General features: G+C 41.6%; 61 protein-coding genes, 9 tRNA genes, 5 rRNA genes and 1 other annotated feature (2 of these 76 cut by a window edge). All 75 genes read right to left on the bottom strand.

The window, feature by feature from the left end; all coding sequences use genetic code 11:
* On the bottom strand, positions 1–709 hold the 5' portion of the coding sequence (locus AC2TFD_RS00980) for an energy-coupling factor ABC transporter ATP-binding protein (protein ID WP_335513341.1). The gene continues 131 nt to the left of window position 1, outside the view; the window shows 709 of its 840 coding nt (coding positions 1–709); the start codon lies at positions 707–709; the stop codon falls past the left edge of the window.
* A 358-nt stretch (positions 710–1,067) separates the two neighbouring features.
* A complete protein-coding gene (gene rplQ / locus AC2TFD_RS00975; protein ID WP_335513339.1) occupies positions 1,068–1,430 on the bottom strand; it encodes a 50S ribosomal protein L17 in 363 nt (120 codons plus the stop codon).
* Between the two features lie 63 nt (positions 1,431–1,493).
* Positions 1,494–2,438 carry a DNA-directed RNA polymerase subunit alpha gene (locus tag AC2TFD_RS00970; RefSeq protein ID WP_034676137.1) on the bottom strand — a complete coding sequence of 315 codons (945 nt, stop codon included), beginning with the start codon at positions 2,436–2,438 and terminating at the stop codon, positions 1,494–1,496.
* A gap of 174 nt (positions 2,439–2,612) precedes the next feature.
* The gene (rpsK, locus tag AC2TFD_RS00965) at positions 2,613–3,002 is read right to left on the bottom strand and encodes a 30S ribosomal protein S11 (protein WP_024027886.1); all 390 of its coding nucleotides are present in this window, start codon (positions 3,000–3,002) and stop codon (positions 2,613–2,615) included.
* Between the two features lie 21 nt (positions 3,003–3,023).
* Positions 3,024–3,389, bottom strand: coding sequence for a 30S ribosomal protein S13 (gene rpsM, locus AC2TFD_RS00960; RefSeq protein ID WP_026565543.1), 366 nt, complete (start codon positions 3,387–3,389; stop codon positions 3,024–3,026).
* 23 nt (positions 3,390–3,412) lie between these two features.
* Positions 3,413–3,526: a 50S ribosomal protein L36 gene (rpmJ, locus tag AC2TFD_RS00955; protein ID WP_000868344.1), complete on the bottom strand. Its 114-nt coding sequence runs from the start codon at positions 3,524–3,526 to the stop codon at positions 3,413–3,415.
* Positions 3,527–3,562: 36 nt separating this feature from the next.
* On the bottom strand, positions 3,563–3,781 hold the full coding sequence (infA, locus tag AC2TFD_RS00950; protein WP_007085268.1) for a translation initiation factor IF-1: 219 nt from the start codon (positions 3,779–3,781) through the stop codon (positions 3,563–3,565).
* Between the two features lie 282 nt (positions 3,782–4,063).
* Positions 4,064–4,714: an adenylate kinase gene (locus AC2TFD_RS00945; RefSeq protein ID WP_335513337.1), complete on the bottom strand. Its 651-nt coding sequence runs from the start codon at positions 4,712–4,714 to the stop codon at positions 4,064–4,066.
* A gap of 58 nt (positions 4,715–4,772) precedes the next feature.
* A complete protein-coding gene (gene secY, locus AC2TFD_RS00940) occupies positions 4,773–6,071 on the bottom strand; it encodes a preprotein translocase subunit SecY (RefSeq protein ID WP_335513335.1) in 1,299 nt (432 codons plus the stop codon).
* Positions 6,071–6,511 carry a 50S ribosomal protein L15 gene (rplO, locus tag AC2TFD_RS00935; protein ID WP_335513332.1) on the bottom strand — a complete coding sequence of 147 codons (441 nt, stop codon included), beginning with the start codon at positions 6,509–6,511 and terminating at the stop codon, positions 6,071–6,073. The genes secY and rplO overlap by 1 nt, the downstream gene beginning before the upstream one ends.
* A 32-nt stretch (positions 6,512–6,543) precedes the next feature.
* The gene (gene rpmD, locus AC2TFD_RS00930; RefSeq protein ID WP_132096527.1) at positions 6,544–6,726 is read right to left on the bottom strand and encodes a 50S ribosomal protein L30; all 183 of its coding nucleotides are present in this window, start codon (positions 6,724–6,726) and stop codon (positions 6,544–6,546) included.
* Positions 6,727–6,739: 13 nt separating this feature from the next.
* Positions 6,740–7,240, bottom strand: a complete 501-nt coding sequence (rpsE, locus tag AC2TFD_RS00925; RefSeq protein ID WP_132096580.1) for a 30S ribosomal protein S5 — start codon at positions 7,238–7,240, stop codon at positions 6,740–6,742.
* Positions 7,241–7,265: 25 nt separating this feature from the next.
* On the bottom strand, positions 7,266–7,628 hold the full coding sequence (gene rplR / locus AC2TFD_RS00920; RefSeq protein WP_335513329.1) for a 50S ribosomal protein L18: 363 nt from the start codon (positions 7,626–7,628) through the stop codon (positions 7,266–7,268).
* Between the two features lie 32 nt (positions 7,629–7,660).
* A complete protein-coding gene (gene rplF / locus AC2TFD_RS00915; protein WP_335513327.1) occupies positions 7,661–8,197 on the bottom strand; it encodes a 50S ribosomal protein L6 in 537 nt (178 codons plus the stop codon).
* A gap of 33 nt (positions 8,198–8,230) precedes the next feature.
* Positions 8,231–8,629: a 30S ribosomal protein S8 gene (gene rpsH, locus AC2TFD_RS00910; RefSeq protein WP_335513325.1), complete on the bottom strand. Its 399-nt coding sequence runs from the start codon at positions 8,627–8,629 to the stop codon at positions 8,231–8,233.
* Between the two features lie 29 nt (positions 8,630–8,658).
* Positions 8,659–8,844, bottom strand: a complete 186-nt coding sequence (gene rpsN, locus AC2TFD_RS00905) for a 30S ribosomal protein S14 (RefSeq protein WP_090767650.1) — start codon at positions 8,842–8,844, stop codon at positions 8,659–8,661.
* Between the two features lie 24 nt (positions 8,845–8,868).
* On the bottom strand, positions 8,869–9,408 hold the full coding sequence (rplE, locus tag AC2TFD_RS00900; RefSeq protein ID WP_335513322.1) for a 50S ribosomal protein L5: 540 nt from the start codon (positions 9,406–9,408) through the stop codon (positions 8,869–8,871).
* A 30-nt stretch (positions 9,409–9,438) separates the two neighbouring features.
* Entirely contained in the window at positions 9,439–9,747 is a 309-nt protein-coding gene (gene rplX / locus AC2TFD_RS00895) for a 50S ribosomal protein L24 (protein ID WP_484674788.1), read from the bottom strand.
* A gap of 34 nt (positions 9,748–9,781) precedes the next feature.
* The gene (gene rplN, locus AC2TFD_RS00890) at positions 9,782–10,150 is read right to left on the bottom strand and encodes a 50S ribosomal protein L14 (RefSeq protein ID WP_335415953.1); all 369 of its coding nucleotides are present in this window, start codon (positions 10,148–10,150) and stop codon (positions 9,782–9,784) included.
* Between the two features lie 41 nt (positions 10,151–10,191).
* On the bottom strand, positions 10,192–10,455 hold the full coding sequence (gene rpsQ / locus AC2TFD_RS00885; protein ID WP_090767638.1) for a 30S ribosomal protein S17: 264 nt from the start codon (positions 10,453–10,455) through the stop codon (positions 10,192–10,194).
* Positions 10,456–10,477: 22 nt separating this feature from the next.
* Positions 10,478–10,678 (bottom strand): 50S ribosomal protein L29, encoded by a 201-nt coding sequence (gene rpmC, locus AC2TFD_RS00880; RefSeq protein WP_132096513.1) that lies wholly within the window; start codon positions 10,676–10,678, stop codon positions 10,478–10,480.
* Positions 10,668–11,102 carry a 50S ribosomal protein L16 gene (rplP, locus tag AC2TFD_RS00875; protein ID WP_335513318.1) on the bottom strand — a complete coding sequence of 145 codons (435 nt, stop codon included), beginning with the start codon at positions 11,100–11,102 and terminating at the stop codon, positions 10,668–10,670. Before rplP ends, rpmC begins: the two co-directional genes overlap by 11 nt.
* 1 nt (position 11,103) lies before the next feature.
* Positions 11,104–11,760, bottom strand: coding sequence for a 30S ribosomal protein S3 (gene rpsC, locus AC2TFD_RS00870; protein WP_335513316.1), 657 nt, complete (start codon positions 11,758–11,760; stop codon positions 11,104–11,106).
* A 3-nt stretch (positions 11,761–11,763) separates the two neighbouring features.
* Positions 11,764–12,105 (bottom strand): 50S ribosomal protein L22, encoded by a 342-nt coding sequence (gene rplV, locus AC2TFD_RS00865; RefSeq protein WP_034676086.1) that lies wholly within the window; start codon positions 12,103–12,105, stop codon positions 11,764–11,766.
* A gap of 17 nt (positions 12,106–12,122) precedes the next feature.
* Positions 12,123–12,401 (bottom strand): 30S ribosomal protein S19, encoded by a 279-nt coding sequence (rpsS, locus tag AC2TFD_RS00860; protein WP_026574091.1) that lies wholly within the window; start codon positions 12,399–12,401, stop codon positions 12,123–12,125.
* Between the two features lie 60 nt (positions 12,402–12,461).
* Entirely contained in the window at positions 12,462–13,292 is an 831-nt protein-coding gene (gene rplB, locus AC2TFD_RS00855; protein ID WP_335513312.1) for a 50S ribosomal protein L2, read from the bottom strand.
* Between the two features lie 29 nt (positions 13,293–13,321).
* Positions 13,322–13,606, bottom strand: coding sequence for a 50S ribosomal protein L23 (gene rplW / locus AC2TFD_RS00850; protein WP_040203238.1), 285 nt, complete (start codon positions 13,604–13,606; stop codon positions 13,322–13,324).
* A complete protein-coding gene (gene rplD, locus AC2TFD_RS00845; protein ID WP_335513309.1) occupies positions 13,606–14,229 on the bottom strand; it encodes a 50S ribosomal protein L4 in 624 nt (207 codons plus the stop codon). The genes rplW and rplD overlap by 1 nt, the downstream gene beginning before the upstream one ends.
* Before the next feature lie 29 nt (positions 14,230–14,258).
* The gene (gene rplC / locus AC2TFD_RS00840) at positions 14,259–14,885 is read right to left on the bottom strand and encodes a 50S ribosomal protein L3 (protein WP_335513307.1); all 627 of its coding nucleotides are present in this window, start codon (positions 14,883–14,885) and stop codon (positions 14,259–14,261) included.
* Positions 14,886–14,925: 40 nt separating this feature from the next.
* Complete coding sequence (rpsJ, locus tag AC2TFD_RS00835) at positions 14,926–15,234, bottom strand: 30S ribosomal protein S10 (RefSeq protein WP_335513305.1); 309 nt, start codon at positions 15,232–15,234, stop codon at positions 14,926–14,928.
* Positions 15,235–15,613: 379 nt separating this feature from the next.
* Complete coding sequence (tuf, locus tag AC2TFD_RS00830; protein WP_335513303.1) at positions 15,614–16,801, bottom strand: elongation factor Tu; 1,188 nt, start codon at positions 16,799–16,801, stop codon at positions 15,614–15,616.
* 126 nt (positions 16,802–16,927) lie between these two features.
* Positions 16,928–19,009, bottom strand: a complete 2,082-nt coding sequence (gene fusA / locus AC2TFD_RS00825; RefSeq protein ID WP_335513301.1) for an elongation factor G — start codon at positions 19,007–19,009, stop codon at positions 16,928–16,930.
* 48 nt (positions 19,010–19,057) lie between these two features.
* On the bottom strand, positions 19,058–19,528 hold the full coding sequence (gene rpsG, locus AC2TFD_RS00820) for a 30S ribosomal protein S7 (protein WP_335513299.1): 471 nt from the start codon (positions 19,526–19,528) through the stop codon (positions 19,058–19,060).
* A gap of 41 nt (positions 19,529–19,569) precedes the next feature.
* On the bottom strand, positions 19,570–19,992 hold the full coding sequence (gene rpsL / locus AC2TFD_RS00815) for a 30S ribosomal protein S12 (RefSeq protein ID WP_335513385.1): 423 nt from the start codon (positions 19,990–19,992) through the stop codon (positions 19,570–19,572).
* A 103-nt stretch (positions 19,993–20,095) separates the two neighbouring features.
* Complete coding sequence (locus AC2TFD_RS00810) at positions 20,096–20,344, bottom strand: 50S ribosomal protein L7ae-like protein (RefSeq protein ID WP_335513297.1); 249 nt, start codon at positions 20,342–20,344, stop codon at positions 20,096–20,098.
* Between the two features lie 146 nt (positions 20,345–20,490).
* Positions 20,491–24,090, bottom strand: coding sequence for a DNA-directed RNA polymerase subunit beta' (rpoC, locus tag AC2TFD_RS00805; protein ID WP_335513294.1), 3,600 nt, complete (start codon positions 24,088–24,090; stop codon positions 20,491–20,493).
* A gap of 74 nt (positions 24,091–24,164) precedes the next feature.
* Positions 24,165–27,725, bottom strand: a complete 3,561-nt coding sequence (rpoB, locus tag AC2TFD_RS00800; protein WP_335513291.1) for a DNA-directed RNA polymerase subunit beta — start codon at positions 27,723–27,725, stop codon at positions 24,165–24,167.
* Between the two features lie 259 nt (positions 27,726–27,984).
* On the bottom strand, positions 27,985–28,584 hold the full coding sequence (locus AC2TFD_RS00795) for a class I SAM-dependent methyltransferase (RefSeq protein ID WP_335513289.1): 600 nt from the start codon (positions 28,582–28,584) through the stop codon (positions 27,985–27,987).
* Positions 28,585–28,684: 100 nt separating this feature from the next.
* Positions 28,685–29,047 (bottom strand): 50S ribosomal protein L7/L12, encoded by a 363-nt coding sequence (gene rplL / locus AC2TFD_RS00790; protein ID WP_335513287.1) that lies wholly within the window; start codon positions 29,045–29,047, stop codon positions 28,685–28,687.
* Between the two features lie 76 nt (positions 29,048–29,123).
* Positions 29,124–29,624: a 50S ribosomal protein L10 gene (gene rplJ / locus AC2TFD_RS00785; RefSeq protein ID WP_335513285.1), complete on the bottom strand. Its 501-nt coding sequence runs from the start codon at positions 29,622–29,624 to the stop codon at positions 29,124–29,126.
* A 33-nt stretch (positions 29,625–29,657) separates the two neighbouring features.
* Positions 29,658–29,804 (bottom strand) — a sequence feature (ribosomal protein L10 leader region).
* Positions 29,805–29,858: 54 nt separating this feature from the next.
* Entirely contained in the window at positions 29,859–30,557 is a 699-nt protein-coding gene (rplA, locus tag AC2TFD_RS00780) for a 50S ribosomal protein L1 (protein ID WP_335513283.1), read from the bottom strand.
* 104 nt (positions 30,558–30,661) lie between these two features.
* On the bottom strand, positions 30,662–31,087 hold the full coding sequence (gene rplK, locus AC2TFD_RS00775; protein WP_139185721.1) for a 50S ribosomal protein L11: 426 nt from the start codon (positions 31,085–31,087) through the stop codon (positions 30,662–30,664).
* Positions 31,088–31,263: 176 nt separating this feature from the next.
* Positions 31,264–31,797: a transcription termination/antitermination protein NusG gene (gene nusG / locus AC2TFD_RS00770; protein WP_335513281.1), complete on the bottom strand. Its 534-nt coding sequence runs from the start codon at positions 31,795–31,797 to the stop codon at positions 31,264–31,266.
* Positions 31,798–32,085: 288 nt separating this feature from the next.
* Positions 32,086–32,268 carry a preprotein translocase subunit SecE gene (gene secE / locus AC2TFD_RS00765; RefSeq protein ID WP_335513279.1) on the bottom strand — a complete coding sequence of 61 codons (183 nt, stop codon included), beginning with the start codon at positions 32,266–32,268 and terminating at the stop codon, positions 32,086–32,088.
* A gap of 48 nt (positions 32,269–32,316) precedes the next feature.
* On the bottom strand, positions 32,317–32,463 hold the full coding sequence (gene rpmG / locus AC2TFD_RS00760) for a 50S ribosomal protein L33 (protein WP_335513277.1): 147 nt from the start codon (positions 32,461–32,463) through the stop codon (positions 32,317–32,319).
* 111 nt (positions 32,464–32,574) lie between these two features.
* Positions 32,575–33,180, bottom strand: a complete 606-nt coding sequence (sigH, locus tag AC2TFD_RS00755; RefSeq protein WP_335513383.1) for an RNA polymerase sporulation sigma factor SigH — start codon at positions 33,178–33,180, stop codon at positions 32,575–32,577.
* Between the two features lie 114 nt (positions 33,181–33,294).
* The gene (locus AC2TFD_RS00750; protein ID WP_335513275.1) at positions 33,295–33,804 is read right to left on the bottom strand and encodes an NYN domain-containing protein; all 510 of its coding nucleotides are present in this window, start codon (positions 33,802–33,804) and stop codon (positions 33,295–33,297) included.
* A 2-nt stretch (positions 33,805–33,806) separates the two neighbouring features.
* Positions 33,807–34,556 carry a 23S rRNA (guanosine(2251)-2'-O)-methyltransferase RlmB gene (gene rlmB, locus AC2TFD_RS00745; RefSeq protein WP_335513273.1) on the bottom strand — a complete coding sequence of 250 codons (750 nt, stop codon included), beginning with the start codon at positions 34,554–34,556 and terminating at the stop codon, positions 33,807–33,809.
* Entirely contained in the window at positions 34,553–34,978 is a 426-nt protein-coding gene (locus tag AC2TFD_RS00740; protein ID WP_335513271.1) for a Mini-ribonuclease 3, read from the bottom strand. Before AC2TFD_RS00740 ends, rlmB begins: the two co-directional genes overlap by 4 nt.
* 3 nt (positions 34,979–34,981) lie before the next feature.
* Positions 34,982–36,379 carry a cysteine--tRNA ligase gene (gene cysS, locus AC2TFD_RS00735; RefSeq protein ID WP_335513269.1) on the bottom strand — a complete coding sequence of 466 codons (1,398 nt, stop codon included), beginning with the start codon at positions 36,377–36,379 and terminating at the stop codon, positions 34,982–34,984.
* Positions 36,360–37,028 carry a serine O-acetyltransferase gene (gene cysE / locus AC2TFD_RS00730; protein ID WP_335513267.1) on the bottom strand — a complete coding sequence of 223 codons (669 nt, stop codon included), beginning with the start codon at positions 37,026–37,028 and terminating at the stop codon, positions 36,360–36,362. The genes cysS and cysE overlap by 20 nt, the downstream gene beginning before the upstream one ends.
* Positions 37,029–37,408: 380 nt before the next feature.
* Positions 37,409–38,866, bottom strand: a complete 1,458-nt coding sequence (gltX, locus tag AC2TFD_RS00725) for a glutamate--tRNA ligase (protein ID WP_335513265.1) — start codon at positions 38,864–38,866, stop codon at positions 37,409–37,411.
* Positions 38,867–39,070: 204 nt separating this feature from the next.
* Positions 39,071–39,547 (bottom strand): 2-C-methyl-D-erythritol 2,4-cyclodiphosphate synthase, encoded by a 477-nt coding sequence (gene ispF, locus AC2TFD_RS00720; RefSeq protein WP_335513263.1) that lies wholly within the window; start codon positions 39,545–39,547, stop codon positions 39,071–39,073.
* A gap of 2 nt (positions 39,548–39,549) precedes the next feature.
* Entirely contained in the window at positions 39,550–40,239 is a 690-nt protein-coding gene (gene ispD, locus AC2TFD_RS00715) for a 2-C-methyl-D-erythritol 4-phosphate cytidylyltransferase (protein WP_335513261.1), read from the bottom strand.
* Between the two features lie 72 nt (positions 40,240–40,311).
* On the bottom strand, positions 40,312–41,397 hold the full coding sequence (locus AC2TFD_RS00710; protein WP_335513260.1) for a PIN/TRAM domain-containing protein: 1,086 nt from the start codon (positions 41,395–41,397) through the stop codon (positions 40,312–40,314).
* Positions 41,398–41,554: 157 nt separating this feature from the next.
* Entirely contained in the window at positions 41,555–42,628 is a 1,074-nt protein-coding gene (gene disA / locus AC2TFD_RS00705) for a DNA integrity scanning diadenylate cyclase DisA (RefSeq protein ID WP_335513258.1), read from the bottom strand.
* Between the two features lie 3 nt (positions 42,629–42,631).
* A complete protein-coding gene (radA, locus tag AC2TFD_RS00700; RefSeq protein ID WP_335513256.1) occupies positions 42,632–44,014 on the bottom strand; it encodes a DNA repair protein RadA in 1,383 nt (460 codons plus the stop codon).
* Positions 44,015–44,282: 268 nt separating this feature from the next.
* Positions 44,283–46,724: an ATP-dependent protease ATP-binding subunit ClpC gene (gene clpC / locus AC2TFD_RS00695; protein WP_335513254.1), complete on the bottom strand. Its 2,442-nt coding sequence runs from the start codon at positions 46,722–46,724 to the stop codon at positions 44,283–44,285.
* 13 nt (positions 46,725–46,737) lie between these two features.
* Positions 46,738–47,811 carry a protein-arginine kinase McsB gene (gene mcsB, locus AC2TFD_RS00690; RefSeq protein WP_335513253.1) on the bottom strand — a complete coding sequence of 358 codons (1,074 nt, stop codon included), beginning with the start codon at positions 47,809–47,811 and terminating at the stop codon, positions 46,738–46,740.
* A 1-nt stretch (position 47,812) separates the two neighbouring features.
* Positions 47,813–48,361, bottom strand: a complete 549-nt coding sequence (mcsA, locus tag AC2TFD_RS00685; RefSeq protein WP_335513249.1) for a protein-arginine kinase activator protein McsA — start codon at positions 48,359–48,361, stop codon at positions 47,813–47,815.
* A gap of 30 nt (positions 48,362–48,391) precedes the next feature.
* On the bottom strand, positions 48,392–48,853 hold the full coding sequence (locus AC2TFD_RS00680) for a CtsR family transcriptional regulator (RefSeq protein ID WP_335513247.1): 462 nt from the start codon (positions 48,851–48,853) through the stop codon (positions 48,392–48,394).
* 668 nt (positions 48,854–49,521) lie between these two features.
* Positions 49,522–49,637: ribosomal RNA gene (gene rrf, locus AC2TFD_RS00675) — 5S ribosomal RNA — on the bottom strand.
* Between the two features lie 79 nt (positions 49,638–49,716).
* Positions 49,717–52,652, bottom strand: a 23S ribosomal RNA gene (locus tag AC2TFD_RS00670).
* A gap of 200 nt (positions 52,653–52,852) precedes the next feature.
* Positions 52,853–54,402 (bottom strand): 16S ribosomal RNA (locus tag AC2TFD_RS00665).
* Between the two features lie 253 nt (positions 54,403–54,655).
* Positions 54,656–54,731: transfer RNA gene (locus AC2TFD_RS00660), tRNA-Ala, on the bottom strand.
* 22 nt (positions 54,732–54,753) lie between these two features.
* Positions 54,754–54,830 (bottom strand) — tRNA-Pro (locus tag AC2TFD_RS00655).
* Positions 54,831–54,837: 7 nt separating this feature from the next.
* Positions 54,838–54,914, bottom strand: a tRNA-Arg gene (locus tag AC2TFD_RS00650).
* Positions 54,915–54,941: 27 nt separating this feature from the next.
* Positions 54,942–55,030: transfer RNA gene (locus AC2TFD_RS00645), tRNA-Leu, on the bottom strand.
* 5 nt (positions 55,031–55,035) lie between these two features.
* Positions 55,036–55,110, bottom strand: a tRNA-Gly gene (locus AC2TFD_RS00640).
* 23 nt (positions 55,111–55,133) lie between these two features.
* Positions 55,134–55,215 (bottom strand) — tRNA-Leu (locus tag AC2TFD_RS00635).
* Between the two features lie 60 nt (positions 55,216–55,275).
* Positions 55,276–55,351: transfer RNA gene (locus AC2TFD_RS00630), tRNA-Lys, on the bottom strand.
* Between the two features lie 73 nt (positions 55,352–55,424).
* A tRNA-Thr gene (locus tag AC2TFD_RS00625) sits at positions 55,425–55,500 on the bottom strand.
* A gap of 36 nt (positions 55,501–55,536) precedes the next feature.
* Positions 55,537–55,612 (bottom strand) — tRNA-Val (locus AC2TFD_RS00620).
* A gap of 10 nt (positions 55,613–55,622) precedes the next feature.
* Positions 55,623–55,738 (bottom strand): 5S ribosomal RNA (gene rrf / locus AC2TFD_RS00615).
* A gap of 79 nt (positions 55,739–55,817) precedes the next feature.
* A 23S ribosomal RNA gene (locus AC2TFD_RS00610) occupies positions 55,818–57,239 on the bottom strand (it continues 1,514 nt past the right edge of the window).
* Together the 16S, 23S and 5S rRNA genes with 9 tRNA genes alongside form the textbook arrangement of a ribosomal RNA operon.

The following is a 57,239-nucleotide window of genomic DNA, read 5'->3' as shown; positions in this document are numbered from 1 at the left end:
ATTGAACCAATTCATCGTCCAAGGAGAAAATATCCTCGGGAGTACCTTCTCGATATACCTTACCTTGATTCATAACGATAATACGATCTGCTTTAGCGGCCTCTTCCAAATCATGCGTAATGGAGATAACAGTAAGGGACTTCTCATCCTTTAATTCCCGAACAGTTTCCAAAACTTCCTCTCTGCCTTTCGGATCGAGCATGGACGTAGCTTCGTCTAAGATGATAATTGAGGGTCTTAATGCAAGTACACCAGCAATAGCAACACGCTGCTTTTGCCCTCCTGAAAGATGGTGCGGCTCTTGATTAAGAAATTGATCCATTTTGACTTTTTTTAAGGAATCCTCTACCCTAAAGATCATCTCATCTCTTGGGATCCCATGGTTTTCTAAACCAAAAGCCACATCATCCTGAACGGTTGTTCCCACAAACTGATTATCAGGATTTTGAAACACCATTCCTAATTTCTTTCTTATCTCCCAAATGGACTCTTCATTCAAAGGAATCCCACAGACTTCAATCTCACCCTGTTGTGGAAATTGTAAACCATTCAGAAGTTTTGCCATTGTTGATTTACCTGAGCCATTATGTCCACAAATTGCTAACCATTCACCTTCATAGATGTCAATATTTACATTCTGAAGAGCGTAGTTGTTCTGGTTATCATATTGAAAAGAAACATTCTTTAAGGAAACAACAGAATTTCTCATTTACTATTCTCCTCTCAACTCGCCTATTGTTCCATTTCTATGCTAAGCTCGTGAATACAAAAAAAGCCTGCACCTCACCCCCGGGCAGAAGTTCGAATACATTCTGCCGATTAACGGGATTTCTAAAAAGAAATGGGAGGAGGTGCATGAGCTAGACGAGACGTGAAAAAGATAAAAGGCTTACATTATCATTCCAAAGGAAAAAAAACTCCCTAAAGTGCCCTTAAGATAAGGGTCACGCTCATCATAACACTCTTTTTGGCTTGGATCGTACATTATTAGGTTTTATACAGAAAAAGGGCTCAAGAACAAGTTTGTAACTAAACTGTCCAGCGCCCTTGTTGTCTGCTTCCAAGTATTAAACTAACTCGATAATTACCATTGGTGCACCATCGCCGCGACGTGGTCCAAGTTTCATAATACGAGTGTATCCACCTTGGCGCTCTTGATAACGAGGAGCGATATCAGTGAAAAGTTTTTGTAATGCATCAGTACCTTTTTCAACATCAGCAACTTCATTACGAACGTAAGAAGCAGCTTGACGGCGAGCGTGTAAATCACCACGTTTACCTAAAGTGATCATCTTCTCAACAGTACCACGAATTTCTTTTGCACGTGTTTCTGTAGTTTCAATGCGCTCATTGATGATTAAGTCTGTAGTTAAATCACGAAGCATAGCTTTACGCTGTGAACTTGTGCGTCCTAACTTTCTGTATGCCATGAAGGGTTCCCTCCTTTGTTGAAGTCATTAAACGGATTAGTTAGTTAGTCGGAGTTGACTTAATTAGTCATCCTTACGTAAGCCTAATCCAAGCTCTTCTAGTTTCGCCTTCACTTCTTCGAGTGATTTGCGGCCTAAGTTACGTACTTTCATCATATCCTCTTCAGTCTTATTAGCTAATTCCTGAACAGTATTGATTCCTGCACGCTTTAAGCAGTTATATGAACGAACGGATAAATCTAATTCTTCGATCGTCATTTCAAGGACTTTTTCTTTTTGATCCTCTTCTTTTTCGATCATAATTTCAGCATTTTGAGCTTCGTCAGTTAAACCAACGAATATATTTAAATGCTCAGTTAAAATCTTTGAACCAAGAGCAATTGCTTCTTTTGGCCCTGTGCTTCCATCTGTCCAAACATCAAGCGTTAGCTTATCATAGTTTGTCATCTGACCCACACGAGTATTTTCTATCTGATAAGACACACGTGAAACAGGAGTGAAAATAGAATCAATTGGAATCACACCAATTGGTTGATCTTCACGCTTATTTTGCTCAGCTGGAGTATAACCACGTCCACGCTTAGCAGTCAAACGCATGCGAAGATGCCCACTTGAAGCTAAGGTAGCAATATGAAGATCAGGATTTAAGATTTCAACATCACTATCATGAGTAATGTTGGCTGCTTTTACTGGACCTTCACCCTGTACATCAATTTCAAGAGTTTTTTCTTCATCAGAATAGATTTTTAAAGCTAATTTTTTAATGTTTAATATGATGGATGTTACATCCTCTACGACGCCTTCAATTGTTGAGAACTCATGAAGTACCCCATCGACCTGAATCGATGTAACAGCGGCACCTGGGAGTGAAGATAAAAGGATACGACGTAAGGAGTTACCCAAAGTGGTACCATATCCACGCTCAAGTGGTTCTACGACGAACTTTCCGTACTTGGCATCATCGTTGATCTCAACCGTTTCGATTTTTGGTTTTTCTATTTCGATCATCAAATAACCCTCCTTCAAAACGTCGAAACCTCGATTAGTAAATTATCTAATCGAAATTCCCCCATGTATACGTTCCCGTTTTGTGCACAACAACTGGAATAAATCTTCTGTAAGAACGGAAAAATTAGTATCATATCCCATTATAGACAGCGATACAAATTCTATACAGAAAAATTAAACACGACGGCGTTTTGGTGGACGGCATCCGTTATGAGGTACTGGAGTAACGTCTTTAATAGCTGTTACTTCAAGACCAGCAGCTTGTAACGCACGAATTGCAGCCTCACGACCTGCACCAGGTCCTTTAACTGTAACTTCTAGAGTCTTCATACCGTGTTCAATCGATGTCTTAGCTGCAGTTTCAGCTGCCATTTGAGCAGCGAATGGAGTTGATTTACGTGAACCTCTAAATCCAAGCGCACCTGCACTAGACCAAGAAATTGCATTACCATGTACATCAGTAATGGTTACAATTGTATTGTTAAATGTTGAACGGATATGGGCAATACCTGATTCAATATTCTTTTTAACACGACGTTTACGTGTATTTGTTTTACGTGCCATTTAAATAACCTCCTTTGCCGATTACTTCTTCTTGTTCGCAACAGTCTTACGAGGACCTTTGCGTGTACGAGCGTTGTTTTTCGTGTTTTGTCCACGAACCGGTAAACCACGACGATGACGTAATCCGCGGTAGCAACCAATCTCCATTAAACGCTTAATGTTAAGAGAAATTTCACGGCGAAGGTCACCTTCAACTTTTAATTTGTCGATGATATCACGGATTTTGTTTAGTTCGTCTTCTGTTAAATCACGCACTCGAGTATCTTCAGAAACACCAGCTTCTGCTAGAACTTTTTGTGCAGTATTTTTACCAATACCATAAATGTAAGTTAAAGAGATAACTACACGTTTTTCACGTGGAATATCTACACCAGCAATACGTGCCATAAATGAGCGCACCTCCTTCAAGATTAACCTTGTTTTTGTTTATGTTTAGGGTTTTCACAGATAACCATGACTTTACCGCGTCTACGGATAACTTTGCACTTTTCGCAGATCGGCTTAACAGATGGTCTTACTTTCATTATCCTAACCTCCTTAGTAATACGGAGTGCAAGCAATTATTTAAAGCGGTAAGTTATTCTTCCGCGTGTTAAGTCATATGGAGAAAGCTCGACAGTAACTTTGTCACCCGGAAGGATGCGAATGAAGTGCATTCGAATTTTACCAGAAACATGAGCTAGCACGGTATGACCATTTTCTAATTCTACCTTAAACATTGCATTTGGCAAAGTTTCAATTACTTTACCTTCAATTTCAATTACATCATCTTTGGCCATTAATTCGTCTCCCTTCTCAATTCAATTATTCTTTTTGAAAATGCAAGGCAAATTCTTTTCACTCGTACAAAACAATAGCAACCTTATAATAGTAACATAATGTTTGTCATCTGTCCGCAAGTAAATATTACATGGTTTGAAATATCGAATTCCACATGTAAGTCTTGCCCAACTCTCGGTCCTACATACTCAGTACAATAGAAAAGCCATTTACATCTACATACTTTTGAAGCTTAATGAAGAGATGTTCGAGAGTCGATTGTACATTTAAACTAATGGCCATTAACGTAAGTCCCCGACCAACTGCTGGATATCAGCAAATACTTGTTTAATATCCTGCTGACCATCAATTGAACGCAGGTAACCTTTTGTTTCATAAAAAGTAAGCAATGGTTCTTGTTGTTTGATATTGACGTCTAATCGATTTTGAACAGTTTCAGCATTATCATCTGCCCGTTGATAGAGCTCTCCGCCACATTTGTCGCAAGTGCCCTCATTTGCAGGAGGATTAAAAACTAAATGGTATGTTGAACCACATTCTTTACAGATTCGACGGCCAGTCAAACGATCCATTAATATCTCTTTATCAACATTAATATTAATTACGTAATCAATCTTTTTATCTAAGTCAGATAATAGATTTTCCAATGCTTCTGCTTGAGGTACAGTTCTAGGAAAGCCATCAAGTAAAAAGCCATTTATACAGTCGTCTTTACTTAATCGTTCACGAACAATGCCGATTGTAACTTCATCAGGAACAAGTTCACCTTTGTCCATGAAAGACTTAGCTTCTAACCCTAGCTCTGTTCCTTCTTTCATCGCTGCACGGAACATATCTCCAGTAGAGATATGAGGGATGCCGTATTGTTCGACGATTTGCTCGGCCTGAGTACCTTTTCCAGCACCCGGAAGCCCCATTAATACTAAATTCACACGTGTTCCCCCTCGTGCTAATTATGGGTTTTAGGGAGCGAAAGTCCCCAAAACCTTCTTATTTGATAAATCCTTTATAATGACGTTTAACAAGTTGTGCTTCAAGCTGTTTCATCGTATCTAGGGCAACACCCACTACGATCAAAAGACTTGTTCCCCCTATTTGAGCAGATTGCGGAAGATTCGCTATTTCAATGAAGATAATAGGAAGAATCGCAATTACTGTTAAGAAAAGGGCACCTACAAATGTTAAACGATATAGTACGCGTGTTAAGTATTCCTGTGTACTCCTGCCAGGTCTAATACCTGGAATATAACCACTTTGCTTTTGTAGATTTTCTGCAGCTTGTTCTGGATTAACCTGAATAAATGCATAGAAATACGTGAAAGCGATAATCAAAGCAGCATAAAGCGTCATCCCAATTGGATGGGAATAATCAAATACTCTTGTAATCCAAAGTGTTACGTCATTTGTTGGAAAAAATGATGCAATGGTTCTTGGGGTTACAATAAAGGAAACTGCAAAGATTACAGGGATAACACCAGCAGCATTCACTTTTAACGGCATATGAGTGGATTGTTGTGCACCAGCATTACGACCGTTAATCGCTCTTTGTTTTGCATACTGAATTGGAATTTTTCTAATTGCTTGTTGAATGAAAATAGTACCAACAACAATTGCAATTACTGCCAAGACAATTAACAGAACCGTAACGATACGGAGGAATAACTGCTCACCAGCATTTTCAAACTGCTGTACATAAATCTGATTAACTGTGTTAGGGATACTCGCAACGATACCGGCAAAGATAATGATGGAAATACCATTTCCAACACCCTTTTCGGTAATCTGCTCACCTAACCACATTAAAAAGGCAGTACCAGCAGTTAAAACAACTGCAATCAATAGATAAGTACCAATTCCGGGATTTTCAATCAATTGCCCGCTTGACATACTATTAAAACCGTAGGACATACCTAAGGCTTGAATAAAGCCAAGTACAATCGTGAAATAACGAGTAAACTGAGCTAACTTTCGACGTCCAGCATCTCCTTGCTTTGACCATTCCGTAAATTTCGGAACTACATCCATTTGTAAAAGCTGAATAATAATGGAAGCTGTGATATAAGGCATAATACCCATAGCAAGGATGGAGAAGTTTTGCAACGCTCCACCACCAAAGGTATTTAATATCCCGAATACACTTAATTTATCTTGTGCAGCCAAAATTTCAGCATTTACATTCGGAACAGGAATAAAACTGCCAAGTCGAAATACGATTAACATTAAAAGAGTGAAAATGATCTTTCTTCTAATTTCAGCCACGCGCATAAAATTGGAGATTGTCTGGAACATTAGATCACCTCAGTAGTTCCACCTACAGCTTCAATTGCTTCTTTGGCGGTAGAGGAGAATTTGTGAGCTTTAACAGTAAGTTTTTTCTCTACGTTCCCTTTTGCAAGAATTTTAATTCCCGCCTTTTCGTTCTTAACAATACCAGATTCGATTAGAAGTTCTGGAGTAACTTCTGTACCCTCTTCGAACTGGTTAAGAGTATCAAGGTTTACAATTGCAAATTCTTTACGATTGATATTTGTAAAACCACGTTTTGGTAAACGACGGAATAAAGGTGTTTGACCACCCTCGAAACCTAAACGGACACCGCCGCCGGAACGAGCGTTTTGACCTTTATGACCTTTACCAGCAGTTTTTCCCTGACCAGAACCGATACCACGTCCTAAACGTTTGCGTTCTTTTCGAGAACCCTCAGCAGGCTTTAATTCATGAAGTTTCATATTGGCACCTCCTTATGAAAGAAAACAATCAATTATTGTTCTTTAACTGTTACAAGGTGAGCAACTTTCGTAATCATACCGCGGATAGCAGCATTATCCTGGTGCTCAACTGTTTGATTCAATTTGCGTAAACCTAGAGCAGTAACTGTCGCTTTTTGGTCACCAGGGCGACCAATAACGCTTTTATTGAGGGTAATTAATAGTTTGTTTGCCATTTGATTTCCCTCCTTATCCTAGCAGTTCTTCTACTGATTTACCACGTAACTTGGCTACGTCTTCAGCACGTTTTAGTTGTTTAATACCATCAATCGTTGCACGTACCATATTAATTGGAGTGTTTGTTCCTAATGATTTAGAAAGGATATCTCCTACCCCGCCTAATTCTAGAACAGCACGGACTGGACCACCAGCAATAACCCCTGTACCTTCAGAAGCAGGCTTTAGAAGAATTTCGCCAGCGCCAAATCGTCCAATTACTTGGTGAGGAACAGTAGTTCCAACCATTGGTACTTCGACTAAGTTCTTCTTAGCATCTTCAATTGCTTTACGAATCGCATCTGGTACTTCTTGAGCTTTACCAGTACCGAAACCAACATGACCGTTTTTATCTCCAACTACTACTAGAGCAGTGAAACGAAAACGACGACCACCCTTAACAACTTTCGCTACACGGTTAACCGTTACAACGCGTTCTTCAAGTTCAAGTTTGTTTGGATCAATACGACGTATCATTTATGTGTCCCTCCTTTGTCTATTAAAATTGTAAGCCGTTTTCACGGGCTGCATCAGCTAATGCCTGAATACGTCCATGATAAAGGTATCCTCCACGGTCAAAAACAACTGCAGTGATACCTTTTTCTACCGCACGTTTAGCGACTAATTCTCCGACCAACTTAGCTGCTTCAACATTGCTTGTAGATTCAAGATTAATATCTTTTTCCATAGTAGATGCACTTGCTAACGTAACTCCACTCATGTCATCGATTAATTGAGCATATAAATGCTTATTAGAACGAAACACATTTAGACGTGGACGAGCTGCAGTACCGCTAAGTTTCGCACGAACACGAGCATGTCTTTTCTTGCGGCTAGCATTTTTGTCAAGCTTCGTAATCATTTACGTCACTCCTTTCGTTTACCTATGCGGCATTACTTACCAGTTTTACCTTCTTTACGACGAACAAATTCGCCTTCGTAACGAATTCCTTTGCCTTTATACGGCTCTGGAGGACGGACTTGACGAATATTGGCAGCTAATTCACCAACACGTTCTTTGTCTGTACCTTTAATCGTAATCTTTGTATTCGCAGGTACTTCAATTTCAAGACCAGCTTCAGGTTCGAATTCAACTGGATGAGAGTATCCAACGTTTAACACAAGTTTGCTACCTTGCTTTGAAGCACGGTAACCAACCCCGATTAATTCTAATTTTCTTTCGAAACCTTTGGAAACACCTTCGACCATGTTCGCGATTACCGCACGAGTAGTTCCGTGCAATGCGCGGTGTTCTTTCACGTCAGATGGACGAGAGATCGTGATAATGTTTTCTTCGATTTTGATTTCAATATCTGGATTAAAAGAGCGAGTTAATTCTCCTTTTGGTCCTTTAACGGTAACGGTATGATTATTTAATGTAACCGTTACTCCTGCAGGTATTTCAATAGGTTTTTTTCCTACGCGTGACATTTAAGTAGCACCTCCATTCATTCAGAAACTATATTACCAAACGTAAGCTAATACTTCTCCGCCAACTTGTTTAGCACGAGCTTCTTTATCAGTTATAACACCAGTTGATGTTGATACTAATGCAATACCTAGACCATTAAGGACACGTGGCACCTCATTAGATTTTGCATAAACACGAAGTCCAGGCTTGCTTATGCGCTTAAGACCCGTGATAACACGTTCATTATTAGAACCGTACTTTAAGAAGATACGGATAATACCTTGTTTGTTGTCTTCGATAAATTCTACATCACGAACGAAGCCTTCACGCTTTAAGATTTCAGCGATTTGTTTCTTGATATTAGAAGCAGGTACTTCTAACTTTTCGTGACGCACCATATTCGCATTACGAATGCGAGTAAGCATATCAGCAATCGGATCTGTCATGACCATTATTTTTACCTCCTTCCCAGACTTGGGGTTTACCAGCTAGCTTTTTTGACACCAGGAATTTGTCCTTTGTATGCTAATTCACGGAAACAAATACGGCATAGCTTAAATTTACGGTATACAGAGTGTGGACGGCCGCAACGTTCACAGCGAGTGTACTCTTGTACCGCGAATTTAGGCGTGCGCTTTTGTTTCGCTATCATTGACTTTTTAGCCACGTTTTCGCCTCCCTTATTTAGCGATTACTTTTGGAATGGCATTCCAAATTGTGTTAACAGTTCACGTGCTTCTTCATCAGTGTTAGCAGTCGTTACGATTACGATATCCATACCACGAACTTTGCTTACTTTATCGTAATCAATTTCAGGGAAGATTAATTGTTCTTTAACACCCAAAGTATAGTTACCGCGACCATCGAATGATTTTTTAGAAATACCACGGAAGTCACGTACACGAGGTAAAGAAACAGAAACTAATTTATCCAAGAATTGATACATGCGCTCACCGCGAAGTGTAACTTTAGCACCGATTGGCATACCTTCACGAAGACGGAAACCAGCGATTGATTTTTTTGCACGAGTGACAACAGGTTTTTGACCTGTGATAGTAGCTAGTTCTTCAACAGCAATATCTAATGCTTTTGCGTTTGCAACTGCATCACCTACACCCATGTTAATAACAATCTTTTCAAGTTGAGGAACTTGCATTACAGATTTATAGTTGAACTTGCTCATTAGAGCAGGAGTAACTTCTTTAACAAATTTTTCTTTTAGGCGGTTCATTCATAGTACCTCCCTTCTTAATTTAAACTATTATTTATCTAAAACTTCACCGGATTTTGCTACGCGTACTTTTTTACCATCAACCGTTGTGTAACCTACACGAGTTGGGTTACCAGACTTAGGGTCGATAGGCATAACGTTTGATACATGAATTGGTGCCTCAAAGCTCATAATTCCGCCTTGGGGATTCACTTGAGAAGGTTTCGCGTGTTTTTTCACGATATTAATACCATCTACTAGTACACGGCTATCTTTAGGATAGGCTGCTAGGATTACTCCTGTTTTGCCTTTATCCTTACCGGAGATAACTCTTACTTTGTCACCTTTTTTAACATGCATTCGTAAGCACCTCCTTAAAGGCAATTAATTTATATTATAGTACTTCTGGAGCCAAGGATACGATTTTCATGAAATTGCTATCGCGAAGTTCACGAGCAACTGGTCCGAATATACGTGTTCCTCGAGGGCTCTTATCATCCTTGATAATTACACATGCGTTTTCATCGAAACGAATGTATGATCCATCAGGTCGACGAGCACCGCTTTTCGTACGAACGATAACAGCTTTAACAACGTCACCTTTTTTAACAACGCCACCAGGTGTTGCTTGTTTTACTGTACAAACGATAACATCACCAATACCCGCAGTTTTACGGCCAGAACCACCAAGAACTTTAATGGTAAGTACCTCACGAGCACCAGAGTTATCAGCAACTTTTAAACGTGATTCTTGTTGAATCATGTGTGTAACCTCCCTTCGGAATAGAGCTTTAATCCGAACAATTAAATAATAACTGCTTTTTCTGTTACTTCAACTAAACGAAAGCGTTTTGTAGCTGAAAGCGGACGAGTTTCCATGATACGTACGATATCGCCGATTTTTGCTTCGTTTTGCTCATCATGAGCCTTAAACTTTTTAGAGTACTTAACGCGTTTACCGTAAAGAGGATGCTTTTTGTGTGTTTCGACTAAAACAGTAATAGTTTTATCCATTTTGTCTGAAACCACGCGCCCAGTGTAAACTTTGCGTTGATTACGTTCACTCATTATGTGAACCTCCTCTCAATTATTACTTGTTAAAGCTGATTTCTCTTTCGCGAATCACAGTTTTCATGCGAGCAATCGCTTTGCGCACTTCACGAATGCGAGCTGTATTTTCAAGTTGACCAGTCGCTAATTGGAAGCGAAGGTTGAAAAGCTCTTCTTTTAAAGATTTAACTTTTTGTTCTATTTCGGCAGTGGTAAGGTCTTTAATTTCATTAGCTCTCATTTGATTCACCACCAATTTCTTCACGTTTTACAAACTTACATTTTACAGGAAGTTTGTGCATAGCAAGACGTAGTGCTTCACGTGCGATTTCTTCAGAAACACCCGCGATTTCAAACATTATTTTCCCTGGTTTAACAACAGCTACCCATCCTTCAGGTGCCCCTTTACCAGAACCCATCCGCACCTCTAGAGGTTTTGCAGTATAAGGCTTATGTGGGAAGATTTTAATCCAAACTTTACCGCCACGTTTCATGTAACGAGTCATCGCAATACGGGCAGCTTCAATTTGGCGGTTTGTGATCCAAGAAGCTTCAGTAGCTTGTAAGCCGAATTCACCGAATGTTACTTCAGTGCCACCTTTTGCGTTACCACGCATTTTTCCACGGTGTTGACGGCGATATTTTACGCGTTTTGGCAATAACATATTATTTGCCTCCTTCCGCAGATTTCTTCTTAGTAGGAAGGACTTCTCCCTTATAGATCCATACTTTTACACCAAGCTTACCGTAAGTAGTATCAGCTTCAGCATGAGCATAGTCGATATCAGCACGAAGTGTATGAAGTGGAACTGTACCTTCGCTATAGTGTTCTGAACGAGCAATATCTGCACCGCCAAGACGTCCTGATACCATTGTTTTAATACCTTTTGCACCTGCACGCATAGCACGTTGTATAGCTTGCTTTTGTGCACGACGGAAAGATACACGATTTTCTAATTGACGAGCAATATTTTCAGCAACTAATTTCGCGTCAACATCTGCTCTCTTGATTTCAAGAATGTTAATGTGAACTCGTTTGCCAGTTAATTGATTTAAAGCTTTACGAAGTGCTTCTACTTCAGTACCGCCCTTACCGATAACCATTCCAGGCTTAGCAGTATGAACAGTTACATTCACACGGTTAGCTGCACGTTCGATCTCAACTTTAGATACAGAAGCATCCTTCAAACGCTTCGTGATATACTCACGAATTTTTAGGTCTTCGTGTAAAAGATCAGCGAAGTCTTTACCTGCGTACCACTTAGATTCCCAATCTTTGATGATCCCGATACGCAAACCGACTGGATTTACTTTTTGACCCACAGATTATCCCTCCTTCTTTTCTGATAGAACGATTGTGATGTGGCTAGTGCGTTTGTTAATCTGGCTTGCACGGCCCATTGCGCGTGGACGGAAACGTTTCAACGTTGGTCCTTCGTCTACAAAAGCTTGTGTTACTACCAAGCTATTAACGTCCATTTCATAATTGTGCTCGGCATTTGCCATAGCAGATTTTAATACTTTTTCCACGATTGGAGAAGCAAACTTTGGAGTGTGATTTAAAATCGACACCGCTTCACCAACTTGCTTTCCTCGAATTAGATCTACGACTAAACGTGCTTTACGAGGAGCAATACGAACTGTTCTTGCAACAGCTTTAGCTTGCATTTGGATGCCCTCCTCTCTTAACGTCTGGTTTTCTTATCATCATTACCATGACCCTTGTAAGCACGAGTTGGAGCGAATTCTCCAAGCTTGTGTCCTACCATGTCTTCAGTAACATATACAGGCACATGTTTGCGACCATCATAAACAGCGATAGTGTGGCCGATAAATTGTGGGAAGATCGTAGAACGACGTGACCAAGTTTTAACAACTTGCTTACCTTCAGTTTCATTTAACTTTTCGATCTTAACCATTAAATGATCATCAACAAATGGTCCTTTTTTAAGGCTGCGACCCATGGATGAACCTCCCTTCGTGATTGGTCTACGGCTCTTTCTTTGAACCGTAGTTCAACCCCGTTATTTTTTACGACGACGTACGATAAACTTGTCGGATTTATTCTTTTTCTTACGAGTTTTGAATCCAAGAGTTGGTTTACCCCATGGAGACATAGGTGATTTACGTCCGATTGGTGAACGTCCTTCACCACCACCGTGTGGGTGATCGTTAGGGTTCATTACAGATCCACGAACTGTTGGGCGCTTGCCTAACCAGCGAGAACGACCTGCTTTACCAATATTGATAAGTTCGTGCTGTTCATTTCCTACTTGACCGATTGTAGCACGGCACTCAGCTAGGATCATACGAACCTCACCAGAATTTAAACGTACAAGTACGTATTTTCCTTCTTTACCTAAAACCTGTGCAGATGTACCAGCAGAACGTACTAATTGGCCACCCTTACCTGGTTTTAACTCAATGTTGTGTACTACAGTACCAACAGGGATGTTTACTAATGGTAATGCGTTACCTACTTTAATATCAGCCTCTGGGCCTGACATAACTTCCATACCTACTACTAGGTTTTTAGGAGCTAGGATATAACGCTTTTCACCATCTACATAGTTAATTAGTGCAATATTCGCAGAACGGTTTGGATCGTACTCGATAGTGGCAACGCGTCCAGGAATGCCATCTTTGTTACGTTTAAAGTCAATTAAACGATATTGACGCTTATGGCCGCCACCTTGATGACGAACAGTTAACTTACCTTGGTTATTACGGCCGCCTTTTCTCTTGACTGGTGCTAATAGAGACTTTTCTGGTGTGCTAGTTGTGATTTCAGCGAAATCAGAAACTGTCATACCGCGACGACCATTAGAGGTAGGTTTGTACTTTTTAATCGCCATTTTATTTCCCTCCTCTTCTTGTTAGGTTCTTATGCTTCAAAGAATTCGATTTCTTTGCTGTCAGCAGTTAATTTTACGATTGCTTTACGGCGTTTGTTTGTGTAACCACCGAATTTACCCATGCGCTTGAATTTACCTTTATAGTTCATGATGTTAACTTTCTCAACTTCAACGCCGAAAATTTCTTTAACTGCGTCTTTAACTTGAGTCTTGTTAGCTCTCACATCAACTTCAAATGTATATTTCTTTTCAGCCATTAGGTCAGTAGAACGTTCAGTGATAACGGGGCGCTTAATGATATCGCGTGCATCCATTATGCAAGCACCTCCTCTACTTTTTCAACCGCTGCTTTAGTCATGATTAATTTATCATGATTTACAACGTCTAGTACGTTGATTCCATCAGCTGTTACAACTGTTACACCTGGAATATTACGAGCAGATAGTGCTACATTCTCATCTAGGTCAGCAGTAACAATAAGTGCTTTCTTCTCGATAGAAAGTCCACCTAATACTGTTTTAAAATCTTTTGTTTTCGGAGCATCGAAAGCTAGGCTTTCTAACACTAAGATATTTTCTTCTAATACTTTAGAAGATAATGCAGATTTAATCGCTAAGCGACGTACTTTTTTCGGTAATTTATAGCTGTAGCTGCGTGGTGTTGGTCCGAATACTGTACCACCTCCGCGCCATTGTGGAGAACGGATAGACCCTTGACGAGCACGACCAGTTCCTTTTTGACGCCATGGCTTACGTCCACCGCCGCGCACTTCAGAACGAATTTTAGTTTTATGAGTACCTTGACGTAAAGAAGCTCTTTGCATAACAATCGCTTCGAATAGTACGTGTTGGTTTGGCTCGATACCAAATACTGTTTCGTTAAGTTCGATTTCACCAACTTGAGAACCGTTTTGGTTAAATAGTGAAACTTTAGGCATTCTTTTGCCCCTCCTTTCATATGAAGATATTACGCTTTAACCGCACTTTTGATTTTTAATAATGCTTTTCTAGGTCCAGGAACATTCCCTTTGACTAAGATCAGGTTACGTTCAACATCAACCTTTACAATTTCAAGATTTTGAACTGTAATTTGTTCCCCACCCATACGTCCAGGTAATAATTTACCTTTGAATACACGGTTTGGAGCAACAGGTCCCATTGAACCAGGGCGACGGTGATAACGTGAACCGTGTGCCATTGGGCCGCGAGATTGTCCATGACGCTTGATTGAGCCTTGGAAACCTTTACCCTTTGAGATTCCTGTTACATCTACTAAATCGCCTGCAGCGAAAATATCAACTTTGACTTCTTGACCAACTTCATATCCTGTTACGTCAACTCCGCGGAATTCGCGAACGAAGCGCTTAGGAGCAGTATTCGCCTTGCTAACGTGGCCCTTTTCAGGTTTGTTCGATAACTTCTCACGCTTATCTTCAAATCCAACTTGAACAGCTTCGTAACCGTCGCTTTCAACTGTTTTCTTTTGAAGTACTACGTTTTGAGCAGCCTCTACAACAGTAACCGGAATTAAGTTGCCGTTTTCTGCAAATACTTGAGTCATACCAATCTTTCTTCCTAAGATTCCTTTGGTCATTTAAGTCACACCTCCTAGAGAATTTGTTTATTTATTTTTACTAAAGTTTAATTTCGATATCAACACCAGATGGTAAATCTAAACGCATTAACGCATCAACTGTTTGTGGAGTTGGGTTAACGATGTCGATTAGACGCTTATGTGTTCTCATTTCGAACTGTTCACGAGAATCTTTATACTTATGCACCGCACGAAGGACCGTGTATATCGCCTTCTCAGTTGGAAGTGGAATCGGACCAGAAACTGCTGCACCTGAACGTTTTGCTGTTTCAACGATCTTTTCTGCAGATTGATCAAGAATTCTGTGATCATAAGCTTTTAAACGAATACGAATCTTTTGTTTTGCCATTATTTTCCCTCCTTTATTCGCCTATTTTAAAAATAGACATTTCTCAGTGGAAATTTCCCACACACTCGCCATGGCAAAGCGGCCGGGTGTGTCAGCAACCTTCCACATCATCGCAGTCAAAGACCAACATTGTCTATTATACATAAAACATTAGGCTAACGCAACTTTTTTTTACAATTTCTTTTTGAATACGTTCAGCACACTTTTATTATTATAACGACCAGTATAGACATTTTCAATAGAAATTATCAATCTCCAGAAATAACCTAATATAACGCTTTATTATTTGAAAATGTAACGAGCTTTATATATAGAAGAAACTCGTTTTTCGCATAAAAAAACAGCTGGATCGTCATCCAGCTGATTCTTATATTACTGATTACTCAGTGATAGTTGTGATTGAACCTGAACCTACAGTACGTCCACCTTCACGAATTGAGAACTTAGTTCCTTCTTCGATCGCAACTGGAGCGATAAGCTCAACAGTCATTTCGATGTGGTCGCCAGGCATAACCATTTCTACGCCTTCTGGAAGATTACAAATACCAGTAATATCAGAAGTACGGAAATAGAATTGTGGGCGATAGTTTGTGAAGAATGGAGTGTGACGTCCACCTTCTTCTTTTGATAATACGTAAACTTGTGCTTTAAACTTTGTGTGTGGAGTGATTGATTTTGGCTTAGCCAAAACTTGTCCACGCTCGATGTCATCACGAGCTACACCACGAAGTAATGCACCAATGTTGTCTCCAGCTTCAGCGAAATCAAGAAGCTTACGGAACATTTCTACACCAGTTACAGTAGTAGATTTTGGCTCTTCAGTGAAACCAACGATTTCGACTACGTCACCAACTTTAACTACACCACGCTCTACACGTCCTGTAGCAACAGTTCCACGACCAGTGATTGAGAATACGTCCTCAACTGGCATCATGAAAGGCTTGTCAGTGTCACGAGTTGGGTTTGGAATGTACTCATCAACAGCTGCCATTAACTCAAGAACTTTTTCTTCCCATGCTGCATCGCCTTCTAAAGCTTTAAGAGCAGAACCTTTGATAACTGGAGTGTCATCGCCAGGGAAGTCGTATTCTGATAATAGATCACGAATTTCCATTTCTACTAATTCAAGAAGTTCTTCGTCATCAACCATGTCACACTTGTTCATGAATACAACAAGGTAAGGAACACCTACTTGACGAGAAAGAAGAATGTGCTCACGAGTTTGTGGCATTGGGCCGTCAGCTGCAGAAACTACTAGGATACCGCCGTCCATTTGCGCAGCACCAGTGATCATGTTTTTAACATAGTCAGCGTGTCCTGGGCAGTCAACGTGTGCATAGTGACGGTTAGCAGTTTCATACTCTACGTGAGAAGTAGAGATTGTGATTCCACGCTCTTTTTCTTCTGGAGCGTTATCAATTTGGTCATATCCTCTTGCTTCACCGCCACCTGCTTTTGCAAGTACAGTAGTGATAGCTGCAGTTAAAGTTGTTTTACCGTGGTCAACGTGACCAATTGTACCAATATTTACGTGTGGCTTTGAACGGTCGAATTTAGCTTTACCCATTAGGAAAATCCTCCTTTAATATAAAAAAATTAAGTATATTTTATGGAAACTGTAAATTGATGGTCTCAAATTAACAGTTTCCACGGTTACATAAGTAGTTATACTTTATTAAAAGGTGAAAATCAATTATTCACCTTTATTTTTTTTGATAATTTCTTCAGCAACTGATTTTGGTACTTCTTCATAGTGATCAAAGTGCATAGAGAATACTCCACGACCTTGTGTGCTTGAACGAAGTGATGTTGCATATCCGAACATTTCTGAAAGTGGAACTTGAGCACGAACTACTTGTGCGTTACCACGTGCTTCCATGCCCTCTACACGACCACGGCGTGCAGTGATTTGACCCATAATGTCTCCTAGATATTCTTCAGGCATTACTACTTCAACCCTCATCATAGGCTCAAGGATTACAGGCTGACACTTAGAAGCAGCATTTTTAAGAGCCATTGAAGCAGCAATCTTAAACGCCATTTCAGAGGAGTCAACATCATGGTAAGATCCATCGAATAATCTTGCTTTAATATCAACTAATGGATATCCAGCAAGAACACCACGTTTTAGAGCATCTTCAAGTCCAGCTTGAACTGGAGCAATGTATTCACGAGGAACAACACCACCGACAATACCGTTTTCAAATTCAAATCCTTTTCCTTCTTCGTTAGGTGAGAATTCGATCCAAACGTGACCGTATTGTCCACGACCACCAGATTGACGCGCAAATTTACCTTCAACTTGTGCAGAAGCACGGAAAGTTTCACGATAAGCAACCTGAGGTGCACCAACATTAGCCTCTACTTTAAACTCACGACGCATACGGTCTACTAGAATATCAAGGTGAAGTTCACCCATACCAGCGATGATAACTTGTCCAGTTTCCACGTCAGTGTGCGCGCGGAATGTTGGATCTTCTTCTTGAAGTTTTTGTAGTGCAGTTGTCATTTTGTCTTGATCGGCTTTTGATTTTGGTTCAACAGAAAGCTGGATTACTGGTTCAGGGAAGTTCATTGACTCTAAGATAACAAGATTTTTCTCGTCACAAAGAGTGTCACCAGTAGTTGTATCTTTTAGTCCTACAGCAGCAGCAATGTCACCAGCATAAACCTTAGAGATTTCTTGACGGCTGTTTGCGTGCATTTGCAGGATACGTCCAATACGTTCACGCTTTCCTTTAGTAGAGTTCTGAACATATGATCCAGAATCTAAAGTACCAGAATAAACACGGAAGAACGTTAATTTACCAACATAAGGATCAGTCATTACTTTAAAAGCAAGGGCTGAGAATGGCTCTTCATCACTTGAATGACGTTCAATCAATTCTTCTTCATCATCAACAGCATGACCTTTGATTGCCGGTACATCTGTTGGAGCCGGAAGATAGTCAATTGCTGCATCAAGCATCTTTTGAACACCTTTGTTTTTAAATGCAGTTCCACACAATACCGGATAGAACTCAACGTTAATAGTACCTTTACGAATTGCTGCTTTTAGCTCTTCTTTGGTGATTTCTTCTCCACCAAGATACTTTTCCATTAATTCTTCGTCTAATTCAGCTACTGCTTCAATTAACTTTTCACGGTATTCTTCGGCTTGTGCCTTAAATTCTTCAGGAATTTCTATTTCTTCCATGTCTGTCCCAAGATCATTATTGTACATTGTAGCGTTCATTTCAACTAAATCAATGATGCCTCTGAACTGATCTTCTGCACCGATTGGTAATTGAATCGCTGCTGCATTTGCTTGTAAACGGTCATGAAGTGTAGAAATTGAATATAAGAAATCCGCACCGATTTTATCCATTTTATTAACAAAAACAATACGTGGTACGCCATATGTTGTAGCTTGACGCCAAACCGTTTCAGTTTGTGGTTCAACTCCGGATTGTGCATCAAGCACAGTAACAGCACCATCAAGTACACGCAATGAACGTTCAACTTCAACTGTGAAGTCTACGTGTCCTGGAGTATCGATGATATTAACGCGGTGTCCTTTCCATTGTGCAGTTGTGGCTGCAGATGTAATGGTGATTCCGCGTTCCTGCTCTTGCTCCATCCAGTCCATCTGTGCTCCACCCTCGTGTGTTTCACCGATTTTGTGGATTTTACCAGTATAGTAAAGGATACGCTCAGTTGTTGTCGTTTTACCAGCATCAATATGAGCCATGATACCGATATTACGTGTTTTTTCTAAGGAGAACTCTCTTGCCATTGGGTCTTTCTCCTTCCTAGTATGAAAGATTTTATGATTAATGTAATTCTACCAACGATAGTGAGCAAACGCCTTGTTTGCTTCAGCCATTTTGTGTGTATCTTCACGCTTCTTAACAGATGCACCAGTGCTATTAGCAGCATCCATAATTTCATTCGCTAAACGCTCTTCCATGGTTTTTTCACCGCGAAGACGAGCATAGTTTACTAACCAGCGAAGACCAAGAGTTGTTCGGCGATCAGGGCGCACCTCAACTGGTACTTGGTAGTTCGCACCACCTACACGGCGTGCTCTTACCTCAAGTACTGGCATGATATTCTTCATTGCTGCTTCAAAAACTTCCATCGGCTCTTTACCAGAGCGTTCACGGATTGTTTCAAATGCAGAATATAGAATTTCTTGTGATTTACCTCTTTTACCGTCAACCATCATTTTATTGATTAGACGAGTAACTAATTTAGAATTGTAAAGTGGATCTGGTAACACGTCTCTTTTTGCTACAGGACCTTTACGTGGCATTTAATTTCCTCCTTTCAAACGAGCTTTCTATTTAATCTGAATTACTTCTTAGCTGCTTTCGGTCTCTTCGTACCATATTTTGAACGACTTTGCATACGGTTGTTAACGCCAGCCGTATCTAGTGCACCACGTACGATGTGATAACGTACCCCTGGTAAGTCTTTTACACGTCCTCCACGGATAAGAACAACACTGTGCTCTTGAAGGTTGTGGCCGATACCAGGAATGTAAGCAGTCACCTCGATACCGTTAGTCAAACGTACACGTGCATATTTACGTAACGCTGAGTTCGGTTTCTTTGGAGTCATTGTACCAACACGAGTACATACTCCTCTTTTCTGTGGTGAAGTTACATTTGTTTGTGATTTCTTAAAGCTGTTGTAACCTTTATTTAGCGCAGGTGATTTTGATTTCTCAGTCATTGCCTGACGCGGCTTGCGCACTAATTGATTAATAGTAGGCATGTTTTGTTTCCTCCCTTCATTATTTCTAAGTCCACACATCCAGGTGGTTCATTTTTGTGCAAAAACAAAGTCTTTGCAGACCATCTATCTACAAAAACAGTTTTTAACGGATAATTACTACAGTTGAAGCACCAACTTCTATTCCACATGCTTTCCCGAGTTTTTTCATCGAGTCAACATAGATAATCGGGATATTCACATCTTGAGCTAGTTTTACTACAGCAGCTGTAACCTTCGTATCGGCGTCAGTTGCTATGATTAACTCACTTGCTGTTCCATCCTTTAGTGCTTTTACTGTTTGTTTCGTTCCTATAACAATCTTATTAGCCTGTAATACTTTTTCATAAGACATATTACGATATCCTCCAAAGTATCAGGTGAATAGGAGCACCTTTGATATAGTACCATTTTCTATAATTTATGTCAAATAGATATTTGAATTATTTTTCATAAAATGCGGCACTTGCTTTGAAGCAAGTACCGCTAATTTTATTTTGCTTAGTCTACCAACATTGTTTCTTCAGATGTCGTATCTCTTAAAACTGGCTCTGCCTTACGGTATCTTTGCATACCTGTTCCAGCAGGAACGAGTTTACCGATAATAACATTTTCTTTTAAGCCGAGTAATTCATCCCGCTTGCCCTTGATTGCTGCATCTGTAAGAACTCGAGTAGTTTCTTGGAAAGATGCGGCAGACAAGAATGAGTCTGTTTCAAGGGATGCTTTTGTAATACCTAGCAATACTGGACGTCCAGTGGCAGGCAGTTTCCCGCTTAACAATGCTTTTTCATTTGCATCTGTGAATTGGTGAATGTCAAGAAGTGTACCTGGAAGTACATCTGTTTCACCAGCATCACTTACACGAACTTTACGCATCATCTGACGAACCATTACCTCTACGTGTTTATCGCCGATCTCAACGCCCTGCATACGATAAACTTTTTGAACTTCACGCAGTAAGTACTCTTGAACAGCTGTTACATCTTTTACCTTAATTAACTCTTTAGGATCGATAGAACCTTCTGTTAGTTCCTGACCACGCCCTATTTGGTCATTTACAGCAACCTTCAGACGAGCTGTATACGGAGCATTATAAGTACGTGATTCAATTTCACCTTGAACAATGATCTCATGCTGACGGTCACGGCCTTCGTTAATGCCGACAACCACACCATCAATTTCGGAAATGACTGCTTGACCTTTAGGATTACGCGCTTCAAATATTTCTTGAATACGTGGTAAACCTTGCGTGATATCGTCACCTGCAACCCCGCCCGTATGGAATGTACGCATTGTTAACTGTGTACCAGGTTCACCAATTGATTGGGCTGCAATAATACCAACTGCTTCCCCAACTTCAACTTCTTGACCTGTAGCTAAGTTACGGCCATAACACTTCTTACATACACCATGACGTGTATTACACGTAAAGGCAGAACGAATTTTCACTTCTTCAATTCCCACACCAACAATTGTTTCAGCAAGATCTTCTGTTATTAGTCCATTTTCAGGAACAATAACTTCTTTTGTTTCAGGATGTCTGATTGGATTACGTGCATAACGTCCAATTAAACGTTCATCCAAGCCCTCAATAACCTCGGTACCATCCTTTAATGAACGGATTAACAAACCACGGTCAGTTCCACAATCATCTTCACGGACAATTACATCTTGTGCAACGTCAACTAGACGACGTGTTAAGTAACCTGAGTCAGCAGTTTTTAAGGCAGTATCGGCAAGACCTTTACGCGCACCGTGTGTAGAGATAAAGTACTCTAATACTGTCAGACCTTCTCGGAAACTTGACTTGATTGGTAATTCGATAATACGTCCAGCCGGGTTGGCCATCAGTCCACGCATACCTGCTAACTGGGTGAAGTTTGATGCGTTACCACGGGCTCCGGAATCACTCATCATGAAAATCGGATTTGTTTTATTTAAGGATTTCATCAGTTTTCCTTGAATGGTATCCTTAGCAGCACTCCAAATGGCAATAACACGATCATAACGTTCGTCTTCCGTAATTAATCCACGACGGAACTGCTTCATAACATTATCAACTTTATTTTGAGCCTCTTGAAGAATTTCCTGCTTTTCAGGTAATACCACGATATCGGCAACACCAACGGTAATCCCTGCTTTTGTAGAATATTTAAATCCTAAGTCCTTCATACGGTCTAGCATTTTAGACGTTTCAGTAATTTTGAATCGCTTAAATACTTCGGCAATGATGTTACCAAGGATTTTCTTTTTAAATGGATCAACTAAAGGCATTTCCTTAATTCTAGCTGGAACATCTTCACCTTTTTCAACAAAGTACTTTGCTGGTGTTTCAACTTCTAAGTTATGTCTAGTTGGCTCATTGATATATGGGAATGATTTTGGCAGAATTTCATTGAAAATAAGTTTCCCCACAGTTGTGATAAGTAACTTATTATTCTGTTCTTCTGTCAATGTTTCATTTCCTAATGAACCAGCATGGACAGCAACACGGGTGTGCAGATGTACATAGCCATTTTGATAAGCAATTAATGCTTCATTCGTATCTTTAAAAATCATACCCTCTCCGACAGCAGCTTCTCTTTCAAGTGTTAGATAATAGTTACCTAGTACCATATCCTGAGAAGGTGTAACTACTGGCTTACCGTCTTTAGGGTTCAAGATGTTTTGAGCTGCCAGCATTAGAAGTCTAGCTTCTGCTTGCGCTTCAGATGAAAGTGGAACGTGAACAGCCATTTGGTCACCATCAAAATCCGCATTATATGCAGTACATACGAGCGGGTGAAGGCGAATTGCTCTTCCTTCAACAAGTGTTGGTTCAAATGCCTGAATTCCTAGTCTATGAAGTGTTGGAGCACGATTAAGTAAAACCGGGTGCTCGCGAATAACATCTTCTAATACATCCCAAACTTCAGGAGAAACTCTTTCAATCTTACGTTTTGCAGATTTAATATTATGAGCTAAACCTTTTTCAACTAGTTCCTTCATAACGAAAGGCTTAAATAACTCTAGAGCCATTTCTTTCGGCAGACCGCATTGGTACATTTTTAAGTTCGGACCAACAACAATAACAGAACGACCTGAATAGTCAACACGTTTTCCAAGTAAGTTTTGACGGAAACGTCCTTGCTTCCCTTTTAACATATGGGAAAGTGATTTTAACGGACGGTTACCCGGACCGGTTACCGGACGACCACGACGGCCGTTATCAATTAAAGCATCAACTGCTTCTTGAAGCATTCGTTTTTCGTTTTGAACGATGATACTCGGTGCACCAAGGTCCAAAAGACGCTTTAAACGATTATTCCGATTGATTACACGGCGATAAAGATCATTTAAGTCAGATGTTGCAAATCTTCCGCCATCAAGCTGTACCATTGGACGAAGCTCAGGAGGAATAACAGGAAGAACATCAAGAACCATCCATGATGGCTCATTACCAGAATTACGGAATGCTTCCAACACTTCTAAACGCTTAATAGCACGTGTACGACGCTGCCCTTGAGCTGATTTTAGTTCTTCTTTTAATGCATCAACCTCTTTATTTAAATCGATATCAGATAGAAGCTTTTTAATCGCTTCCGCACCCATCGCAGCTTGGAACTTATTGCTGTACTTCTCGCGATAAGCTCGGTATTCCTTTTCTGATAAAAGTTGTTTCTTATCAAGAGCTGTATCTCCTGATTCCGTAACAACATAAGAGGCAAAATAAATAATTTCCTCTAAAGCTCTAGGAGACATATCTAAAACAAGCCCCATACGACTAGGGATGCCTTTAAAATACCAAATATGAGAGACAGGAGCTGCCAGCTCAATATGCCCCATTCGTTCACGACGTACCTTTGCACGTGTTACTTCAACACCACATCGGTCACATACAACACCTTTATAACGGACACGTTTATACTTTCCGCAATGACATTCCCAGTCCTTCGTCGGACCAAAAATCCTCTCACAGAATAAACCATCCTTTTCAGGCTTTAATGTACGATAATTAATCGTTTCTGGTTTTTTTACTTCTCCAAAAGACCAAGAACGAATTTTATCAGGTGAAGCCAAACCAATCTTCATATACTCAAAATTATTTACATCAAGCAAGGGGCCTACCTCCCTTTCTATCTTTAGGAAACAACCTTAGCTAAAAGCACAGCTAGGCGCTTTTAGCTTAAGTCTTATTCCTTTGAACCGACCTTTTCTGATTCAAATGCTGCTGCATCTGGTACGATGTTTAATGTGTCAACTTGCTGTAAGTCATCTTCATCTTCCGTATCACGCATTTCAATTTCTTTTTCATCACCTGATAGGATTTTTACGTCCAAACCAAGACTCTGAAGTTCTTTTATTAATACTTTGAAGGATTCAGGAACACCTGGCTCCGGTACATTCTCACCTTTTACAATTGCCTCATACGTTTTTACACGACCTACAACGTCATCTGATTTTACTGTCAGAATTTCTTGTAGTGTATAGGCTGCACCGTATGCTTCCAGTGCCCAAACCTCCATCTCACCGAAGCGCTGACCGCCAAACTGAGCTTTACCGCCAAGTGGCTGCTGCGTTACAAGTGAGTATGGTCCAGTTGAACGGGCATGAAGCTTATCATCAACCATGTGAGCAAGTTTAATCATATACATAACACCAACAGACACACGGTTATCAAATGGTTCACCGGTACGTCCATCATATAAAACAGTTTTTGCATCGCTGGCCATTCCAGCTTCTTCAATCGTGCTCCAAACATCATCTTCCGTTGCACCATCAAATACCGGTGATGCTACATGAATTCCGAGTGCTCTGGCAGCCATACCTAAATGGAGCTCAAGCACCTGTCCGATGTTCATACGTGAAGGAACACCTAACGGATTCAACATAATATCGACTGGGGTACCATCTGGTAAATACGGCATATCTTCTTCTGGCAATATCCGTGAGATAACCCCTTTGTTACCATGACGGCCCGCCATTTTATCTCCTTCATGGATCTTACGTTTTTGAACGATATAGACACGGACAAGCTGGTTTACGCCCGGTGGAAGTTCATCGCCATCTTCGCGGTTAAATACTTTAACATCAAGGACAATACCGCCTCCGCCATGCGGAACTCTTAAGGAAGTATCGCGAACTTCACGTGCTTTTTCTCCAAAGATTGCATGCAATAGGCGTTCTTCAGCAGTAAGTTCTGTAACACCCTTAGGAGTTACTTTACCAACTAGCAAGTCACCATCTTTTACCTCAGCACCCGTACGAATAATTCCACGCTCATCCAAATTACGAAGGGCATCTTCTCCTACATTTGGAATGTCACGGGTAATTTCTTCTGGTCCAAGCTTTGTATCACGAGATTCTGATTCATATTCTTCAATATGAATAGAAGTATAAACATCATCTTTTACAAGGCGTTCGCTCATGATGATCGCATCTTCATAGTTGTAACCATCCCAGTTAACGAAGCCAACTAATACGTTACGGCCTAGTGCTAATTCACCTAGTTCCATTGAAGGACCATCAGCTAGAATCTCGCCTTTTGTTACGCGGTTACCCACCGCAACAATTGGGCGTTGATTGTAACAGGTTCCCTGATTAGAACGGATGAATTTTAACATTTTATATTTATCAAGGTCACCTTTTACTTCTTGACCATCGACTGTGTTGATACGACGAACCCAAACCTCACGTGCCTCAACATGCTCAACGATACCCTCATGCTTACAGATTACTGCAGCACCTGAGTCTTTACCGGATACATATTCCATTCCTGTACCCACTCGCGGTGCTTCGGGTTGTAATAAAGGTACTGCTTGACGCTGCATGTTCGCACCCATCAGTGCACGGTTAGAGTCATCGTTTTCAAGGAACGGAATACACGCAGTTGCAGCAGAAACAACCTGTTTAGGTGATACATCCATATAGTCGATACGATCACGTTTTACAACTGTGTTTTCACCACGGAAACGAGCCACAACATCTTCATCTAGGAAGGTACCATCATCACCAAGACGGGAGTTCGCCTGAGCCACAACATAGTTATCCTCTTCATCTGCGGTTAAGTAATCAATTCGGCTTGTAACCTTCCCAGTATCCGGATCTATCCGGCGGTATGGAGTTTCAATAAATCCAAAACGATTCACCTTAGCAAATGATGATAACGAGTTAATTAAACCAATGTTCGGTCCCTCTGGCGTTTCAATCGGACACATGCGGCCATAGTGGGAATAGTGAACGTCACGAACTTCAAATCCAGCACGTTCACGTGTTAATCCACCAGGTCCCAATGCAGATAAACGACGCTTATGAGTTAATTCAGCAAGCGGATTCGTTTGGTCCATGAATTGCGATAACTGAGAACTTCCGAAGAACTCTTTTATTGATGCAATGACAGGACGAATATTGATTAGCTGCTGCGGTGTAATCGTAGCAGTGTCTTGAATCGACATTCTCTCACGTACAACACGTTCCATACGAGACAAACCAATTCGGAACTGGTTTTGAAGTAATTCACCAACAGAACGAAGACGTCTGTTTCCTAAGTGGTCAATGTCATCCGTGTCACCAACACCATGTAATAAGTTAAAGAAGTAACTGATAGAAGCAATGATATCAGCCGGTGTAATATTCTTTATTGGTTCTGCAACATAGGCATTTCCTAGTACGTTGATTACTTTTTCACCGTCGTCATTTGGCGCATAGATTTTAATACCTTGAAGAGTAATTTCATCTTCCACTACACCGCCAACAGGATTAAAGCCTTTGAAGTTAACATTCTTTTCAAGAGCAGGAATGATTCGATCAAGGTTTCTACGGTCTAAAAGCGTACCTTTTTCTGCAATAATTTCACCTGTCTCAGGATCAACAAGAGATTCAGCCAAACGTTGGTTAAATAAACGATTTTTAATATGAAGCTTTTTGTTGATTTTATAACGACCTACATTTGCAAGGTCATATCTTTTTGGATCAAAAAATCTTGAAACCAATAGACTTTTTGCGTTTTCTACTGTTGGAGGCTCACCCGGGCGCAGACGCTCGTAGATTTCTAGAAGCGCTTTTTCTACTCCCTCCGTGTTATCCTTTTCAAGAGTATTTCGGATGTACTCATTGTCTCCAATCAATTCAATGATTTCTTGATCAGAGCCGAACCCAAGTGCACGCAAAAGAACCGTAACGGGCAGTTTCCGAGTACGATCTATTCTGACATAGACGACATCTTTGGCGTCTGTTTCATATTCAAGCCAAGCGCCGCGGTTCGGAATGACTGTAGCTGTAAACCCTTTTTTACCGTTTTTATCAAGTTTTCCACTAAAATATACGCTCGGTGAACGTACTAACTGAGAAACGATAACACGTTCTGCCCCGTTAATGACAAACGTTCCCGTTTCTGTCATGAGTGGAAAATCACCCATAAATACATCCTGGTCTTTTACTTCGCCTGTTTCTTTGTTTACAAGACGTACTTTAACACGCAATGGTGCAGAATATGTAACGTCCCGCTCTTTCGATTCCGCAACTGAATACTTCGGTTCGCCAAGGCTGTAATCAATAAAATCTAGTGATAGGTTACCAGTAAAGTCTTCAATCGGTGAAATATCCTGGAACATTTCACGCAAACCCTCATCAAGAAACCATTGATAAGAAGAGGTTTGGATTTCAATTAGATTTGGTAATTCTAAAACTTCACTGATTCGTGCGTAACTCCTTCGTTGGCGGTGTCGTCCATACTGAACTAGTTGACCTGTCAACTGATTCACCCCTCAAATCAAGCGTTTTTTAAAAATATATTTTGGTCCTCTTCAGAAACTAAATAGCTTCTTCATTGGACAAAAAAGAAAAAGGGTTTTTATGTATCAAAAACCACATTTTCACATTTTGACTATTATTTTGTCATCATTTCCGTCTGAAACACATTTTATACTAATAAAATAAGTATTTTCAGGAATAAATCGGAAATTATTATGATGGCATTTTATAATGCTAACACACTTGACAAATTCAAGTCAACTATTTTTCAGCCTTAATAATAAAATAACCCTTAGACTTGTCAATAGTATCTACTGTGTTAAATTGTTCTTTTAATTTTTCAATCGCTGATGGCGCACCTTGCTTTTTCTGAATTACAACCCAAAGCTCACCACCGGTGACTAAATGCTCATAACTCTGTTCAAAAATAGCGTGTACCGTCTTTTTACCTGCTCTAATAGGCGGGTTTGTTAAAATAGCAGCAAAGTTATATTCCCTTACACTTTTCAAGGTATCACTTTCGTAAATTTCAACATTCTGTACAGAATTTTGTTCAGCATTAGCCTTTGCCAGTTCAATCGCTCGTTCGTTTACATCAATCATATGTACACGACGTTCTGGATAATGTTTTGCAATCGAAAGACCGATTGGTCCGTATCCGCAGCCTACATCTAAAACTGGCCCTTCCACGGCAGGTACTTCAAACGCTTCTATTAATAAGCGGGAACCAAAGTCTACTTCCTTTTTTGAAAATACGCCGTTATCTGTTTTAAAACGAAATAACTTATTCTTTAAGGTAAAGTCCCAATATTTCGGTTCACTTTCAACCTTTTGGGTACGAGAATAGTAATGTTCAGACATATAGCTCACCTCCTGAGGAGTGTAAATGAATGAGGTAACCAGAGGGAAAAAATCTATCTAAAAAAAGCTCGCTTATACAGCGAGCTTTTCTATAAGGTTATTACTTAACTTCAACGTTAGCTCCAACTTCAGCAAGTTTAGCTTTAATTTCTTCAGCTTCTTCTTTAGACACGCCTTCTTTAACAGGCTTTGGAGTGTTGTCAACAAGATCTTTTGCTTCTTTAAGACCAAGACCTGTGATTTCACGAACAGCTTTGATAACCTTGATTTTTTGATCTCCAGCGCTAGCAAGGATTACATCAAATTCAGTTTGCTCTTCAACAGCAGCAGCACCAGCGCCGCCAGCCATTGCTACAGGAGCAGCAGCAGTTACGCCGAATTCTTCTTCGATAGCTTTTACTAGATCGTTAAGTTCTAAAACAGTCATAGATTTAACCGCTTCAATGATTTGTTCTTTAGTCATTTTAATTTTCCTCCTTAGTTTTCGTTCCGTTATTTGTTAAGCGTTAAGTTTGTCCGGCTTTCGCCTTTCAATCAACTTACGCGCCTTGTTCTTCTTTTTGTTCTGCAACTGCTTTTGTAGCAAGAGCAAGGTTGCGGATTGGAGCTTGTAGTACGCTGAGTAGCATAGAAAGCAAGCCTTCGCGTGAAGGTAGTTCTGCAAGTGCTTTAACATCTTCAACTGTTGCTACGTTGCCTTCGATTACACCAGCTTTAATTTCAAGTGCTTCATGCTTCTTAGCAAAGTCGTTAAGAATTTTTGCAGGTGCTACAACATCTTCTGCGCTGAACGCAATTGCGTTCGGACCAGTTAATGCTGCGTTTAATCCTGAAAGCTCAGCAGCATCTGCTGCACGGCGAGTCATAGAGTTTTTATATACCTTGAAGTCAACACCTGCATCACGAAGCTGCTTACGAAGTTCAGTTAATTCAGCAACAGTTAGTCCGCGGTAGTCAACAACAATTGTTGAAACACTAGCTTGTAACTTAGCTGTGATTTCATCAACGATTTGAATCTTTTGATTGATTGCGCTGCTCATCTTTACACCTCCTGTAGGTTCTCTACATTTATACCAGGCAAAGTAAAGCCTCCATATCAGTTCTCAGACATGGAGGCGCATACGGATAGCCGAAGATTTCAGCCGATTTATCGTATTACCTCGGCAGGAAATTAAGCTCTAATGAGCACCTGCTGTCTTCAGTACAAATGTTTATATTTTAAACAACAAAATAGATTATATAAAATGTATCTATATTTGTCAATTGGTAAAAAATTACTTAGCGTTAGCAGATGAAGGATCAACCTTCACTCCAGGTCCCATTGTTGAAGTAACAGTTACGTTCTTCATATATGTTCCCTTTGCAGCTGCAGGTTTAACTTTTAACATTGTTTCGAATACAGTATTGAAGTTCTCAACAAGTTTTTCGTTTTCGAAAGATGATTTACCGATTGGAACGTGGATATTTCCAGCTTTGTCAACACGGTATTCAACTTTACCTGCTTTGATTTCGCTAATCGCTCTTGTTACATCAAATGTAACTGTACCAGTTTTAGGGTTTGGCATTAAACCTTTTGGTCCTAATGTACGACCAAGCTTACCAACTTCACCCATCATATCAGGTGTAGCTACGATTACATCAAACTCAAACCAACCTTGTTGGATTTTGTTGATGTATTCTGCATCCCCAACATAATCTGCACCAGCAGCTTCTGCTTCTTTCACTTTTTCACCCTTTGCGAATACTAAAACGCGTTGAGTTTTACCAGTTCCATTTGGAAGTACAACTGCACCACGAATTTGTTGGTCCGCTTTCTTAGGGTCTACGCCTAAACGGAAAGCAACTTCTAATGTTGCATCAAATTTAGCAAAGTTTGTCTTCTTTGCAAGTTCAATTGCTTCAGCAACTGGGTAAGCTTTAGTGTTATCAACAAGCTTAGCAGCTTCTAAATACTTCTTACCTTTTTTAGCCATTTTTATTTCCTCCTAGATTGTGGTTTTAACGGAATAACCTCCCACGAATAAAGGTTGCGTAAGTAACGCAACCCCCTTCATTACAACAAAACAGTTTACATGGATTAATCTTCGATTGTGATACCCATGCTGCGTGCAGTACCTTCAACCATGCGCATTGCTGCTTCAACGCTTGCTGCGTTTAGGTCAGGCATTTTCTGTTCCGCAATCTCGCGTACTGTGTTACGCTTAACTGTTGCTACCTTATTACGGTTTGGTTCACCAGAACCAGACTGAATTCCAGCTGCTACTTTCAAAAGAACGGCAGCAGGAGGAGTTTTCGTAATAAATGTAAATGAACGGTCTTCAAACACCGTGATTTCAACAGGAATAATTAATCCAGCTTGATCAGCTGTACGAGCGTTAAATTCCTTACAGAATCCCATGATATTAACACCGGCTTGACCTAGTGCAGGACCAACTGGTGGTGCAGGGTTTGCTTTCCCAGCAGGAATTTGTAATTTAACAACTTTAATTACTTTTTTAGCCACGAGACACACCTCCTTAAAGTCCGTGATGTGGTAATAGGGTTTTACCCTCCCACTCAGGTATCTTTCTTTATATAAAGATAAAGATAAAGATTTTATCAAAAGTCTAGTCTCATTAAGAGACATACTGACCTATGAAATATTACCACTTTTTAAAAGTGATTTCAAGTTTTTTTCAATTATAACTTTTCAATTTGTGTAAATTCTAGTTCTACCGGGGTATCCCGGCCGAACATATTAACAAGAACTTTAAGTTTCGCCTTGTCTTTATCCATCTCTTCAACTGTTCCTGTAAAGTTCGTAAATGGTCCTTCCTTCACCCGAACAGTTTCACCAATTTCATAATTAACATCGATGCGCTTTTCTTCAACACCCATTCTTTTTAAAATAACCTGTACTTCTTCAGGTAGAAGAGGTGTTGGTTTCGAACCCGCTCCGGCAGAGCCAACAAAACCCGTTACACCAGGAGTATTCCGAACTACATACCAAGAATCGTCTGTCATCACGATTTCCACCAGAACATAACCCGGGAATACTTTTCGTTTAACGACTTTCGTTTTACCGTTTTTAATTTCTGTTTCTTCTTCTTCAGGAACGACCACTCTAAAGATTTTATCTGTCATACCCATCGATTCTACACGTTTTTCTAAATTTGCTTTTACTTTATTCTCATAACCTGAGTAAGTATGTAAAACATACCAGTTCTTTTCCATTCAAGAGGACTAAGCGTCCATCCCTCCCCGTACTTTTATAAACACGTTTTTGTCTAGCTTCAGCGCCTAGGGGCTCGGGTCATAAGCCAATCCGTCCAGAAGGTTAAAGAACAACCTTCTAGCCGGCTCGTCTTATGCCTGTCGCCCCTGGGAAAAAATGAACTGCTTTTTTCCTTGGACAAGGCGCTTACGCTTTTCGTTATTTAAACCAAATGAAAAAACCCGTTAAACGGGCTTTGAAAGAAAATTTCCTTTATTATTCACCATTATACCATGAAATACCTTTTGTTATTCAAGAATAACTCGAATCAATTCTGAAATCCCTAAATCTATAACACCAAAGAAAATAGCAAAAAAAGCAACTGTTGTGATAACTGTAATCGTATAGCGTGTTAGTTCTTTCCGTTTTGGCCAACTAACTTTTCTCATTTCACGGAATATATCACTGAAGAAATTCTTTAAGCGTTGCATATCTGTAACCCTCCAACTATCGGAATAACATTGCATGTATGACTGAAATTACTTTGTTTCTCTGTGGATTGTATGGGAGGCGCATGTTTTGCAATACTTTTTTAATTCTAACCGTTCAGATTGTGACGGGTTAGCATTCGTGGAATAATTACGTGAACCACAGTCAGCACATGCTAGAACAACCTTTTTACTCATAATGTGTCACCTTCAACATCCATCTTTATATCCATAAAAAGATAACACGACCCCTAATTATTGTCAACAACCCGTGTGAGCGGATTCAAAAGTTTGACAAAGTTTTCAATTTTACAAACTAAACTCTCTAATTTCTAAATACCGTTCTAATTTCCTTTTCACACGCTGCAGGGCATTATCAATTGACTTTACATGGCGGTTCAGTTCTTCTGATATTTCTTGATAGGATTGCCCGTCAAGGTATAATGCCAGAACCTTCCGTTCCAAATCACTTAATAATTCGGCCATTTTCACTTCGATATGATCAAACTCTTCTTGATTAATAATCAATTCCTCTGGATCCAACACCTTTGCACCCGATAAGACGTCCATTAATGTACGATCGGATTCTTCATCATAAATAGGCTTGTCCAAGGATACATAGGAATTTAGCGGTATATGCTTTTGTCTTGTTGCTGTTTTAATAGCAGTAATAATTTGCCGGGTGATACATAATTCTGCAAACGCTTTAAATGAAGTCAGCTTGTCCTCACGGAAATCACGTATAGCCTTATAAAGGCCAATCATTCCCTCCTGGACAATATCCTCTTTATCCGCTCCAATTAAGAAGTAGGACCTTGCCTTTGCACGTACAAAGTTACGATACTTGTGAATTAAATAATCTAATGCCTCACTATTTCCTTGGTGCACTAGATCCACCATTTCCTCGTCTTCCATTGAAAAAAATAGCTCGTTGCCTTTTTCCCCGAAGTCTGTACCCAATTAAGATCCCCTCCACCGAACAAGCATAGATAGTATTATTATACCGCCCGAAACTTATGGGTGCAACGCTTACTTTTCACCCCTGCGCCATTTTTCGAAAATTTCTGCAATCTCATTACTAATCGGTATTTTTGAGAATGGTCGTTCCTCTTGTATGTTTTTTACTTTTTTCTCTATTCCTTTTTCCACCAAGGACATCTCTATAAGTAACTCCCGCGCTGATTTCCTTAATGCTCCTTGTCCAAAAATAGCCCATTGCTCCGTAAAATCGGAGGTAGCTACATGAATTTGAGTCCTCCGATTATTTAAAGCAATGGCCATTTTTTCAATCCGTTCGTCAGCTGTTTCGTTTTCTTTTGTAAAAATAACCTCTACCTTATGGTTTTTATATTTTTTCTCGATACCCTGAACATAGTAGGCATCAAATACAATGATAACACGATAACCTGAAAAAGCCTGGTATTCTGCCATTCTCTCTATTAAGCGGTCTCTTGCAGCGGGCAAATCATGGTCTTTTAATGCCCTTAGCTCCGGCCATGCCCCAATAATGTTATATCCATCAACAAGCAATATATCCATTTCTATCCCTCTAGAGGATGCCGCCTGCGGTATACCTCATACATTAATATGGCTGCAGCAACGGACGCATTTAATGAAGTTACCTTTCCAGCCATCGGCAGGTTTATGAGAAAGTCACATTTATCTCGTATCAGCCTCCCCATACCTTTTCCTTCACTTCCAATCACAAGACCTAGTGGCATTGTACCATCCATTTGACGATAATCTTGTTTTCCACTGGCGTCAGTACCTGCAATCCAAATACCGCGCTCTTTTAATTCATCAATCGTTCTTGCCATGTTGGTTACACGGACAACCGGAATATGTTCGATTGCACCCGTTGAGGCTTTTGCCACTGTTGCCGTTAAACCAACCGCTCTTCTTTTTGGAATAATAATTCCATGGGCTCCCACTGCATCAGCTGTCCGCATGATCGATCCCAAATTGTGCGGGTCCTCAATTTCATCCAATAACAAAAAGAAAGGAGGCTCGTTACTCTTTTCTGCAGCTGTAAATAAATCATCCAGTTCTGCATATTGATAGGCAGCGACATAAGCTAGAACTCCTTGATGATTTTCATCCGATAGCTGATCAATTTTTTTCTTAGGGACATATTGGACAATTACATTTGCTTCCTTTGCTAATTGGATTAACTGCTGCATTTGACCACGCTGCGAAGATTCTGCAATTAATATTTTGTTAATGTCTCTTTCTGACCTAAGAGCCTCCATTACCGGATTTTTCCCAATGATATAATCCTTGTTCTCGTTCATTTGCTTGTTCCTCCTTTCTTTTCTTCAACAAATTCAAAGGACTTTAAGATCAGTTCTTCTAATCGTTCTATATCACCTGTCAAATATAAGAAACCCATTAGTGCTTCAAATGCGGTGCTGTAATGATACGTTTGAACATCTGTATTTTTCGGTACTGTACCTGATTTAGCATTACGCCCGCGTTTGACCACCGCTAACTCCTCTTCTGACAAGAGATTTTCATCCATCATCTTAAATAGTACCTGGCATTGAGCTTTAGCAGAAACATAGGTTGTTCCCTCGCGGTGGAGAAGGTTTGGCCTTACTCTCCCGCTTTGCAGGAGGTGACGTCTGACATACATCTCATATACAGCATCACCCATATAAGCCAGCGCAAGACTATTCAATTGATTGGCGTCTATTTTTTCTTGATAATCAAGCATGAATTAGCCTCTTTTCCATCTTGTTCCCTGCGGTGTATCTTCCAGAATAATATTCATTTCCTTTAATTGATCTCTTATCTGATCTGATAGCTGAAAATTACGGTCCTTACGAGCCTGGATCCTTTTTTCAATGAGGGCATCTATTTCTTCATCTAACATTTCCGCCGCTTCCAGTGTCAGACCCAAGACATTAAATAATTCATCAAATTGGTTTGTGAACGCATCAATTACTTCTACTGCTGTATTCTTTTCTAAAAGGTAGTAATTGGCGAGCTTCGAAAGGTCAAATAGAACGGAAATAGCTTTCGCTGTGTTGAAATCATCATCCATCGCTTTAATAAACTCTTCCTGTAAGGCTGTGATTTTGTCTAACCACTCCTGATTATCATTTGTTAGATTTGTACTCGATTCTTTCCGATGCTTTAGATTTTGATAAGAGGTAGTTAATCGTTCAAAGGCAGCCTTTGTACTTTCCAATAACTCTTCACTATAGTTGATTGGATTACGGTAATGAACAGATAGCATAAAGAATCGTAATACTTGTGGATTATGCTGCTTAATAATGTCATGAACAAGAACAAAGTTCCCAAGGGATTTTGACATTTTTTCATTGTCGATATTGATATAGCCATTGTGCATCCAGTAGCGTGCAAATGGTTTCCCAGAAAGCGCCTCTGACTGAGCAATCTCATTTTCATGGTGAGGGAAGGTTAAGTCTTGACCGCCTGCATGAATATCAATCGTCTCGCCTAGGTATTTCTTTGCCATTGCGGAGCACTCGATATGCCAGCCTGGCCGCCCAATTCCCCAAGGACTTTCCCAATAGATTTCTCCTTCTTTTGCCGCTTTCCATAAGGCAAAATCTAAATCATCTTGTTTCTTCTCTCCAACCTCAATCCTCGCACCTACCTGCAGGTCATCAATGGATTGATGAGACAGCTTTCCGTAACCATTAAACCTTCTTGTACGGAAGTAGACATCTCCTTCAGATTCATAGGCATAGCCCTTTTGGATGAGAGCATCAATAAATTCAATTATGATATCCATATTATCCATTACACGCGGATGGACATCGGCATGTTTGCACCCTAATGCTGTTACATCCTCAAAATATGCTTCAATAAAACGGTCAGCAACCGTTGGGACATCTACTCCAAGCTGATTGGCAGCACGGATTAATTTATCATCTACATCTGTAAAGTTAGATACATATTGAATGTCATACCCTCGATACTCAAAATAACGGCGAACCGTATCAAAAACAATTGCCGGTCTTGCGTTGCCGATATGAATATAGTTATAGACAGTCGGACCGCAAACATACATTTTTACTTTTCCTTCTTCGAGCGGGACAAATACTTCTTTTTTACGGGTTAGTGTATTATACAGCTGTATGGTCATTCATCTTTTTCCTTTCTTTCTTCAATTCATATAACTCATTTCTCAAATCAGCTAGTTCGTCTTGCAAATCTCTAATTCGGTCCGCAATAGGGTCTGGGAGATTACTATGGTCTAGATCCCTTGTAATTCGCTTTCCATTTTGAATAACTACCCTTCCAGGTACCCCGACAACCGTTGAATTTGGCGGTACTTCTTTTAAGACAACCGATCCTGCACCAATCTTGGAGTTTTCGCCTATCGTTATCGAACCCAGCACTTTTGCACCTGTTGCGATTAATGCATTATCCATAATGGTTGGATGACGTTTCCCTTTCTCTTTCCCCGTTCCTCCGAGTGTTACCCCTTGAAATACCGTAACGTTATCACCAATTTCACAAGTCTCCCCAATGACAACCCCCATACCATGGTCAATAAAGAATCTCCTGCCTATTTTTGCACCTGGATGGATTTCAATACCTGTGAAGAATCGACTTATTTGAGAAATGACCCGTGCAAAGAAATAAAACCTTCTGTTGAAAAATGCATGGGCAATGCGATGCGCCCAAATGGCATGTAATCCTGAATACGTTAAGATTACTTCAATGTGACTTCTTGCTGCAGGATCTTGTTCAAAAACAACCTCAATATCCTCCTTCATCCTTTTGAACATGTTCTCATTCCCCCCTAAATGTATGGATACGTTATGTGTAAAACAATCCCCATCTTTTCCCCATAAAATAAAAAACGCCCCTGTCTTAACGACAGAGACGCGTTCGGCGTGGTTCCACTCTGATTAGACCGGTAAGCTTATCTGCATGCAGCTTACATGGGTCTCACTCTACCTGTTAACGGAAGGGTTCCGCCCAAATCTACACAGATTTCATCTTTTCGAAATGGGACTCAGAGGTGCATGTTCAAACATGAGAGGCTTAAACCACTTTCAGCCGGTGATGGTTTTCTCTTTAAAGCATCATCTTCTACTTTTCCTCATCTACACTTTTTCATATAAAAAGTTTATTTCTTTTACTATATTACATTTTGGCTCCGATGTTAACCAATAATTTTTTGAATTCGCTTTAATACTTTTTCTTTTCCTAAAAGCTCAATCGCTTGGGGTAAATCTGGACCGTGAGTTTGACCTGAAACAGCTGCACGAATTGGCATAAACAGATTTTTTCCCTTTTGCCCAGTAGATTTTTGAACTGACTTCATTGCGCCCTTAATTTCGTCGGCTTTAAAGTGCTCCAGCTTTTCAAGCTCTTCGGAAAATGCCTTTAGGACTTGGGGTACGGTTTCCCCTGATAATACTTCCTTGGCGTCCTCTTCATATAATGCTTCCTCTATGAAGAACATATCCGATAATTCAACAATCTCTGCACCAAAGCTCATTTTTTCTTGTAAAAGCGAAACTAAGCTTTTTGTCCATTGCTGTTCCTCTTCTGTTATGTTCTCATTTAATCGTCCAGCTTTGACGAGATGTGGTAAGGAAACCTCATAAACTCGGTCTACGTCTACCTTTTTCATATATTGGTTGTTCATCCATGTAAGCTTTTGTGTATCAAATAAAGCTGGTGACTTTGATAAACGATTGGCATCGAATATCTTGATAAACTCCTCTTTCGAATAGAGTTCCTCTTCACCAGATGGAGACCATCCTAGTAATGTTATAAAATTAAATAGGGCTTCAGGCAAATATCCTAATTCTTCATATTGCTCGATGAATTGAATGATTGATTCATCACGTTTGCTTAATTTCTTTCTGCTTTCATTTACAATCAGTGTCATATGACCAAATATCGGCGGCTCCCAGCCCAATGCTTCATAAACCATTAGCTGCTTAGGGGTATTCGAAATATGGTCATCACCGCGAAGTACATGCGAAATTTTCATTAAGTGATCGTCGATGGTAACCGCAAAGTTATAAGTTGGTGTCCCATCCTTTTTAATGATTACCCAATCACCCATTCCTTCAGATTCAAAAGATACCGGTCCTTTTACCATATCATCAAATGTAAAAGTCTTTCCTTCTGGTACCAACATTCTTATACTTGGCTCACGGCCTTCACTCTCTAATTTGGCTCGTTCTTCAGCAGTTAGATGTCGGCACTTTCCAGAATACTGAGGAGTTTCGCCTCTCTCTGTTTGTGCTTCCCGCTCTGCTTCTATCTCTTCTTCTGTACAATAACATTTATAGGCATGGCCATTCTCTAGTAATTGATTGTAATAGGTTTGATAAATATCATTTCTTTCAGACTGTCGATATGGACCATATTCACCACCGACATCCACACTTTCATCCCAATCCATACCAAGCCATTTTAAATATTTTAATTGACTTTCTTCTCCGCCGGCAATATTTCTTTTTTTATCAGTATCCTCAATCCGGATAATAAATTTCCCGCCCTGATTGCGGGCAAACAAATAATTAAATAATGCTGTACGGGCATTTCCAATATGTAAATGTCCAGTTGGACTTGGAGCATACCTTACACGAACTTCACTTGACATCATTATGCCTCCTATTAGAAGAGCGGAAGCGCCTTGACCAGGGGCGACAGGCATAAGACGAGCCGGCTAGAAGGTTGCTCTTTAACCTTCTTGACGGATTGGCTTATGACCCGAGCCCCTAGGCGCTGCAGCTAGACATTTCTCTAAGTTTAATAACTACATCTGATTTATTTTATCATTGTGTATTTACGCAATAAAGATAAATTATATCTTTTTCAACAATACAACTACTTGTGAGGCAATCCCTTCACCACGGCCTGTAAAACCTAACTTCTCAGTTGTCGTTGCTTTTACATTGATTTGTTCAGGAGAAGCATTTAGTAATTCTGCAATTCGCTCTTTCATTTGCCCGATATAGGGTGCCATTTTTGGCTTCTGTGCAATAATAGTACAGTCTGCATTTACAAGCTCATATCCTTTGTCCTTCACAAGTTGCCATACATGTTCCAACAGCTTAGCAGAATCTGCATCTTTAAACTCCGGATCTGTATCTGGGAAATGCCTGCCTATATCACCTTCCCCAATCGCTCCAAGACATGCATCTGTTACGGTGTGCAATAATACATCTGCGTCTGAGTGACCTAGCAGCCCTTTTTCATAGGGGATCGTAATCCCTCCAATTATAAGCGGACGGTCTTCCGTTAATTGGTGTACGTCAAAGCCCTGACCAATTCGAAACATATTTAAAAACTCCCTTGTCTTTTCTTAACTATTGCTTCTGCAAAAAATAAATCTTCTTTGGTAGTAAGCTTGATATTATCATAATCCCCCTCAATCATGGTGACTGGATGAGAGATTCTCTCTACCAAACTTGAATCATCCGTGCCAATAAAAGAATCCTTCTCGGCCTGTTCATATGCCTTATACAATATGGAAAAACGAAAAGCTTGTGGGGTTTGAACAGCCCACAAGCTAGACCTTTCGACAGTTGCCATTACCAAATGATCACGTACTGTTTTCATGGTATCTTTCGCTGGCACTCCAATGATTGCTGCACCTGTTTGTTGTGCTGTTTCCAACAATCGGTGAATATGTTCCTTCAGAATAAAAGGTCGGGCGGCATCATGAACAAGAATAATTCCATCGGTCTCCACTGTTTTTAATGCATTATAAATGCTATCCTGACGTTCTTTTCCACCAGGAACTAATCTCAGCACCTTTTTCACCTGATGCTGCTTTAATAATAATTTAAATTCTACCTCATCCTGAGGGCTAATAGCTAAAATAATGCCCTCACATAACTCATCTTCATCGAACACCTTTAGAGAGTGAATGAGTACAGGCATGTTATTTAGTTCTAACAGAAGCTTATTTTTCCCCGCTCCCATCCTTTTCCCTTGGCCGGCTGCCGGGATAATGACTTGATAAGCCATAGAAAAACTCCAATCTGCTCTTTCTTATTGTCTAGCACTAGCGACTTGGTGCTTCCGCTATTTTGTCCGCCATTACAGTGCCTTCTCTAGTAATTTTGGTTTTGCAAATATCATTCTTCCTGCTGAAGTTTGAAGAACACTCGTAACTAGAACATCTATTCTTTTTCCGATATATTCTCTGCCCTCTTCCACTACAATCATGGTTCCATCATCAAGATACGCAACACCTTGGTGATATTCTTTTCCATCCTTGATTACCTGTACGGCTAACTCTTCTCCAGGCAGGACCACCGGTTTAACCGCATTGGCTAAATCATTGATATTTAAGACAGAGACGCTCTGTAATTCACATACCTTATTAAGATTAAAATCATTTGTTACAAGCATACCGTTCGTAATCTTGGCTAGTTTCACCAGCTTGCTGTCCACTTCTTGTATTTCATCAAAATCGCCTTCATAAATTTCAACTTTAATGGCAAGTTCCTTTTGAATTCGATTTAAGATATCCAATCCCCGTCTCCCTCTATTACGCTTAAGGACGTCAGAAGAATCAGCTATATGCTGTAATTCCTCAAGCACAAAACGAGGAATTACAATGGTTCCTTCTAAAAACCCTGTTTGGCAAATATCAGCCACTCGACCATCAATAATTACACTTGTATCTAGAATCTTCAGCGATTGCCCTTCAGCCTTTTCAGGATCTTCATCCCCAGATTTCTTTTTCCCTCGGCTGCCAAAAAGATTTAAAAACTCATCTCTTTTCTTAAATCCCACCTGAAAGCCTAAGTAACCAAATAATAATGTCAGTAAAATGGGAGCGACAGCATTTAGTATAGGTTCTTGAACTGCATTTAGAGCAAATCCGATTAAAAAGGCTACTAATAAGCCAAAGATTAATCCCATACTGCCAAAAATCACATCTGTTACCGGGATTTTTACCAGTGAATCTTCTGCCCATTTAATAAACTCAAGTACATAATCTACTGCCCAAAAAGTTATAAGATAAAAAATAATTGCACCTATAATAGCTGCTGCATATGAGTTACTGATTATTGGAATGTCATCAAAATTAATTAATTTTAGCAGTTGCGGAATTAACAATATTCCAAGCGTACCGCCAGTTATGAGAAAACATGCTTGCACAATACGTCTTAACATTCCTTCACCTCCTCTACTCATTATAAACATATTCCCAAAATTGAAACCTTTGTTTGTCGATTATTTTGTCAAAATGGTTAAAATAAATCGTTATAATTTTCACTTCATAGGGTAGCACTCGAGAAATCTCCTGTCAACAAATGGAAATTTAAAAAACTTATATTTGTCGCTCCGTATATAAGCGATCTTTAATTAACTTTAAGCCTTCCTTGATTTTTTTTGCGCGAATTTCTCCTATGCCTTCAACATCGTCTAAATTTTCAACACTTGCTGAGACGATTGCGGAAAACTCACTAAAGCTGTTAATGATATTTTCAATAATCACCATTGGAAGACGAGGTATTTTGTTCAAAATCCGATACCCACGAGGTTGTTTACTTTCATCTAACGGAATATATCCTTGATAACCCATTAGTTTTAAAATCGTAATATCATCTAATGATCCATTACTGGTGACTGTCTGCATTCGTTTAAGGACATCTCTTGCCTTTATATCCCTATCCAAAGCATAATCTTTAATAATAAGGGCTGTCTCTTCTTCTAGGTCCGTTAAAATTTCGTTCATTTGCAGACGAATCAGTCTGCCCTCAGTACCGAGCTCGTTTAAGTACGTAATCAGTTCATTTTTTATTCTTAACACCATTTCGAATCGGTGCAGAACAAGAAGAAAATCGTTATAGGTAACGGACTCCTCAAACTCTAAAATACTCAAATTTGCGATGCTTCTCTCGAGGACTGATTTATACTTTTCTAGCATTTGAATAGCCTGATTCGCCTTCGTTAGAATGACAGAAATATCTTTAAGTGCATACCGGAAATTTCCTTGATAGAGCGTGATTACATTTCTTCTTTGAGAAATAGCAATAACAAGTGCCTTTGTTTGTCTCGCTACCCTTTCAGCTGTACGATGCCTCATGCCCGTTTCCGAAGCAGGAATATCTGAATCAGGTGCAAGCTGAGCATTCGCAATTAAAATGGTATTCCCTGCTTCATTCAGGATAATTGCCCCATCCATCTTTGCTAACTCATATAGATAGCTTGGAGAAAACGGACAATTGATTTGGAAACCACCATCCACGATACTTTTAACCTTATCATTGTACCCAATTACAATCAGCCCGCCGGTATTTGCCCTAAGCACATTATCGATTCCTTCACGAATAGGTGTACCCGGGGCAATAAACTGTAAAACCTCGCTTACGGCTTGTTCACCCAGCTTTCTATTTTCCATCTACTACACTCCCAACGCTGCTTTTAAGGCTTCAGCTACAGTAGATACACCAATTAACTCTACACCTTTCGGAGATTGCCAGCCGCTCAAATTATTAGCAGGTAAAATGACACGTTCAAAGCCTAACTTTGCAGCCTCCTGAACGCGCTGTTCAATTCTAGAGACTCTTCTTACTTCACCAGTCAGCCCAACCTCACCGATAATACAATCTGTTGCCCTCGTAGGTTTATCTCGAAAGCTGGAAGCAATACTTACACAGATTGCTAAATCAATAGCAGGTTCATCTAATTTTACCCCGCCAGCCACCTTCAGGTATGCATCCTGATTCTGAAGCAGCATGCCCATTCGCTTTTCTAATACAGCCATTAACAATGGAACACGATTATGATCAATCCCTGTTGCCATTCTTCTTGGATTCCCAAAACTTGTTGGCGAGATTAAAGCTTGAATTTCAACAAGTACCGGACGTGTACCCTCCATGGAGGCTACCACCGTTGAACCCGCTGCACCTTGTGATCTTTCTTCAAGGAAAATCTCAGATGGGTTTGCCACTTCATCAAGCCCAAATTCCTTCATTTCAAAAATTCCCATTTCGTTTGTTGATCCAAAACGATTCTTTACCGCCCGCAGAATTCGATACGTATGGTGGCGTTCCCCTTCAAAATAAAGAACGGTATCTACCATATGCTCTAGTAGTCTTGGTCCGGCAATCGATCCTTCTTTTGTTACATGACCAACAATGAAAATAGCAATCCCATTTGTTTTCCCTATTCTCATTAACTCAGAGGTACACTCGCGAACCTGTGAAACGCTGCCTGGCGCAGAAGTTACTTCCGGATGAAACACAGTTTGTATAGAATCAATAATAACAAAGCTGGGGCTCGTACTTTCAATATTTCGGTTTATTTCTTCTAAATTGGTTTCAGAATACACAAGCAGGTTTTCAGACTGGACTCCCAGCCTTTCCGCACGGAGCTTCGTTTGTCTCAAGGATTCCTCGCCGGATATGTATAAGACTTTATTCCCTTTATTCGCCAGTTGAGATGATACTTGCAGAAGCAGGGTTGATTTACCGATACCAGGGTCACCACCAATTAATACCAGTGAACCCTTTACCACTCCACCGCCTAATACACGATTAAGTTCTTGTAAGTCGGTAAGAATCCTAGGTTCAGACAGGGATTCAACTGCTGTAATAGGGGTTGGCTTGGAGAGGATTGTAGAACCTCCCTGAGAATGAGCAAAGGCACCCCTTCTATTTCCACCTGTTACCTCCACTTCCTCCACCATTTTGTTCCATTGCCCGCATCCAGGGCATTTTCCCATCCATTTAGGAGATTCATACCCGCACTCCTGACACATGAACTTCGTTTTGCGTTTGGCCATTTCTATCTTCTCCTACTCTAAATACAAGGCTCTTTTCTTATATTATTACTATTTAAACAAAATTTAATGTTTGTACTTAATTCCTGCAGAAAATAGCATTTTTTGAAAGAGCTGCAAAATTTATTCAAAAGCACAAATAACTATTTTCACGTTAAAATCGGCTTTAAGATTTTAACAATAATCTACGAAAACAGCCAAATATAAAAAGAGGTACACGGTCAAACTTGTTTCGTGTACCCCTTTAGTTTTTCTTAAAAGTCAGTAATGGTTATTTAGTTAGAGTAGTTTTCTCAGCAGTTCTAACTAAGAATTCACCATTATCCACATCAACTATAACATGCTGACCTGTTAAAACTGTACCTCTGAGCAATTCTTCAGAGAGACGGTCTTCAATATGCTTCTGAATAGCCCTGCGTAATGGGCGGGCACCGTATTCTGGGTCGTAGCCCTCAATCGATATTTTATCCTTAGCAGCTTCCGTAAGCTCTAAAGATATATTTTGCTCTTGGAGACGTTTCACAAGCTGGTCAGATAACAGTGTAACAATTTCTCCAAGATGCTTTTTCTCTAAAGCATGGAAGACAATAATTTCATCAATACGGTTTAAGAATTCTGGACGGAAGGCCTTTTTCAATTCTTCCATTACTTTTCCCTTCATATCCTTATAATTCTGTTCTCCATCTTGAATATTAAAACCAACATACTTATTACGTTTTAATGCTTCGGCTCCTACGTTGGAGGTCATGATCAGAACGGTATTACGGAAATCAACGGTTCTTCCTTTAGAATCCGTTAAGCGACCGTCTTCTAGAACTTGTAATAAAATATTAAATACATCAGGGTGTGCCTTTTCAATTTCATCGAGCAGGATAACGGAATACGGCTTTCTTCTTACCTTCTCCGTTAGTTGACCACCTTCTTCATAACCAACATACCCTGGAGGAGATCCAACCAGTCTGGATGTAGAATGCTTTTCCATGTACTCCGACATATCGATTCGAATCATGGCATCCTCATCACCAAACATGGCTTCAGCAAGTGCTCGAGCTAACTCAGTTTTACCTACACCAGTAGGGCCAAGGAAAACAAAAGAACCAATTGGGCGTTTTGGATCCTTTAAACCTGCCCTTGCACGACGAACCGCTTTGGCAACAGCCTTAACCGCTTCCTCCTGACCAATGACTCGGGAATGAAGAATTTCTTCTAAATTAAGTAATTTTGCGGTTTCTGTTTGAGCTAGCTTAGAGACAGGTATTCCGGTCCAGCTTGCAACAACACTCGCAATATCCTCAACTGTAACTTCACTGTTTTCTTTCCCTTGCTTTTCTTTCCATGTCTTCTTCGTTTCTTCCAACTGCTCACGTAGGCGCTGTTCTGTATCCCTCAAGGACGCTGCTTTTTCAAATTCTTGGCTTTGAACAGCAGAATCTTTCTCCTTACGAACTTCATCAAGCTTCACTTCTAATTCTTTCAAATTTGGCGGTGTTGTATAAGAACGTAAACGGACTTTTGACCCAGCTTCATCAATTAAGTCGATTGCTTTATCTGGGAGAAAACGGTCAGAAATATAGCGGTCAGACAGCTTTACCGCTGCTTCAATAGCCTCATCTGTAATGGAAACACGGTGATGCGCTTCATAACGATCTCGAAGACCTTCTAGTATTCTGACCGACTCCTCAGCTGTTGGCTCATCCACACGAATTGGCTGGAAGCGGCGTTCTAGTGCGGCATCTTTTTCAATATACTTACGATATTCATCCAGCGTAGTGGCTCCAATACATTGAAGCTCGCCACGTGCTAGGGATGGCTTTAAGATGTTAGAAGCGTCAATCGCACCTTCTGCTCCACCTGCTCCAATTAATGTGTGCAATTCATCGATAAAAAGAATGATATTGCCAGCCTGGCGAATTTCATCCATAACCTTTTTCAAACGATCTTCAAATTCTCCACGATATTTGGTACCAGCTACAACTGTTCCCATATCTAATGTCATAACTCGCTTATCACGAAGAATCTCTGGAACCTCGTTATTCACAATTTGTTGTGCAAGTCCTTCAGCAATAGCTGTTTTACCGACACCTGGTTCACCAATTAAAACTGGGTTGTTTTTTGTACGACGGCTTAACACTTCAATAACACGCTGAATTTCTTTACTTCTTCCAATGACAGGGTCCAAGCTTCCTTCTCTAGCGATTGACGTTAAATCTCTAGCTAGACTGTCGAGAGTTGGAGTATTTGCGCTGACTGAGGTCCCTCCCTGATGTCCGCCAGATTCATTACTGCCTAGCAATTGAAGTACCTGTTGACGTGCTTTATTCAAACTTACTCCTAGGTTATTAAGAACTCTTGCTGCTACACCTTCTCCTTCACGGATTAAGCCAAGGAGAATATGCTCTGTACCAACATAAGAATGTCCTAATTTTCTAGCCTCATCCATAGATAATTCAATAACCTTTTTCGCTCTAGGTGTGTAGTGGATCGTTTGGGATGCTTCCTGGCCCTTTCCGATTAACGATTCTACTTCCTTTTGAATTTTCTCAGAACCTAGTCCAAGCCCATAAAGCGCTTTTGCAGCAATGCCTTCTCCCTCACGGACTAAACCTAATAAAATATGCTCAGTTCCAATATTGTTGTGTCCTAGTCTAATTGCTTCCTCTTGTGCTAAAGCTAATACCTTTTGAGCTCTCTCAGTAAAACGGCCAAACATCATATTCCATTCCTCCTCACCTTTTATCTTGCTCCATTTTTAGTCGTTCTCGAATTAGGGCTGCTCGTCTTATATCTCTTTCATTTGGTCTTAAATGCCCGCCTGCGTATTGCTGCAGGAATCCTGGCTGCGTTAAAATCATTAATTCATTTAAAATATTCTTAGGGAGATTATCAATGTATCCCATATCAATACCTAAGCGAAGATCAGATAAGCACTTTGCAGCCTCTTTCGTTTCAATGATCCTGCTATTGGATAACACACCATAAGATCGGAATACTCTATCTTCTAATTGTATGTTCGAAGTTTTGCGTAATGCTTCACGTGCAGACCTTTCTTGTGAAATTAACTGGCTTACAACACCTTTTAGGTCACGGCAAATATCTTCCTCTGACTTTCCTAATGTAATTTGATTGGAGATTTGAAATATATTGCCGAGCGCTTCACTCCCCTCACCATAGATCCCTCTTACAACCAATCCCAGCTGATTAATGGCCGGAATGATACGATTTATTTGCTGGGTCAAAATAAGCCCTGGCAAATGCATCATGACTGAAGCTCGGAGACCGGTACCTACATTCGTAGGGCAGCTTGTAAGATATCCGTGCTTCTCATCAAAACCAAAGTGAATAAAACTCTCAAGCCAATCGTCCAATTCATTTGCTGCGGCCAAAGCCTCTGTTAATTGCAGTCCTGGAAATAAACATTGAATGCGGATATGATCCTCTTCATTAATCATAATACTAACTTCTTCATTTTCGGTTAAAAGAACTGCACCATATGGTGAATCCTCTGCTAAATTTGGACTAATCAAATGCTTTTCTACTAACACCCTTTTTTGTAAAGGCTGTAATTCATCAATTTTTAGTAATTCCATTTGCCCAAACTTTGAAAAATTTGATTCACGGAGTATTTCTTCCATCCTTAAAATAATGGATTGTGCTTCTTCGTGGGAAAATAATGTTGGAAATTTTACATTCTCAAAGTTTCGGGCTAAACGGATTCGGGAACTAAGGACAATATCTGAATCAGGTCCCTCCTCGCTCATCCATGAGCTGACTGCTTGACTAATAAAGCGTTCAAGCGACACGTTATTCCCCTCCCTTATTGCTGCCCGGTAATTCTTTTTCAAGTGTTCGGATTTCGTCTCGGATCTGAGCAGCTTTCTCAAATTCTTCTTGTTGGATTAATTCTTTTAGTTCACTTTTTAGATTTTCTACTTGTTTTTTTAGGTGAATACCTCCACCTATTCTTTTCGGTATTTTACCGCTATGTGACCAATTCCCGCTGTGAAGTCTCTTTAAAACTGGCGGAAGCTGCTCATGAAATGTCTCATAACAATGGGCACATCCGAAACGCCCCACTTTGATGAATTGCGGAAAGGTCATCGAACATACATTACACTGGAGAATTTCTTCCTGATGGAACGTATTTTGATTTTGCTTTTGAACAGTAGTATCTATATTTAATAGACCTGCTAATAGGTTATTAAAAGTAAAACCAGATCCTCCAGTAATCATAAACATCTCGCCCTTTTCATGGGCACACTTTTCGCAAAGATTAACTTCCGTTTTTTCACCGTTGATGATTTTTGTAAAATGCAGTGCAGCAGGCCTTTGATTACATTCCTGGCAAATCATTTTTTATTTCACCTCTCTAGCTGGTATATATTATTTATATTTCAATGATGTTAACATTGCTTTTAACATTCTAGCTCTAAGTTCATCTCGGAATGGAAGATCAATATATAAGACTGAACGATCAATAACACTTAACATAATTTTCGCTTCTCTTTTTGTGATTATCTCCTCATGGACTAGTCTATAGATAACATCTTCTGCCGTAGACTGTGCAATACGATTATCAAAGAGTGATAGTAAATGATCGATTACGTCAACTAAATCATGTGACTGAACCTTCATAATTCGAATATATCCGCCTCCCCCGCGTTTACTTTCTACGATATATCCTCGTTCAATGGTAAAGCGTGTATTAATGACATAATTGATTTGTGAAGGAACACATTGAAATTTATCAGCAATTTCACTGCGCTTTATTTCAACATGCTCTTGCTCACTCATTTCTAGCACTTGCTTCAAATACTTTTCGATAATATCGGAGATGTTCCTCATCTTCCCACCTCCTTCATCTGACTTTGACTATCTTTGACTTTAATTATACTGAAAATTTTATGTAGTTGCAAACAACTGCTACTAATGATTTTCTCCATATTTCGCGTGTGTGAAACCTGTTAAATTAGTTTTTAGGTAATTTGTAGGGGGTGGAGGAGCTTTGTGGCTTTTGATTCCCTTTATCGTGGGAGAATTAAGCTTGAGGGAATCAAAGAGTGGCTTGGTTCCCTTTATCGTGGGAAAATCAGGTTTGAGGGAATCAAAGAGTTGGCTTGGTTCTCTCTATCGTGGGGAAAATCAGGTTTGAGGGAATCAAAGAGTTGGCTTGGTTCCCTCTCTCGTGGGAAAATCAGGTTTGAGGGAATCACATTGGGGTTCTGATTCCCTCAAACCTTAATTATGACCTCTTTTGGAAATCAGATTACATAATTCTCCGACTATCGTTCCCCTTTTCAATAAAAATGCCCCCGCACGGGCACGAATAGCCAGCTTTTGTTACCTCTTTTTAGTAAAACACCACCGCATGGGCACGAATAACCAACATTCGTTCCTCTTTTTAGTAAAACACCATCATACGGGCATGAATCTTCTATAACTATTCTGTCTCCACCCTTTAAACATCCAAATAACACAAAAAAACACAACCCTAATCAGGTTGTGCTTCATTTGCCTGGCAACGTCCTACTCTCACAGGGACAAAGTCCCAACTACCATCGGCGCTGAGAAGCTTAACTTCCGTGTTCGGTATGGGAACGGGTGTGACCTTCTCGCTATTGCTGCCAGACTATTTAATTGAGGTTCATTCCCTCAAAACTAGATAATGTCAGAAGAAGTTTAGTAAAAACGAGTTCATCTTTTAAAAATTGGTTAAGTCCTCGAACGATTAGTATCAGTCAGCTCCACACGTCACCGCGCTTCCACCTCTGACCTATCAACCTGATCATCTTTCAGGGTTCTTACTAGCTTGACGCTATGGGAAATCTCATCTTGAGGGGGGCTTCATGCTTAGATGCTTTCAGCACTTATCCCGTCCGCACATAGCTACCCAGCGATGCCTTTGGCAAGACAACTGGTACACCAGCGGTGCGTCCATCCCGGTCCTCTCGTACTAAGGACAGCTCCTCTCAAATTTCCTGCGCCCACGACGGATAGGGACCGAACTGTCTCACGACGTTCTGAACCCAGCTCGCGTACCGCTTTAATGGGCGAACAGCCCAACCCTTGGGACCGACTACAGCCCCAGGATGCGATGAGCCGACATCGAGGTGCCAAACCTCCCCGTCGATGTGGACTCTTGGGGGAGATAAGCCTGTTATCCCCGGGGTAGCTTTTATCCGTTGAGCGATGGCCCTTCCATGCGGAACCACCGGATCACTAAGCCCGACTTTCGTCCCTGCTCGACTTGTAGGTCTCGCAGTCAAGCTCCCTTGTGCCTTTACACTCTGCGAATGATTTCCAACCATTCTGAGGGAACCTTTGGGCGCCTCCGTTACTCTTTAGGAGGCGACCGCCCCAGTCAAACTGCCCACCTGACACTGTCTCCCACCCCGATCAGGGGTGAGGGTTAGAATTTCAATACAGCCAGGGTAGTATCCCACCGACGCCTCCACCGAAGCTGGCGCTCCGGCTTCTCAGGCTCCTACCTATCCTGTACAAGCTGTACCAAAATTCAATATCAGGCTACAGTAAAGCTCCACGGGGTCTTTCCGTCCTGTCGCGGGTAACCTGCATCTTCACAGGTAGTATAATTTCACCGAGTCTCTCGTTGAGACAGTGCCCAGATCGTTACGCCTTTCGTGCGGGTCGGAACTTACCCGACAAGGAATTTCGCTACCTTAGGACCGTTATAGTTACGGCCGCCGTTTACTGGGGCTTCGATTCAGAGCTTCGCTTAGAGCTAACCCCTCCTCTTAACCTTCCAGCACCGGGCAGGCGTCAGCCCCTATACTTCGCCTTGCGGCTTCGCAGAGACCTGTGTTTTTGCTAAACAGTCGCCTGGGCCTATTCACTGCGGCTCTTCGAGGCTATTCACCTCAAAAAGCACCCCTTCTCCCGAAGTTACGGGGTCATTTTGCCGAGTTCCTTAACGAGAGTTCTCTCGCTCACCTTAGGATTCTCTCCTCGCCTACCTGTGTCGGTTTGCGGTACGGGCACCTTTTATCTCGCTAGAGGCTTTTCTTGGCAGTGTGGAATCAGGAACTTCGGTACTATATTTCCCTCGGCATCACAGCTCAGCCTTACGGTGAACGGATTTTCCTATTCACCAGCCTACCTGCTTACACGCACATATCCAACAGTGCGCTTACCCTATCCTCCTGCGTCCCCCCATCACTCAAACGATAAAGAGGTGGTACAGGAATATCAACCTGTTGTCCATCGCCTACGCCTTTCGGCCTCGGCTTAGGTCCCGACTAACCCTGAGAGGACGAGCCTTCCTCAGGAAACCTTAGGCATACGGTGGATGGGATTCTCACCCATCTTTCGCTACTCATACCGGCATTCTCACTTCTAAGCGCTCCACCAGTCCTTACGGTCTAGCTTCAACGCCCTTAGAACGCTCTCCTACCACTGACATCGTAGATGTCAATCCACAGCTTCGGTGTTACGTTTAGCCCCGGTACATTTTCGGCGCAGAGTCACTCGACCAGTGAGCTATTACGCACTCTTTAAATGGTGGCTGCTTCTAAGCCAACATCCTGGTTGTCTAAGCAACTCCACATCCTTTTCCACTTAACGTAAACTTTGGGACCTTAGCTGGTGGTCTGGGCTGTTTCCCTTTTGACTACGGATCTTATCACTCGCAGTCTGACTCCCACGGATAAGTCTTTGGCATTCGGAGTTTGTCTGAATTCGGTAACCCGATGAGGGCCCCTAGTCCAAACAGTGCTCTACCTCCAAGACTCTTACAACGTGAGGCTAGCCCTAAAGCTATTTCGGAGAGAACCAGCTATCTCCAAGTTCGATTGGAATTTCTCCGCTACCCACACCTCATCCCCGCACTTTTCAACGTGCGTGGGTTCGGGCCTCCATCCAGTGTTACCTGGACTTCACCCTGGACATGGGTAGATCACCTGGTTTCGGGTCTACGACCACATACTTATTCGCCCTATTCAGACTCGCTTTCGCTGCGGCTCCGTCTCTTCAACTTAACCTTGCATGGGATCGTAACTCGCCGGTTCATTCTACAAAAGGCACGCCATCACCCATGAACGGGCTCTGACTACTTGTAGGCACACGGTTTCAGGATCTATTTCACTCCCCTTCCGGGGTGCTTTTCACCTTTCCCTCACGGTACTGGTTCACTATCGGTCACTAGGGAGTATTTAGCCTTGGGAGATGGTCCTCCCAGCTTCCGACCGGATTTCTCGTGTCCGGCCGTACTCAGGATCCACTCAGGAGGGAACGAAGTTTCAACTACAGGGTTTTTACCTTCTATGACGGGCCTTTCCAGACCGCTTCATCTACCCCGTTCCTTTGTAACTCCATGTTGAGTGTCCTACAACCCCAAGAGGCAAGCCTCTTGGTTTGGGCTATGTCCCGTTTCGCTCGCCGCTACTCAGGGAATCGCGTTTGCTTTCTCTTCCTCCGGGTACTTAGATGTTTCAGTTCCCCGGGTCTGCCTTCAATACCCTATGTATTCAGGTAAAGATACTGCTCCATTACGAGCAGTGGGTTCCCCCATTCGGAAATCTCCGGATCAAAGCTTACTTACAGCTCCCCGAAGCATATCGGTGTTAGTCCCGTCCTTCATCGGCTCCTAGTGCCAAGGCATCCACCGTGCGCCCTTTCTAACTTAACCTAAATGGTTATTCTCTTAATTTAATAAGAGAGAAAAACTAAAATGGCAATTCACTCGGTTTTTACTTGGTTTCTTCTTCTTACGATTATCTAGTTTTCAAAGAACGATTAAAAAAAGCTTTGAGAGAATTGTACTCTCAAAACTAAACAAACAAGTAACAGTCAACGTTTATCAGTCCACAAGGACTGTATATTCCTTAGAAAGGAGGTGATCCAGCCGCACCTTCCGATACGGCTACCTTGTTACGACTTCACCCCAATCATCTGTCCCACCTTAGGCGGCTGGCTCCTTACGGTTACCCCACCGACTTCGGGTGTTACAAACTCTCGTGGTGTGACGGGCGGTGTGTACAAGGCCCGGGAACGTATTCACCGCGGCATGCTGATCCGCGATTACTAGCGATTCCGGCTTCATGTAGGCGAGTTGCAGCCTACAATCCGAACTGAGAATGGTTTTATGGGATTGGCTAAACCTCGCGGTCTTGCAGCCCTTTGTACCATCCATTGTAGCACGTGTGTAGCCCAGGTCATAAGGGGCATGATGATTTGACGTCATCCCCACCTTCCTCCGGTTTGTCACCGGCAGTCTCCTTAGAGTGCCCAACTGAATGCTGGCAACTAAGAACAAGGGTTGCGCTCGTTGCGGGACTTAACCCAACATCTCACGACACGAGCTGACGACAACCATGCACCACCTGTCACTCTGTCCCCCGAAGGGGAAAGTCCTATCTCTAGGAGTGTCAGAGGATGTCAAGACCTGGTAAGGTTCTTCGCGTTGCTTCGAATTAAACCACATGCTCCACCGCTTGTGCGGGCCCCCGTCAATTCCTTTGAGTTTCAGCCTTGCGGCCGTACTCCCCAGGCGGAGTGCTTAATGCGTTAGCTGCAGCACTAAAGGGCGGAAACCCTCTAACACTTAGCACTCATCGTTTACGGCGTGGACTACCAGGGTATCTAATCCTGTTTGCTCCCCACGCTTTCGCGCCTCAGCGTCAGTTACAGACCAGAAAGCCGCCTTCGCCACTGGTGTTCCTCCACATCTCTACGCATTTCACCGCTACACGTGGAATTCCGCTTTCCTCTTCTGTACTCAAGTCCCCCAGTTTCCAATGACCCTCCACGGTTGAGCCGTGGGCTTTCACATCAGACTTAAAGGACCGCCTGCGCGCGCTTTACGCCCAATAATTCCGGACAACGCTTGCCACCTACGTATTACCGCGGCTGCTGGCACGTAGTTAGCCGTGGCTTTCTGGTTAGGTACCGTCAAGGTACCGGCAGTTACTCCGGTACTTGTTCTTCCCTAACAACAGAGCTTTACGACCCGAAGGCCTTCATCGCTCACGCGGCGTTGCTCCGTCAGACTTTCGTCCATTGCGGAAGATTCCCTACTGCTGCCTCCCGTAGGAGTCTGGGCCGTGTCTCAGTCCCAGTGTGGCCGATCACCCTCTCAGGTCGGCTACGCATCGTCGCCTTGGTGAGCCGTTACCTCACCAACTAGCTAATGCGCCGCGGGCCCATCTGTAAGTGTCAGCGTAAACCGACTTTCAGCTTCCCCTCATGAGAGGGAAAGAATTATCCGGTATTAGCACCGGTTTCCCGGTGTTATCCCAGTCTTACAGGCAGGTTGCCCACGTGTTACTCACCCGTCCGCCGCTAATCAAGAGGTGCAAGCACCTCTTGATTCGCTCGACTTGCATGTATTAGGCACGCCGCCAGCGTTCGTCCTGAGCCAGGATCAAACTCTCCAAGAAAGTTGATATAGCTCATTTGTTACGTTGGCTTAGCTTTTTTTAAAAAACTAAAAAATTGTTTGTTGACGTTATTGTTTGTTTAGTTTTCAAAGAACAAAGCTACTTCATTGAATCGCTTCTTCTCATTATAAGTTCAGCGAACAATTCTTGTTTGTCGCTCAAGACGACTTTATTATCTTACCAAGTTATTAACCTAAAGTCAATAACTTTATTCAAAATTTATTATCTAATTTCACTAGAGTGAAATTAACCTTGGTGGAGCCTAGCGGGATCGAACCGCTGACCTCCTGCGTGCAAAGCAGGCGCTCTCCCAGCTGAGCTAAGGCCCCAAATTTTATTATAGTAAAAGAATGGTCGGGAAGACAGGATTCGAACCTGCGACCCCTTGGTCCCAAACCAAGTGCTCTACCAAGCTGAGCTACTTCCCGCAAAATATGGCGCGCCCGAAAGGAGTCGAACCCATAACCTTCTGATCCGTAGTCAGACACTCTATCCAATTGAGCTACGGGCGCATATAAACCTATTTTACATGTTAAAAATGGTGCCGAGGACCGGAATCGAACCGGTACGGTAGTCACCTACCGCAGGATTTTAAGTCCTGTGCGTCTGCCAGTTCCGCCACCCCGGCAATAATGGAGCGGAAGACGGGATTCGAACCCGCGACCCCCACCTTGGCAAGGTGGTGTTCTACCACTGAACTACTTCCGCATTATAATAGTAAAAAGCATAAGTGCGGGTGAAGGGAGTCGAACCCCCACGCCTTGCGGCGCCAGATCCTAAGTCTGGTGCGTCTGCCAATTCCGCCACACCCGCATATTGTGATTTTTTTGCTGCCGCAAATGGAAAGTTATCTTCGCGTTAGCGAAAAAACTTTGGTGAGCCATGAAGGACTCGAACCTTCGACCCTCTGATTAAAAGTCAGATGCTCTACCAACTGAGCTAATGGCTCGTACGAATACAATCCCCTAATTTTTGTTAAGGAAAAGTTGAAATCGTCAGATGTCTTTCCTGCTAAAAAAGCATGGTGCCGGCGAGAGGACTTGAACCCCCAACCTACTGATTACAAGTCAGTTGCTCTACCAATTGAGCTACCCCGGCATATATTGAAGATTATCTTCTCTATGTGAATAAATATGGTGGAGGATGACGGGATCGAACCGCCGACCCTCTGCTTGTAAGGCAGATGCTCTCCCAGCTGAGCTAATCCTCCATATAATACAGCCTGGCAACGTCCTACTCTCACAGGGACAAAGTCCCAACTACCATCGGCGCTGAGAAGCTTAACTTCCGTGTTCGGTATGGGAACGGGTGTGACCTTCTCGCCATTGCTGCCAGACTATTTAATTGAGGTTCATTCCCTCAAAACTAGATAATGTCAGAAGAAGTTTAGTAAAAACGAGTTCATCTTTTAAAAATTGGTTAAGTCCTCGAACGATTAGTATCAGTCAGCTCCACACGTCACCGCGCTTCCACCTCTGACCTATCAACCTGATCATCTTTCAGGGTTCTTACTAGCTTGACGCTATGGGAAATCTCATCTTGAGGGGGGCTTCATGCTTAGATGCTTTCAGCACTTATCCCGTCCGCACATAGCTACCCAGCGATGCCTTTGGCAAGACAACTGGTACACCAGCGGTGCGTCCATCCCGGTCCTCTCGTACTAAGGACAGCTCCTCTCAAATTTCCTGCGCCCACGACGGATAGGGACCGAACTGTCTCACGACGTTCTGAACCCAGCTCGCGTACCGCTTTAATGGGCGAACAGCCCAACCCTTGGGACCGACTACAGCCCCAGGATGCGATGAGCCGACATCGAGGTGCCAAACCTCCCCGTCGATGTGGACTCTTGGGGGAGATAAGCCTGTTATCCCCGGGGTAGCTTTTATCCGTTGAGCGATGGCCCTTCCATGCGGAACCACCGGATCACTAAGCCCGACTTTCGTCCCTGCTCGACTTGTAGGTCTCGCAGTCAAGCTCCCTTGTGCCTTTACACTCTGCGAATGATTTCCAACCATTCTGAGGGAACCTTTGGGCGCCTCCGTTACTCTTTAGGAGGCGACCGCCCCAGTCAAACTGCCCACCTGACACTGTCTCCCACCCCGATCAGGGGTGAGGGTTAGAATTTCAATACAGCCAGGGTAGTATCCCACCGACGCCTCCACCGAAGCTGGCGCTCCGGCTTCTCAGGCTCCTACCTATCCTGTACAAGCTGTACCAAAATTCAATATCAGGCTACAGTAAAGCTCCACGGGGTCTTTCCGTCCTGTCGCGGGTAACCTGCATCTTCACAGGTAGTATAATTTCACCGAGTCTCTCGTTGAGACAGTGCCCAGATCGTTACGCCTTTCGTGCGGGTCGGAACTTACCCGACAAGGAATTTCGCTACCTTAGGACCGTTATAGTTACGGCCGCCGTTTACTGGGGCTTCGATTCAGAGCTTCGCTTAGAGCTAACCCCTCCTCTTAACCTTCCAGCACCGGGCAGGCGTCAGCCCCTATACTTCGCCTTGCGGCTTCGCAGAGACCTGTGTTTTTGCTAAACAGTCGCCTGGGCCTATTCACTGCGGCTCTTCGAGGCTATTCACCTCAAAAAGCACCCCTTCTCCCGAAGTTACGGGGTCATTTTGCCGAGTTCCTTAACGAGAGTTCTCTCGCTCACCTTAGGATTCTCTCCTCGCCTACCTGTGTCGGTTTGCGGTACGGGCACCTTTTATCTCGCTAGAGGCTTTTCTTGGCAGTGTGGAATCAGGAACTTCGGTACTATATTTCCCTCGGCATCACAGCTCAGCCTTACGGTGAACGGATTTTCCTATTCACCAGCCTACCTGCTTACACGCA

It is taken from the genome of Neobacillus sp. plas4, assembly GCF_057221695.1.
The sequence above is the reverse complement of the archived record's forward strand: the minus strand, read 5'-3'. Positions and strand labels throughout refer to the sequence as shown.

Coding starts and splice junctions, on each gene's coding strand:
- rplW (WP_040203238.1), bottom strand. CDS start 13,606: ATGGATGCACGCGATATCATTAAGCGCCCCGTTATCACTGAACGTTCT.
- rpmD (WP_132096527.1), bottom strand. CDS start 6,726: ATGGCAAACAAACTATTAATTACCCTCAATAAAAGCGTTATTGGTCGC.
- rpmC (WP_132096513.1), bottom strand. CDS start 10,678: ATGAGAGCTAATGAAATTAAAGACCTTACCACTGCCGAAATAGAACAA.
- rplJ (WP_335513285.1), bottom strand. CDS start 29,624: ATGAGCAGCGCAATCAATCAAAAGATTCAAATCGTTGATGAAATCACA.
- rplL (WP_335513287.1), bottom strand. CDS start 29,047: ATGACTAAAGAACAAATCATTGAAGCGGTTAAATCTATGACTGTTTTA.
- AC2TFD_RS00710 (WP_335513260.1), bottom strand. CDS start 41,397: ATGTTAAGACGTATTGTGCAAGCATGTTTTCTCATAACTGGCGGTACG.
- infA (WP_007085268.1), bottom strand. CDS start 3,781: ATGGCCAAAGATGATGTAATTGAAATTGAAGGTAAAGTAATTGAAACT.
- rpsJ (WP_335513305.1), bottom strand. CDS start 15,234: ATGGCAAAACAAAAGATTCGTATTCGTTTAAAAGCTTATGATCACAGA.
- rplA (WP_335513283.1), bottom strand. CDS start 30,557: ATGGCTAAAAAAGGTAAGAAGTATTTAGAAGCTGCTAAGCTTGTTGAT.
- AC2TFD_RS00740 (WP_335513271.1), bottom strand. CDS start 34,978: ATGCTTGATTATCAAGAAAAAATAGACGCCAATCAATTGAATAGTCTT.
- secY (WP_335513335.1), bottom strand. CDS start 6,071: ATGTTCCAGACAATCTCCAATTTTATGCGCGTGGCTGAAATTAGAAGA.
- disA (WP_335513258.1), bottom strand. CDS start 42,628: ATGGAAAATAGAAAGCTGGGTGAACAAGCCGTAAGCGAGGTTTTACAG.
- AC2TFD_RS00810 (WP_335513297.1), bottom strand. CDS start 20,344: ATGTCTTATGAAAAAGTATTACAGGCTAATAAGATTGTTATAGGAACG.
- rplR (WP_335513329.1), bottom strand. CDS start 7,628: ATGATTACGAAGCTTGACAAAAATGCTAGCCGCAAGAAAAGACATGCT.
- rpsL (WP_335513385.1), bottom strand. CDS start 19,992: ATGCCTACTATTAATCAATTAGTGCGCAAGCCGCGTCAGGCAATGACT.
- sigH (WP_335513383.1), bottom strand. CDS start 33,180: ATGGAAGACGAGGAAATGGTGGATCTAGTGCACCAAGGAAATAGTGAG.
- rplF (WP_335513327.1), bottom strand. CDS start 8,197: ATGTCACGCGTAGGAAAAAAACCTATTGAAATACCTGCAGGAGTAACG.
- radA (WP_335513256.1), bottom strand. CDS start 44,014: ATGGCCAAACGCAAAACGAAGTTCATGTGTCAGGAGTGCGGGTATGAA.
- cysE (WP_335513267.1), bottom strand. CDS start 37,028: ATGTTCAAAAGGATGAAGGAGGATATTGAGGTTGTTTTTGAACAAGAT.
- tuf (WP_335513303.1), bottom strand. CDS start 16,801: ATGGGTAAAGCTAAATTCGACCGTTCAAAGCCACACGTAAATATTGGT.
- rpmJ (WP_000868344.1), bottom strand. CDS start 3,526: ATGAAAGTAAGACCATCTGTTAAGCCGATCTGCGAAAAGTGCAAAGTT.
- rplD (WP_335513309.1), bottom strand. CDS start 14,229: ATGCCTAAAGTTTCACTATTTAACCAAAACGGTTCTCAAGTTGGTGAA.
- gltX (WP_335513265.1), bottom strand. CDS start 38,866: ATGTCAAGTGAAGTTCGTGTAAGGTATGCTCCAAGTCCAACTGGACAT.
- rplN (WP_335415953.1), bottom strand. CDS start 10,150: ATGATTCAACAAGAATCACGTTTAAAAGTTGCTGATAACTCTGGTGCT.
- cysS (WP_335513269.1), bottom strand. CDS start 36,379: ATGACCATACAGCTGTATAATACACTAACCCGTAAAAAAGAAGTATTT.
- rplX (WP_484674788.1), bottom strand. CDS start 9,747: ATGCATGTTAAAAAAGGTGACAAAGTAAGAGTTATCTCCGGTAAGGAT.
- rplP (WP_335513318.1), bottom strand. CDS start 11,102: ATGTTATTGCCAAAACGCGTAAAATATCGCCGTCAACACCGTGGAAAA.
- AC2TFD_RS00750 (WP_335513275.1), bottom strand. CDS start 33,804: ATGGATATATTGCTTGTTGATGGATATAACATTATTGGGGCATGGCCG.
- rplE (WP_335513322.1), bottom strand. CDS start 9,408: ATGAACCGCCTAAAAGAAAAATTTGTTAAAGAAGTTACTCCTGCTCTA.
- AC2TFD_RS00970 (WP_034676137.1), bottom strand. CDS start 2,438: ATGATCGAAATAGAAAAACCAAAAATCGAAACGGTTGAGATCAACGAT.
- rplO (WP_335513332.1), bottom strand. CDS start 6,511: ATGAAACTTCATGAATTAAAGCCTGCTGAGGGTTCTCGAAAAGAACGC.
- rplQ (WP_335513339.1), bottom strand. CDS start 1,430: ATGGCATACAGAAAGTTAGGACGCACAAGTTCACAGCGTAAAGCTATG.
- rplB (WP_335513312.1), bottom strand. CDS start 13,292: ATGGCGATTAAAAAGTACAAACCTACCTCTAATGGTCGTCGCGGTATG.
- clpC (WP_335513254.1), bottom strand. CDS start 46,724: ATGATGTTTGGCCGTTTTACTGAGAGAGCTCAAAAGGTATTAGCTTTA.
- rpsQ (WP_090767638.1), bottom strand. CDS start 10,455: ATGAGTGAACGTAATCAACGCAAAGTTTACACTGGGCGCGTGGTTTCA.
- ispF (WP_335513263.1), bottom strand. CDS start 39,547: ATGTTTCGAATTGGTCAGGGCTTTGACGTACACCAATTAACGGAAGAC.
- rlmB (WP_335513273.1), bottom strand. CDS start 34,556: ATGAACGAGAACAAGGATTATATCATTGGGAAAAATCCGGTAATGGAG.
- mcsA (WP_335513249.1), bottom strand. CDS start 48,361: ATGATTTGCCAGGAATGTAATCAAAGGCCTGCTGCACTGCATTTTACA.
- AC2TFD_RS00680 (WP_335513247.1), bottom strand. CDS start 48,853: ATGAGGAACATCTCCGATATTATCGAAAAGTATTTGAAGCAAGTGCTA.
- nusG (WP_335513281.1), bottom strand. CDS start 31,797: ATGGAAAAGAACTGGTATGTTTTACATACTTACTCAGGTTATGAGAAT.
- rpmG (WP_335513277.1), bottom strand. CDS start 32,463: ATGAGTAAAAAGGTTGTTCTAGCATGTGCTGACTGTGGTTCACGTAAT.
- rpsH (WP_335513325.1), bottom strand. CDS start 8,629: ATGGTCATGACAGATCCGATTGCTGATATGCTTACTCGCATTCGTAAT.
- rpsG (WP_335513299.1), bottom strand. CDS start 19,528: ATGCCACGTAAAGGTCCTGTAGCAAAAAGAGACGTGTTACCAGATCCA.
- rpsK (WP_024027886.1), bottom strand. CDS start 3,002: ATGGCACGTAAAACAAATACACGTAAACGTCGTGTTAAAAAGAATATT.
- rpsS (WP_026574091.1), bottom strand. CDS start 12,401: ATGGGTCGCAGCCTTAAAAAAGGACCATTTGTTGATGATCATTTAATG.
- ispD (WP_335513261.1), bottom strand. CDS start 40,239: ATGGCTTATCAAGTCATTATCCCGGCAGCCGGCCAAGGGAAAAGGATG.
- secE (WP_335513279.1), bottom strand. CDS start 32,268: ATGCAACGCTTAAAGAATTTCTTCAGTGATATATTCCGTGAAATGAGA.
- rplV (WP_034676086.1), bottom strand. CDS start 12,105: ATGCAAGCTAAAGCTGTTGCAAGAACAGTTCGTATTGCTCCTCGTAAA.
- AC2TFD_RS00795 (WP_335513289.1), bottom strand. CDS start 28,584: ATGTCTGAACATTACTATTCTCGTACCCAAAAGGTTGAAAGTGAACCG.
- rplC (WP_335513307.1), bottom strand. CDS start 14,885: ATGACCAAAGGAATCTTAGGAAGAAAGATTGGTATGACTCAAGTATTT.
- fusA (WP_335513301.1), bottom strand. CDS start 19,009: ATGGCAAGAGAGTTCTCCTTAGAAAAAACACGTAATATCGGTATCATG.
- rpsM (WP_026565543.1), bottom strand. CDS start 3,389: ATGGCACGTATTGCTGGTGTAGATATTCCACGTGAAAAACGTGTAGTT.